At 68.1% G+C, this 49,455-nt stretch carries 47 protein-coding genes, 1 tRNA gene and 1 pseudogene; 27 read left to right on the forward strand and 22 right to left on the reverse strand.

Features of this window, described 5'->3' with window-relative positions:
- Positions 1-34 precede the first annotated feature (34 nt).
- Positions 35-937: a cysteine synthase CysM gene (gene cysM, locus AC3WQR_RS22310; protein ID WP_492743750.1), complete on the reverse strand. Its 903-nt coding sequence runs from the start codon at positions 935-937 to the stop codon at positions 35-37.
- A gap of 41 nt (positions 938-978) precedes the next feature.
- Between cysM and AC3WQR_RS22315 the strand changes: the two genes are divergently transcribed.
- Positions 979-1,063, forward strand: a tRNA-Leu gene (locus tag AC3WQR_RS22315).
- Positions 1,064-1,167: 104 nt separating this feature from the next.
- Here AC3WQR_RS22315 and AC3WQR_RS22320 read toward each other — a convergent pair.
- From AC3WQR_RS22320 to AC3WQR_RS22330, 3 genes are all read right to left on the reverse strand, one after another.
- On the reverse strand, positions 1,168-1,617 hold the full coding sequence (locus tag AC3WQR_RS22320) for a hypothetical protein (RefSeq protein WP_492743753.1): 450 nt from the start codon (positions 1,615-1,617) through the stop codon (positions 1,168-1,170).
- A gap of 85 nt (positions 1,618-1,702) precedes the next feature.
- Entirely contained in the window at positions 1,703-2,125 is a 423-nt protein-coding gene (locus AC3WQR_RS22325) for a RidA family protein (protein ID WP_492743756.1), read from the reverse strand.
- Between the two features lie 13 nt (positions 2,126-2,138).
- Positions 2,139-3,074, reverse strand: coding sequence for an SDR family oxidoreductase (locus AC3WQR_RS22330; RefSeq protein WP_492743758.1), 936 nt, complete (start codon positions 3,072-3,074; stop codon positions 2,139-2,141).
- A 74-nt stretch (positions 3,075-3,148) separates the two neighbouring features.
- Between AC3WQR_RS22330 and AC3WQR_RS22335 the strand changes: the two genes are divergently transcribed.
- Both AC3WQR_RS22335 and AC3WQR_RS22340 read left to right on the forward strand, forming a co-directional pair.
- On the forward strand, positions 3,149-4,213 hold the full coding sequence (locus tag AC3WQR_RS22335; RefSeq protein WP_095746545.1) for a CDP-6-deoxy-delta-3,4-glucoseen reductase: 1,065 nt from the start codon (positions 3,149-3,151) through the stop codon (positions 4,211-4,213).
- A gap of 35 nt (positions 4,214-4,248) precedes the next feature.
- Entirely contained in the window at positions 4,249-5,226 is a 978-nt protein-coding gene (locus AC3WQR_RS22340; RefSeq protein WP_492743760.1) for a Bug family tripartite tricarboxylate transporter substrate binding protein, read from the forward strand.
- Here the strand turns inward: AC3WQR_RS22340 and AC3WQR_RS22345 are convergent.
- A complete protein-coding gene (locus AC3WQR_RS22345; protein ID WP_492681726.1) occupies positions 5,198-5,974 on the reverse strand; it encodes a Crp/Fnr family transcriptional regulator in 777 nt (258 codons plus the stop codon). The two genes, AC3WQR_RS22340 and AC3WQR_RS22345, sit on opposite strands and share 29 nt — an antisense overlap.
- 155 nt (positions 5,975-6,129) lie before the next feature.
- On the opposite strand from AC3WQR_RS22345, the gene AC3WQR_RS22350 reads away from it, so the two are divergent.
- Both AC3WQR_RS22350 and AC3WQR_RS22355 read left to right on the forward strand, forming a co-directional pair.
- Positions 6,130-8,325 carry a xanthine dehydrogenase family protein molybdopterin-binding subunit gene (locus tag AC3WQR_RS22350; RefSeq protein ID WP_492743762.1) on the forward strand — a complete coding sequence of 732 codons (2,196 nt, stop codon included), beginning with the start codon at positions 6,130-6,132 and terminating at the stop codon, positions 8,323-8,325.
- Between the two features lie 11 nt (positions 8,326-8,336).
- Positions 8,337-8,795: a (2Fe-2S)-binding protein gene (locus AC3WQR_RS22355; protein WP_056572291.1), complete on the forward strand. Its 459-nt coding sequence runs from the start codon at positions 8,337-8,339 to the stop codon at positions 8,793-8,795.
- A gap of 64 nt (positions 8,796-8,859) precedes the next feature.
- Here the strand turns inward: AC3WQR_RS22355 and AC3WQR_RS22360 are convergent, their stop codons facing one another.
- From AC3WQR_RS22360 to AC3WQR_RS22395, 8 genes are all read right to left on the reverse strand, one after another.
- Positions 8,860-9,633 (reverse strand): ABC transporter ATP-binding protein, encoded by a 774-nt coding sequence (locus AC3WQR_RS22360; RefSeq protein WP_172438340.1) that lies wholly within the window; start codon positions 9,631-9,633, stop codon positions 8,860-8,862.
- A 1-nt stretch (position 9,634) separates the two neighbouring features.
- Entirely contained in the window at positions 9,635-10,408 is a 774-nt protein-coding gene (locus AC3WQR_RS22365) for an ABC transporter ATP-binding protein (RefSeq protein WP_056572293.1), read from the reverse strand.
- A 17-nt stretch (positions 10,409-10,425) separates the two neighbouring features.
- Positions 10,426-11,634, reverse strand: coding sequence for a branched-chain amino acid ABC transporter permease (locus AC3WQR_RS22370; RefSeq protein WP_062481017.1), 1,209 nt, complete (start codon positions 11,632-11,634; stop codon positions 10,426-10,428).
- Positions 11,635-11,647: 13 nt separating this feature from the next.
- Positions 11,648-12,577 (reverse strand): branched-chain amino acid ABC transporter permease, encoded by a 930-nt coding sequence (locus AC3WQR_RS22375; protein ID WP_062481019.1) that lies wholly within the window; start codon positions 12,575-12,577, stop codon positions 11,648-11,650.
- Positions 12,578-12,805: 228 nt separating this feature from the next.
- Complete coding sequence (locus AC3WQR_RS22380) at positions 12,806-14,098, reverse strand: replication-associated recombination protein A (protein ID WP_139703237.1); 1,293 nt, start codon at positions 14,096-14,098, stop codon at positions 12,806-12,808.
- Positions 14,099-14,124: 26 nt separating this feature from the next.
- Positions 14,125-14,766, reverse strand: coding sequence for an outer membrane lipoprotein periplasmic chaperone LolA (lolA, locus tag AC3WQR_RS22385; protein ID WP_492743764.1), 642 nt, complete (start codon positions 14,764-14,766; stop codon positions 14,125-14,127).
- 171 nt (positions 14,767-14,937) lie between these two features.
- Positions 14,938-17,388, reverse strand: a complete 2,451-nt coding sequence (locus tag AC3WQR_RS22390; RefSeq protein WP_159275542.1) for a DNA translocase FtsK — start codon at positions 17,386-17,388, stop codon at positions 14,938-14,940.
- Positions 17,389-17,483: 95 nt separating this feature from the next.
- The gene (locus tag AC3WQR_RS22395) at positions 17,484-18,158 is read right to left on the reverse strand and encodes a Crp/Fnr family transcriptional regulator (protein WP_062481025.1); all 675 of its coding nucleotides are present in this window, start codon (positions 18,156-18,158) and stop codon (positions 17,484-17,486) included.
- 180 nt (positions 18,159-18,338) lie between these two features.
- Here AC3WQR_RS22395 and trxB point away from each other — a divergent pair, with 180 nt between their 5' ends.
- The 3 genes from trxB to rpmG all read left to right on the forward strand — a co-directional run bounded on the left by trxB (position 18,339) and on the right by rpmG (position 19,956).
- Positions 18,339-19,289 (forward strand): thioredoxin-disulfide reductase, encoded by a 951-nt coding sequence (gene trxB / locus AC3WQR_RS22400; protein WP_062481027.1) that lies wholly within the window; start codon positions 18,339-18,341, stop codon positions 19,287-19,289.
- A gap of 248 nt (positions 19,290-19,537) precedes the next feature.
- The gene (gene rpmB, locus AC3WQR_RS22405; RefSeq protein WP_007830293.1) at positions 19,538-19,771 is read left to right on the forward strand and encodes a 50S ribosomal protein L28; all 234 of its coding nucleotides are present in this window, start codon (positions 19,538-19,540) and stop codon (positions 19,769-19,771) included.
- An 11-nt stretch (positions 19,772-19,782) separates the two neighbouring features.
- Entirely contained in the window at positions 19,783-19,956 is a 174-nt protein-coding gene (gene rpmG / locus AC3WQR_RS22410) for a 50S ribosomal protein L33 (RefSeq protein WP_007830291.1), read from the forward strand.
- A 165-nt stretch (positions 19,957-20,121) separates the two neighbouring features.
- Here rpmG and AC3WQR_RS22415 read toward each other — a convergent pair whose 3' ends face one another.
- The 3 genes from AC3WQR_RS22415 to AC3WQR_RS22425 form a co-directional block, all read right to left on the reverse strand.
- Positions 20,122-21,336: a DesA family fatty acid desaturase gene (locus tag AC3WQR_RS22415; RefSeq protein WP_070062144.1), complete on the reverse strand. Its 1,215-nt coding sequence runs from the start codon at positions 21,334-21,336 to the stop codon at positions 20,122-20,124.
- A gap of 132 nt (positions 21,337-21,468) precedes the next feature.
- On the reverse strand, positions 21,469-22,740 hold the full coding sequence (locus AC3WQR_RS22420) for an RsmB/NOP family class I SAM-dependent RNA methyltransferase (protein ID WP_492743767.1): 1,272 nt from the start codon (positions 22,738-22,740) through the stop codon (positions 21,469-21,471).
- 43 nt (positions 22,741-22,783) lie between these two features.
- Complete coding sequence (locus tag AC3WQR_RS22425) at positions 22,784-24,637, reverse strand: M48 family metallopeptidase (protein ID WP_307587055.1); 1,854 nt, start codon at positions 24,635-24,637, stop codon at positions 22,784-22,786.
- 54 nt (positions 24,638-24,691) lie between these two features.
- Between AC3WQR_RS22425 and AC3WQR_RS22430 the strand changes: the two genes are divergently transcribed.
- Positions 24,692-24,940: a DUF1653 domain-containing protein gene (locus AC3WQR_RS22430; protein WP_062483076.1), complete on the forward strand. Its 249-nt coding sequence runs from the start codon at positions 24,692-24,694 to the stop codon at positions 24,938-24,940.
- Here the strand turns inward: AC3WQR_RS22430 and AC3WQR_RS22435 are convergent.
- Complete coding sequence (locus AC3WQR_RS22435) at positions 24,928-25,236, reverse strand: I78 family peptidase inhibitor (protein WP_223301392.1); 309 nt, start codon at positions 25,234-25,236, stop codon at positions 24,928-24,930. The genes AC3WQR_RS22430 and AC3WQR_RS22435 overlap by 13 nt on opposite strands.
- Positions 25,237-25,295: 59 nt before the next feature.
- On the reverse strand, positions 25,296-25,892 hold the full coding sequence (purN, locus tag AC3WQR_RS22440) for a phosphoribosylglycinamide formyltransferase (RefSeq protein ID WP_492743770.1): 597 nt from the start codon (positions 25,890-25,892) through the stop codon (positions 25,296-25,298).
- 173 nt (positions 25,893-26,065) lie between these two features.
- Between purN and AC3WQR_RS22445 the strand changes: the two genes are divergently transcribed.
- From AC3WQR_RS22445 to AC3WQR_RS22460, 4 genes are all read left to right on the forward strand, one after another.
- Positions 26,066-27,247 (forward strand): acyl-CoA dehydrogenase family protein, encoded by a 1,182-nt coding sequence (locus tag AC3WQR_RS22445; protein WP_062482930.1) that lies wholly within the window; start codon positions 26,066-26,068, stop codon positions 27,245-27,247.
- 12 nt (positions 27,248-27,259) lie between these two features.
- Entirely contained in the window at positions 27,260-28,375 is a 1,116-nt protein-coding gene (locus AC3WQR_RS22450) for an acyl-CoA dehydrogenase family protein (RefSeq protein ID WP_095746552.1), read from the forward strand.
- A 96-nt stretch (positions 28,376-28,471) separates the two neighbouring features.
- Positions 28,472-29,830: an alpha/beta fold hydrolase gene (locus AC3WQR_RS22455; RefSeq protein WP_307587060.1), complete on the forward strand. Its 1,359-nt coding sequence runs from the start codon at positions 28,472-28,474 to the stop codon at positions 29,828-29,830.
- 6 nt (positions 29,831-29,836) lie between these two features.
- Entirely contained in the window at positions 29,837-30,622 is a 786-nt protein-coding gene (locus tag AC3WQR_RS22460) for an enoyl-CoA hydratase (RefSeq protein WP_492743772.1), read from the forward strand.
- Between the two features lie 46 nt (positions 30,623-30,668).
- Here AC3WQR_RS22460 and AC3WQR_RS22465 read toward each other — a convergent pair whose 3' ends face one another.
- Positions 30,669-31,229, reverse strand: coding sequence for an HNH endonuclease (locus AC3WQR_RS22465; protein WP_062480919.1), 561 nt, complete (start codon positions 31,227-31,229; stop codon positions 30,669-30,671).
- A gap of 165 nt (positions 31,230-31,394) precedes the next feature.
- On the opposite strand from AC3WQR_RS22465, the gene AC3WQR_RS22470 reads away from it, so the two are divergent.
- From AC3WQR_RS22470 to AC3WQR_RS22530, 13 genes are all read left to right on the forward strand, one after another.
- Positions 31,395-32,432 (forward strand): bifunctional riboflavin kinase/FAD synthetase, encoded by a 1,038-nt coding sequence (locus AC3WQR_RS22470; protein WP_492743774.1) that lies wholly within the window; start codon positions 31,395-31,397, stop codon positions 32,430-32,432.
- A 125-nt stretch (positions 32,433-32,557) separates the two neighbouring features.
- Positions 32,558-35,407, forward strand: a complete 2,850-nt coding sequence (gene ileS / locus AC3WQR_RS22475; protein ID WP_492743776.1) for an isoleucine--tRNA ligase — start codon at positions 32,558-32,560, stop codon at positions 35,405-35,407.
- The gene (gene lspA, locus AC3WQR_RS22480) at positions 35,407-35,922 is read left to right on the forward strand and encodes a signal peptidase II (protein ID WP_062480914.1); all 516 of its coding nucleotides are present in this window, start codon (positions 35,407-35,409) and stop codon (positions 35,920-35,922) included. Before ileS ends, lspA begins: the two co-directional genes overlap by 1 nt.
- Positions 35,923-36,085: 163 nt before the next feature.
- A complete protein-coding gene (locus AC3WQR_RS22485) occupies positions 36,086-37,105 on the forward strand; it encodes a LacI family DNA-binding transcriptional regulator (protein WP_492743778.1) in 1,020 nt (339 codons plus the stop codon).
- 28 nt (positions 37,106-37,133) lie between these two features.
- Positions 37,134-38,147 (forward strand): ABC transporter substrate-binding protein, encoded by a 1,014-nt coding sequence (locus AC3WQR_RS22490; protein WP_062480910.1) that lies wholly within the window; start codon positions 37,134-37,136, stop codon positions 38,145-38,147.
- Positions 38,148-38,163: 16 nt separating this feature from the next.
- Positions 38,164-38,994, forward strand: coding sequence for an ABC transporter permease (locus AC3WQR_RS22495; RefSeq protein WP_159275532.1), 831 nt, complete (start codon positions 38,164-38,166; stop codon positions 38,992-38,994).
- Positions 38,994-39,794 carry an ABC transporter permease gene (locus AC3WQR_RS22500; RefSeq protein WP_062480906.1) on the forward strand — a complete coding sequence of 267 codons (801 nt, stop codon included), beginning with the start codon at positions 38,994-38,996 and terminating at the stop codon, positions 39,792-39,794. Before AC3WQR_RS22495 ends, AC3WQR_RS22500 begins: the two co-directional genes overlap by 1 nt.
- Complete coding sequence (locus tag AC3WQR_RS22505) at positions 39,784-40,857, forward strand: ABC transporter ATP-binding protein (protein WP_139703304.1); 1,074 nt, start codon at positions 39,784-39,786, stop codon at positions 40,855-40,857. Before AC3WQR_RS22500 ends, AC3WQR_RS22505 begins: the two co-directional genes overlap by 11 nt.
- A complete protein-coding gene (locus AC3WQR_RS22510) occupies positions 40,854-41,714 on the forward strand; it encodes a phosphodiesterase (protein WP_492743780.1) in 861 nt (286 codons plus the stop codon). The genes AC3WQR_RS22505 and AC3WQR_RS22510 overlap by 4 nt, the downstream gene beginning before the upstream one ends.
- A 73-nt stretch (positions 41,715-41,787) precedes the next feature.
- A complete protein-coding gene (locus tag AC3WQR_RS22515) occupies positions 41,788-43,449 on the forward strand; it encodes a Na/Pi cotransporter family protein (protein WP_062480901.1) in 1,662 nt (553 codons plus the stop codon).
- Positions 43,450-43,798: 349 nt separating this feature from the next.
- Entirely contained in the window at positions 43,799-44,455 is a 657-nt protein-coding gene (locus tag AC3WQR_RS22520) for a nuclease-related domain-containing protein (RefSeq protein ID WP_492743782.1), read from the forward strand.
- A 75-nt stretch (positions 44,456-44,530) separates the two neighbouring features.
- On the forward strand, positions 44,531-46,936 hold the full coding sequence (bamA, locus tag AC3WQR_RS22525; protein ID WP_492743784.1) for an outer membrane protein assembly factor BamA: 2,406 nt from the start codon (positions 44,531-44,533) through the stop codon (positions 46,934-46,936).
- 17 nt (positions 46,937-46,953) lie between these two features.
- Positions 46,954-47,637, forward strand: coding sequence for a response regulator (locus AC3WQR_RS22530; protein ID WP_492681760.1), 684 nt, complete (start codon positions 46,954-46,956; stop codon positions 47,635-47,637).
- Here AC3WQR_RS22530 and AC3WQR_RS22535 read toward each other — a convergent pair.
- The 3 genes from AC3WQR_RS22535 to AC3WQR_RS22545 are packed head-to-tail and all read right to left on the reverse strand — an operon-like array spanning position 47,612 to position 48,959.
- Entirely contained in the window at positions 47,612-47,887 is a 276-nt protein-coding gene (locus AC3WQR_RS22535; RefSeq protein WP_492743786.1) for a hypothetical protein, read from the reverse strand. The two genes, AC3WQR_RS22530 and AC3WQR_RS22535, sit on opposite strands and share 26 nt — an antisense overlap.
- A 12-nt stretch (positions 47,888-47,899) precedes the next feature.
- Positions 47,900-48,700: a dioxygenase family protein gene (locus AC3WQR_RS22540; RefSeq protein ID WP_492743788.1), complete on the reverse strand. Its 801-nt coding sequence runs from the start codon at positions 48,698-48,700 to the stop codon at positions 47,900-47,902.
- A complete protein-coding gene (locus AC3WQR_RS22545) occupies positions 48,690-48,959 on the reverse strand; it encodes a hypothetical protein (RefSeq protein ID WP_492743790.1) in 270 nt (89 codons plus the stop codon). The genes AC3WQR_RS22540 and AC3WQR_RS22545 overlap by 11 nt, the downstream gene beginning before the upstream one ends.
- A gap of 157 nt (positions 48,960-49,116) precedes the next feature.
- Here AC3WQR_RS22545 and AC3WQR_RS22550 point away from each other — a divergent pair.
- Positions 49,117-49,455, forward strand: a pseudogene (locus tag AC3WQR_RS22550) (ATP-binding protein); the annotation flags it as partial.

A 49,455-nucleotide genomic window follows, 5' to 3' on the forward strand; every position in this document is an offset into this window, starting at 1 on the left:
GCCCCCGGGGGGGCCCCGCCGCAGTGTGAAGGGATCAGGCGGGGAAAACCCCCGTCGACAGGTAGCGGTCGCCGCGGTCGCAGACCACGAACACGATGGTGGCGTTCTCGACCGTCTTCGACACCTCGATGGCCGCCCACAGCGCGCCGGCCGCCGAGATGCCGCCGAAGATGCCTTCTTCGCGCGCGAGGCGCCGGCACATCTCCTCGGCGTCGTCCTGGCTCACGCTGATTTCTTCGTCGACGCGGCTCGGATCGTAGATCTTGGGCAGGTACTCGACCGGCCACTTGCGGATGCCGGGAATGCGCGAGCCTTCGGCCGGCTGCGCACCGACGATGCGCACCGCCGGGTTCTTTTCCTTCAGGTAGCGCGAGACGCCGGTGATGGTGCCCGTGGTGCCCATGGCGCTCACGAAATGGGTGATCTTGCCCTGCGTGTCGGTCCAGATCTCGGGGCCGGTGGTCTCGTAGTGGATGCGCGGGTTGTCGGGGTTGGCGAACTGGTCGAGCACGCGACCCTTGCCCTGGGCGACCATCTGCTCGGCCAGGTCGCGCGCGTATTCCATGCCGCCGCTCTTGGGCGTGAGCACCAGCTCGGCGCCGAAGGCCTTCATGGTCTGGGCGCGTTCCACCGAGAGGTCCTCCGGCATGATCAGCACCATGCGGTAGCCCTTGATGGCCGCGGCCATCGCCAGCGCGATGCCGGTGTTGCCCGAGGTGGCCTCGATCAGCGTGTCGCCTGGCTTGATTTCACCGCGCTCCTCGGCCCGCTTGATCATCGACAGCGCCGGCCGGTCCTTGACCGAACCCGCCGGGTTGTTGCCTTCGAGCTTGCCCAGGATCACGTTGCCGCGCTTGGCGTTTTCCGCGGCGTGGATGCGTTGCAGGGCAACCAAGGGGGTCTTGCCGATGGCGTCTTCGATCGTCGGATAATTCATGCCAGCCACTGTGCCATAATTTTGGGCTTCCTTCCGGATGTGCCCGGGTGGTGAAATTGGTAGACGCAGGGGACTCAAAATCCCCCACCGAAAGGTGTGCCGGTTCGATTCCGGCCCCGGGCACCACGAGACGACACCGTCTCACCCCCACATCAAGAAACCCGCTCGCTTCCCTGGCGCAGCGGGTTTTTCTTTGCCTCGGGGCCTTTCGGGCCGGGCAGCGCCCCGCCCTAGCCAAGCACGTCGGCGAGCTTCACCTGCAGCGACAAGGCGGCCTGGTGCAGCAGCTCGAACTCGTCGTCCGGCAGCGGCACGGCCGTGAAGTTGAAGTGGCACAAGGTGCCGGCGACCGCGCCCGAGGGGTTCAACAGCGGAACGCCGTGGTAGCTGATGGTGTAGTCCCGCCCGGGATGCGTGGCAAAGCGCTCGTCCACGCTCGAGTCGTCGGTGCGGAACCACCCGTCGCGCAGGACAAAGGGACAGATGCTCGCCTCGAAGGGCACGACGGCGATGTTCTCGGGGATCAGCTCGCTTTGCTTGTCGTACAGGTAGAGGCTCGTGACCAGGTCGGAGCGGATCTTGTAGATCCCGGTGTACCGATGCGGCACGCGCGCGTTCAGGTAGGCGAGGACAGCCTGTGCGCCTTGATCGGCAAGCAACGCTTCAATCGTTTGGGGCATTCGTTTCGTCCGCTTCGCTTCGATCGGTTCGATCTGGAGCCTGTCCTGCCATGGTACGCCCGGCCCCTGGGCATCCGCTTCGGTGTCAGCCCGCTTGCGCGGTCTTCAACGCCGCCACCGCGCGAATCTCCACCCGCAGCGCCGGCCGCGCCAGGGCCGCCACGCCGAGGATGGTCCATGCCGGGAAATCCTCGGTGATGTAGTGGTCCTTCACTTCGCGAAAGCCCGCCAGCTCGTGCTCGACGTCGACGTGGTAGCTCACGATCTCCACCAGGTCGGCGAAGCCGAGCCCCGCGCTCTCGAGCACCACGCCCAGCCGCCGGAAAGCCCAGTCGGCCTGTTCCGCGGCGCTCTCGGGCACGCTGCCGTCGGCACGCAGGCCGACCTGCCCCGCCACGAACAGCAGGCCGCCGGCCTTGACGCCGGGCGCGTACTTGAAGGTGTCGAAGACAGCGGTGGAGCCGAAGGTCGGATGGCCGTCGGGGATGCGAACGCTCTGTTTGCTCACGGGTTGCGTCCTTTCAGGCTTCTGTGGGCTGCAGGCCGGTGTGCACCGTCGGATGCGCGAGCCGCACGCGCAGCTCGCGCTTGAGCCGCGTGTTGTCGAGCCGGCGCGATTCGCCCATGAAGCTCAGCAGTTGCAGCGGCAGCTGGCGCTCGGCCTCGCCGCGCGCCACACGCGGCGGGCGGGGCATGCCGTAGAGGTCGGCGGCCAGGTCGAAGTAGTCGCCCATGCGCAGCTCGGTGTCGTCCGACGCGTGCACCACGCGCTGGGGCTTGCCGCGGAACAGCGCCGCCACGCAGGCGCGCGCGAGGTCGTCGGCGTGGATGTGGCTGGTGTAGACGTCGTCCTCGCGCCGCAGCACGGGCGTGCCGCGCTCCAGGCGGCCGCGCGGGGTGCCGTTCTCGCGGTCGGGCGCATAGATGCCCGGGATGCGCAGGATGCTGGTGCGCACGCCGGTGCTGCGGCCGAACCAGCGCACGGCGCGCTCGGCATCGACGCGCCGGTGGGAGCGCGGGGTGTCGGGGCGCACGCCACGCGTTTCGCTCACGCGCGCGCCGCCGCAGTCGCCGTACACGCCGCTGGTGGAGCCGTAGACCAGCGCCGAGGGCAGCGAGCGCAGCCGCAGCGCCTGCGCCAGCGACACGGTGCGCTGGTCGCGCCACCAGGCCGCGCCGCCTTCGCGCGCGGGCGGCGCCAGATGCACCACGCGGGTGGCGATGCCCGCCAGGCGGCGCAGGGTGGCGCGGTCGTCCAGGTTGCCCACCAGCGGCCGGATGCCGGCCGCGCGCAGCGCCGCGACGCGGTCGGCCGAGGACGTGAGGGCCACCAGCTGCATGCGCCCGCGCAGGTTGCGCGCCACGCGCTGGCCGACGTCGCCGCAGCCGACGATCAGCAAGCGCTCGCGCCGGAACCGGGCCGGCAGTGCGCCGGAGGGACTATTGATTGAAGGCAAAATCCGGGTTTCCTGTCTCAATTCAGTTGTCCCGGCCGCACGCAGCCGGGAAAGTTCACCCCCGAAGAATACCGATGACTGCTACAGCGCCGCACGAAGCGGGCTTTTCCATCACCGTCGAGCCCAGCGGGCGCCACTTCGTGGTCCAGGGCGACGAAACCATCCTCGCGGCAGGCATCCGCCAGGGCATCGGCCTCCCCTACGGTTGCAAGGACGGCGCCTGCGGTTCCTGCAAGTGCAAGAAGCTGTCAGGCGAGGTCACGCTCGGCCCGCACCAGAGCAAGGCGCTGAGCGCCGAGGAGCAGCTGGCCGGCTACGTGCTGACCTGCTGCGCCCACCCGACGAGCGACGTGGTGCTCGAGTCGCGCCAGGTCACCGAGGCCGGCGCGCTGCCGATTCGCAAGATGCCGGTGCGCGTGATGGCGCTCACGCGCCAGTCGCACGACGTGATGATGCTGCGCCTGCAGCTGCCGGCCGGCGAGCCGCTGCAGTTCTATGCGGGCCAGTACGTCGAATTCATCCTGCGCGACGGCGCGCGCCGCAGCTACTCGATGGCCAACGCGCCGCACACGGTGGCCGTGCCGGGCACGGGCCTGGAGCTGCACCTGCGGCACCTGCCGGGCGGCAAGTTCACCGACCATGTCTTCGGCGCGATGAAGGAAAAAGAGATCCTGCGCATCGAAGGCCCGTTCGGGAGCTTCTTCCTGCGCGAGGACTCCGACAAGCCGATGATCCTGCTGGCCTCGGGCACGGGCTTCGCACCCATCAAGGCGCTGCTGGAGCACATGCAGTTCAAGGGCATCGACCGCCCCACCGCGCTCTACTGGGGCGGGCGCCGCCCCGAAGACCTGTACATGGACGCCTGGCTGCGCGAGCAGCTGGCCGCGATGCCGAACCTGCGCTACGTGCCCGTGGTGTCGAACGCCACGCCCGAAGACAACTGGACCGGCCGCACGGGCTTCGTCCACCAGGCGGTACTGGAAGACTTCACCGACCTGTCGGGCCACCAGGTGTATGCCTGCGGCGCGCCGATCGTGGTCGACTCGGCCAAGCGCGACTACGTGGCATTGGCCGGCCTGCCCGAAGAAGAATTCTTCGCCGACGCCTTCACCACCGAAGCCGACAAAGCCCTGCCCTGAGCCTTCGCGCTCCCCTTCCCTTTCCGTAGAACAACATGAAGACGAGACACTTCCTCCTGACCCTGATCGCCGGCGCTGCCGTGCTCACCGCCGGCCACGCCGCAGCCCAGCAACACCGACCGATCCGCCTCGTCGTGCCCTACGCGGCCGGCGGCCCGATCGACAACACGGCGCGCATCCTGGCCGAGCAGGTGAAGGACACGCTGGGCGGCCCGGTCATCATCGACAACAAGCCCGGCGCGGGCGGCAACATCGGCGCCGACTTCGTCGCCAAGGCGCCGGCGGACGGCCTCACGATCGGCATCGCGGCCACGGCCACGAACGCGGTGAACCCGTGGCTGTACAGCAAGATGCCGTTCAACGCCGCGACCGACTTCGCGCCGATCACGCAGATGGTGCGCGTGCCCAACGTGCTGGTGATGAACGCCGAGACGGCCAACCGCCTGAACATCCGCACGCTGGCCGACCTGATCCGCTACGCCAAGGCCAACCCGGCCAAGCTCAACTACGCCAGCGGCGGCAACGGCAGCGCCGGCCACCTGGCGGGCGAGCTGTTCAAGAAGGAAGCGGGCATCTTCGCGGTGCACATTCCGTACAACGGCGGCAACCCGGCGCAGCTGGCGCTGCTGTCGGGGCAGGTCGACTTCAACTTCGACAACCTCGCCACGGCCGCGCCGAACATCCGCTCGGGCAAGCTGAAGGCGATCGCGGTCACGACGCTCAAGCGCAGCAGCGCCCTGCCCGACGTGCCGCCCGTGGCCGACACACTCAAGGGTTTCTCGATCGACACGTGGTGGGGCCTGGTCGCGCCGGCCGGCACGCCGCCCGAGGTGGTCGCGAAGCTGAATCAGGCCTTCGTCGCCGCGCTGAACGCGCCGGAAACGAAGACCCGTTTCGCCTCGATGCTGGCCGAGCCGGTCGGCAACTCGTCCGAGCAGTTCGGCAGCTTCATGAAGAGCGAACTGGCCAAGTACGAGAAGGTGGTCAAGGCCACCGGGGCGAAGGTGGACTGACGAGGTCGTCCAGGGGCGCTGCGGCCTGCGTGTCGGTGGCGGCAGCCACGGCCGCCGCCGCTTCGGCCGCCCCGCTCTGGTAGGTGCGCAGGCCCGCGAGGTCGAGCACTTCCACACCCCCGTGTTCGATGCGCAACAGGCCGTCGCGCTGCAGCGCATGCAGCGCGCGGTTGGCACGCTGGCGCGACACCGCCGACAAGAGGCCGATCTCGTCCTGGCTCAGCCGCACGAAGCGGGTGGCGCGCGGATAGAGGATGGGGTCGAACAGGCTGGCCAGGCAGCGCGCCACGCGCGCGTCGGGGCCGAGCAGGCGATCGAATTCCATGAGGCCGATGAACAGGCTCAGTCGCGCATTGATGTGTAACAACAGAAACCGATTGAAGTCGATGCTGGTGGACATCAGCCGCTCGAAACTCTGTCGCGGCACGCAGGCCACGCGCGTGGGCCGCAGCGCCACGCCGTCGTAGCGCCAGCATCCGGGGGTGAGCAGCGAGCCTTCGCCGCCCCAGCCGCCGGCGGTCACGCCGGTGAAGGTGGACACGCGCCCGTCGGGCAGCGACACCGACATCTTCATGAGCCCGTCGATCACGCCGATCCAGTGATCGGCCGGCTCGCCGCGCCGCACGACGAAGCCGCCGGCCGGCACCACGCGCTCGTGCGACTCCTGGACGACGCGGTCGAGTTCGTCGTCCGTGAGCGCGCGCGCCCACAGGCTCTCGCGAAGCATGTTCTCCAACGCGTTCGACATCGCGCCTCCTGCTGTCGTCCCTCGTGACATCGCATCGGCCGATCCGTCGCAGGCGCCGGTCGGCGGGGTCCGTAAGAAATGTCGTTGCAACGACATCTTCGGCGCGGCGATGGTGCCACAGTCATCCGCGTTCGCCAAACAACAAGGAGACAACGATGAAGCGTTCGAACAAGGACCCGCGTCCCGCGCGCGGGCCGGACGACGGGGATGCGCACGGCCTGCGCCGACGCGACGTGCTCGGCTACGCCACGGCCATGCCGCTGGCATCGGCGGCGGCCGGCATCGCGGGGCTCGGCGCCCTCACGGCGCCCGCCTCCGCGGTGGCCGCGCTGCTGCCCATGACCCCACCCGACACCACCGACCTGATCGACATCGGTGACGCGGTCACGCTGACCTCGCTGCCGACCATGCCGCTGGTGAAGGTGACAAACACCAGCGACGGCCGCGTGCGCCTGGCGCTGCCGCGCCTCGAAGTGGGCCAGGGCATCGCCACGGCCAGCGCGATGATGCTGGCCGACAAGCTGCGCCTGCCGCTGAGCGCCATCGAAGTCACCTCGGCCGACGCGAGCCCCGAGCTGATCTGGAACCAGCTCACGGGCGGCTCGTCGAGCGTGCGCTCGATGCATGCCGGCATGCCGATGCTGGGCGGCCTCGGCGGCCTGCTCTCAGGCTCGACGCCTTCGGTGGTCGGCCAGCGCGTGACGCGGCTCGACGCGCTGGACATCGTCACCGGCCGCAAGAAGTTCACGCTCGACCAGGCGGTGCCCAATGCCAAGCCGACGATGGTGCGGCGCCCGCCGACCATCAACGGCAAGTTCGTCGGCATCAACAACCTGAACACGGTGATGGGCATGCCGGGCGTGATCGGCGTGGTGCCGATCCCCGCCACCAACGGCATCACGCCGACGCCGCCGGGCGTGGCAGTGATGGCCGAGACCTTCGGCCAGGCCTGGGCCGCGGTGAACGCGCTCGACGTGACCTGGGCCGCCGGCCCGCTCGACGGCGAGTCGAACGCCACCATCATGCGCAAGCTGAAGTCGTCGCTGCTGCCCTTTGCGCTGCCGCCGCTGGGTGCGCTGACGGTCGAGGCCGAGTTCGAGTTCGCGCCGGCCGCGCACTGCCCGATGGAAGTCGAATGCGCGATTGCCGACGTGCGAGCGGATCGCGCCGAGATCTGGGCCGGGCTGCAGAGCCCCATCGTCACCCAGCAGGCGGTGGCCGCCGAGCTGGGCCTGCCGCTGAACAAGGTCGTCGTGCATGCGGTGCCCTCGGGCGGCTCCTTCGGGCGGCGCCTGTTCTGGGACCCGGTGCTGCAGGCGATCCAGGTGTCGAAGGCGCTGGGACGCCCCTGCCGCCTGATGTACCACCGCACCGACGACATGCGCCACACGCGCATCCGCCCGCCGATCTACCAGAAGGCGCGCGCCACGATGCTGCTGGGCCAGGTGATCGCCTTCGAGCAGCGCATCGCCAGCGTGCGCCTGGACACGCGCCACGGCTTCGGCAACATGCTCGAGGCCGCCGCCATCGCGCTGCCCAACGCCTTCCCGCAGACGGTGGGCAACTTCGCGATCGAGCAGGTGATGTTCAAGACCATGGTGACCTCGCCGTACAACTTCGGCGTCACGACCAAGCTGCTGACGCCCGTGCCGATGGACATGAACACCTGCTCCTACCGCTCGGTGCACATCCAGCCCGCGCGGCTGGTGGAAGAGATCCTGGTCGACGAGATGGCCCGCGCCGCGCGCAAGGACCCGGTCGCCTTCCGGCTCGAGTACCTGCGCCTGCCGCGCGCCCGCGCGGTGCTCAAGGCCGTGGCGGAGGCCGCGCAATGGGGCAAGGCGATGCCGGCGGGCTTTGCGCAGGGCGTGGGCGTGCACCAGGAGTCGAAGTCGTTCACGGCCTGCATCGTCGAGATCGACGCGCGCGTGCCGGCGCAGGCCCGCGTGGTGCGCGCCACCATCGCCATCGATGTCGGCACGCCGATCAACCCCTCGGGCATCGAGGCGCAGCTGCAGGGCGGCCTGTGCGAATCGATCGCGCTGGTGCTGTCGGCGGGGCTGCACATCCAGAACGGCCTGCCGCTGGAAGGCAGCTACTCGCAGTACCACTTCTCGCGCATGAAGCACTACCCGAAGGACGTGAAGATCATCATCCTGCCGGCCAATGGCGAGGCCATCGGCGGCCTGGGCGAGGTCGGCCTGTCGGCGAGCTCGGGCGCGATCGCCAACGCCTATGGGCGCGCCACCGGCATCAAGCCGCGCAGCTTCCCGCTGAACTTCCCGGTCGACTTCACGCCGATCCCGCCGGGCAAGCTGCCCACGCCCGTCAACGTTCCGATCCCCGCCTGAGGAGACCCGCCATGCCTGTGCAATCTTTCAAGGTGAACGGCCAGAACGTCGACGTCGAGGCGCCCGACGACCTGGCGCTGCTGTGGGTGCTGCGTGACAAGCTCGGCATCACCGGCCCGAAGTACGGCTGCGGCATCAACGTGTGCAAGGCCTGCACCTGCCACGTCGACGGCAAGGCCGTGACGACCTGCTCGGTGCGCGTGTCCGACGTGCGCGGGCGCCAGGTGACGACCATCGAGGGCCTGGCCAACGGCAACACGCTGCACCCGGTGCAGCAGGCCTGGATGAACCTGGACGTGCCGCAGTGCGGCTTCTGCCAGCCGGGCCAGATCATGGCCGCGGTCGACCTGCTGCGCCGCACACGCACCCCGACGGACGCCGACATCGACGCCATCGAGAACGTGTGCCGCTGCGGCACCTACGGGCGCATCCGCGAGGCGATCAAGGCCGCCGCCGCGATGATGGGATAGGGATAGACGGAAAAACGGCCAGCCACCGCGCTCTGCGGTGCTGGCCGTTTGGCGCTGGCGGCGCTTACTCGCCGAGGTAGGCGGCGCGCACGCGCGGGTCGCGCAGCAGTTCCTTGGCGTCGCCGTTCATCGTGATGAGGCCCGACTCCATGACGTAGCCGCGGTCGGCCAGCTGCAGCGCGCGGTTGGCGTTCTGCTCAACCAGCAGGATCGTGACGCCTTGCGACGCCACGGTCTGCACCACCTCGAAGATCTTGTCGCACATGATCGGCGACAGGCCCATGGTGGGTTCGTCGAGCAGCAGCACCTTCGGACGCGCCATGAGCGCACGGCCCATGGCCAGCATCTGCTGTTCGCCGCCCGACATCGTGCCGGCCAGTTGGTCCTTGCGCTCGCGCAGGCGCGGGAAGGTCACGAACACGCGCTCCATGTCGCTGGCGATCTCGGCCTTGTCGTTGCGGATGTAGGCGCCGATCTGCAGGTTCTCGGTGATCGTCATGCGCGTGAACACGCCGCGGCCCTCGGGCACCATCACGAGGCCCTCGCCCACCAGGTCCCAGGCGCCACGGCCCTTGATGCTGCGGCCCAGGAACTCGATGTCGCCCGCGCCGGCCGGCAGCGTGCCGGTGATGGCCTTCATGGTGGTGGTCTTGCCAGCGCCATTGGAGCCGATGAGCGAGACCAGCTCGCCCTCGAACACGTCGAAGTCCACGCCCTTCACGGCCTGGATGCCGCCGTAGCCCACCTTCAGGCCACGGACCTTGAGCAGGTTCTTGCCTGCGGCCTTGGCGGCGGCCGGTGCCGTCGCGGTTGCCATCGTTGCTTCTGCGGTGCTCATCTCAGTGTCCTCCGGTGCCGAGGTAGGCCTCGATCACCTTTTCGTTCTTCTGTACCTCGACCGGGTTGCCCTCGGCAATCTGCTTGCCGTAGTCGAGCACGGTGACGCGGTCGCACAGGCCCATGATGAGCTTGACGTCGTGTTCGATGATCAGGATCGTGCGGTTGTCCTTGCGGATGCGGTCGATGAGCTCGCGCAGCAGGACCTTCTCGGTCGAGTTCATGCCGGCGGCCGGTTCGTCCAGCGCGATGAGCTGGGGGTCGGTGGCCAGTGCGCGGGCGATCTCGAGGCGGCGCTGGTCGCCGTAGCTCAGCGTGCGCGCCTTGTAGTCGGCGAACTTGCCGATGCCCACGTAGTCGAGCAGTTCCTGCGCGCGCTTGGCGATGGCCGCTTCTTCGGCCTTGAAGCCCTTGGTGCGCAGCATGGCGCCGAACACGCCGGAATGCGTGCGGATGTGGCGCCCGACCATCACGTTCTCCAGCGCCGTCATTTCGGCGAAGAGGCGGATGTTCTGGAAGGTGCGCGCAATGCCGGCCTTGGCCACTTCGTGCACAGCCGTCGGCTGGTAGGGCTTGCCGGCCAGCTCGAAGGTGCCGCTGTCGGGCGTGTACAGCCCGGTGATCACGTTGAAGAAGGTCGTCTTGCCGGCGCCGTTCGGCCCGATCAGGCCGTAGACCTGGCCGCGCTTGATGGTGATGCCCACGTCCGAGAGGGCCTGCAGTCCGCCGAAGCGCTTGGAGATGCCGCGAACGTCGAGGATGGTGTCTGTCGTCATGTCTGTGTGTCCTTGGCTCACGGATTGATGGACATGGGACGCGATGCCGCACCCGGCACTTCGTCAGCGGGGCTGTCGATGCCCGGTGCATGCGTCTGCAGCGTTCCGGGCGCCACGGCCGCATGGGTCGGGTCGACGGGCGCGCCGTTCTTCTTCGTCAGCGTCTTGCCGTGTTCCGGCGAGGGCCACAGGCCGCGCGGGCGCATCAGCATGATGACGATCATGGCCAGCGCGATGAACAGCTGGCGCAGGATGGACGCGTCGAGGCGCCCGTCGGTCATCGCCTGCAGCGGGCCGGCCACGTAGCGCAGCACTTCGGGCAGCGCGGCCAGCAGCACGGCGCCCAGGATGACGCCAGGCAGGTGCCCAAGGCCGCCCAGCACGACCATGGCGACGATCATCACCGACTCCATCAGGCTGAAGGACTCGGGCGACACGAAGCCCTGGAAGGCCGCGAACATCGCGCCCGACACGCCGCCGAAGCTGGCGCCCATGCCGAAGGCCAGCAGCTTCATGTTGCGGGTGTTGATGCCCATCGCCTTGGCAGCGATTTCGTCTTCGCGGATGGCCATCCAGGCGCGGCCGATGCGCGAGATCTGCAGGCGGTGCGAAATGATGATCGTGGCCACCACCAGCGCCAGGAACAGGTAGTAGTACAGCGTGACCGAGGAGATCGTGAAGCCGTCGAACTTCCACGCCTTGCCCAGGTCGAGACCCCAGAACTTGATGGAGTCGATCGCCGTGATGCCCTTCGGCCCGTTGGTGATGTTGATCGGCTGGTCGAGGTTGTTCAGGAACACCCGGATGATTTCACCGAAGCCGAGCGTGACGATCGCGAGGTAGTCGCCGCGCAACTTCAGCGTGGGCGCCCCCAGCATCGCGCCGAGCACCCCGGCCACCACCAGCGCGAGCGGAACCACGATCAAGAGCGAGGTGTGCAGCCCGTTCGGGAACATCGCCTTGAACCACGGAAAGGTGTCCGAGAGGTGCGACGAGCCCATCAGCGCGTAGAGGTACGCGCCGACCGCAAAGAAGGCCACGTAGCCCAGGTCGAGCAGGCCGGCGTAGCCGACCACGATGTTCAGGCCGAGCGCGAGCATCACGTAGAGCAATGCGATGTCGGCGATGCGCACCCAGGCGTTGCCCTGGGTCTGCAACAGGATGGGCAGCGCCAGCACGGCGACCACGCCGAGGATGTAGAGCGCGAGGTTCTTGCTGTTCTTCATGGTGTGCTGCTCCTCAGGCCCGGTCCGCCACGCGCTCGCCGAGCAGACCCGAAGGCCGCAGCGTGAGCATCACGATCAGCACGATGAAAGCGAAGATGTCGCTGTAGTTGCTGCCCAGCACGCCACCCGTGAGGGTGCCGATGTAGCCGGAGCCGATGGCCTCGATGAGGCCGAGCAGGATGCCGCCGACCACTGCGCCGGCCAGGTTGCCGATGCCGCCGAACACGGCCGCGGTGAAGGCCTTGAGGCCGGGCAGGAAGCCCATCGCGTGTTGCGCGATGCCGTAGTTGGATGCGTACATCACGCCGGCGATGGCCGCGAGCACGGCGCCGATGATGAAGGTGGCCGAGATGACCATGTCGGGCCGGATGCCCATGAGCGCCGCGACGCGTGGGTTCTCGGCGGTGGCGCGCATCGCGCGGCCGAGCTTGGTGTAGTTGACCAGCCACATCAGGATCACGAGCGAGAACGCCGTGACGCTGAGGATCATGACCTGCGTCGGCGAGATCACGGCGCCGCCCACGTGGATGGGGTCGGTCGGCAGCAGGTTGGGATACGCCTTGTTGGTCGGCTTCCAGATGATCATGGCCAGCGTCTGCAGCAGGATCGACACGCCGATGGCGGTGATGAGCGGTGCGAGCTTGGGGCTGTTGCGCAGCGGCCGGTAGGCCACTTTCTCGATCACGAAGTTGAGGCTTGCCGCGACGACGCAGGCAATGATCAGCGCAACGAAGAGGATCAGCCAGCCCGGTGTGTTGGGCATTCCGTCCTTCATTAGCCCGATGATGGTCCAGCTTGTGAGCGCCCCCACCATCAGCACTTCACCGTGCGCAAAATTGATCAGATTGATGATGCCGTACACCATGGTGTAGCCCAAGGCTATCAAGGCATACATGCTGCCGAGAACCAGACCGTTGATGATCTGCTGCAGCAATATTTCCATAACGCGATTCCCTATGTGTTGCACCTTGCGGGTGCCATTCACCTACCGAGGCACCGGTTTGGCGCCACTGGCTTGACAAGCAAAAAACCAGCCAACATGTGTCGCCGGCAGATTTGGTGGGCGGGATTGTAGACACGCCCCGGCGCTGTTTTGGGGCGGGATGACCGGGGTTTACCCGCTCACTTCATGCTGTATGCGCGTGAAGTCATGCAGATGCGCAAACCTGTATCAGCGATCTGAATTTGTGTTGAGGCGACGCAGTTCGCGCAGCTTTTCCGCGATGCGGATTTCGAGTCCACGCTCGACCGGTTCGTAGAACACCTGGCCTTCCAGGCCCTCGGGCAGGTAGCGCTCGCCGGCGGCGAAACCGCCCTCTTCGTCGTGCGCGTAGCGGTACCCCTTGCCGTAGTCGAGCTCCTTCATGAGCTTGGTCGGCGCATTGCGCAGGTGCATCGGGACCGGGCGCGTGCTGTCTTTCTTCACCAATGCGCGCACCGCGTTGTAGGCCTTGTAGACCGCGTTCGACTTGGGCGCGATGGCCAGGTAGACCACGCATTCCGCCAGCGCCAGCTCGCCTTCGGGGGTACCCAGGCGCTCATAGACCTCGGCCGCATCGAGCGCCAGGCGCAGCGCGCGCGGGTCGGCCAGGCCGATGTCTTCGCTGGCCATGCGCACGAGGCGGCGCGCCATGTAGCGCGGGTCGGCGCCGCCGTCGAGCATGCGCACGAACCAGTAGAGTGCGGCGTCGGGGTCGCTGCCGCGCACCGATTTGTGCAGCGCGCTGATGGTGTCGTAGAACTGCTCGCCGCCCTTGTCGTAGCGGCGCATGCGCTCGCCGAGCACGCGCAGCAGCCACTCGTCGGTGATGTTCGTGAGCTTCTCGGCGCCGGCTGCAACCGCCAGCGTCTCGAGCGTGTTGAGCAGGCGACGTGCGTCGCCGTCCGCGTAGGCGACCAGGCGGTCGATGGCCGCCTCGTCGATGGCCGGAACCGCCTGGATCGCCTGCGCCTTGGCGACGATCTGCTTCAGGTCGCCTTCGTTGAGCGACTGCAGCACGTAGACCGCCGCCCGCGACAGCAAGGCCGAATTGACTTCGAACGACGGGTTCTCGGTGGTCGCGCCGATGAAGGTGAACAGGCCCGACTCGACATGCGGCAGGAACGCGTCCTGCTGGCTCTTGTTGAAGCGGTGCACCTCGTCGACGAAGACGATGGTGCGCTGCTGCGTGAGCCCGTCGCGCGCAGCCGTGGCCTGCTCGACCGCCTCGCGGATGTCCTTCACGCCGCCCAGCACCGCGCTGATGCTCAGGAACTGCGCGTCGAAGGCGTCGGCCATGAGCCGCGCGATGGTCGTCTTGCCGGTGCCCGGCGGGCCCCAGAGGATGCAGGAATGCGGCTGGCCCGACTCGAAGGCGATGCGCAGCGACATGCCCGGACCGAGCAGGTGCTGCTGGCCGATCACTTCGCCGAGCGTCTTGGGACGCAGGCGCTCGGCGAGGGGCTGGTGGGTGCGCGGGGCCAAACCGGGGACTGTCCTGCTGTGGGTGATTACTGCTTGAGCACGTCGGCACCCGCGGGCGCCTTGAAGTCGAAGGTGCTGGCGGGCAGCGTCGGATTCACCTCGACCTTGCTGAACTTGAGCACCGAGCGCTGGCCGAAGCTGTCCAGGATCTCGAGGGCCGCGAGCGCGTCACCCTGGAAGCCGACCATCACACTCTGCAGTTGGCCGTCCTTGTTCTTCGGCGTGGCCTTGACCCACTGCAGGCCGTCGCGCTCGGGCGCGGCCTCCAGCGCGAAATCGGCCTGCAGGGCGCGCAGGTCGGCGGCGGAAGCAATCAGCGCGGCGGGCGTCGAACCCAGCGCCTGCGCCTGGGTGCGCTGCGTGACCTGGTTCAGGTCGGCGTCGTAGAGCCACAGCGTCTTGCCGTCGGCCACGATGCTCTGGGCGAAGGGCTTGCGATAGTCGAACTTGAATTTGCCGGGGCGATGGAATTCGAAGGTGCCGGTCGACGTCTTCGCGCGGCCCGGCTGGCCCTCGCGCGGCGGGGCCGTCACGGTCTGGGTGAACTCGGCACGGCCGGACTTGACCGTCTTCACGAAGGCTTCGAGGCTTTCGAGCCCGTCGGCCCAGGCACTGCCGGCCACCGTGCAGATCAGGCCGGCCAACAGCCAGAGGCGGGTTTTCTTCATGGGAGGTTCCTCGGAAAAACGTTGCTGCGATGCCCATCGACACTACCCGCCGCAGATGCCGGCATCTGTAGGCTTTGATGAAGATTTGAAGCGGTACCGGTGCGCGTTTGCAAATTGCCTCTCAGCACGTAACCGGCCCTGCAGTGGTGGTGACGGTGGCGCGCTGGCGGCTCACTCCGCCTGGCGCGCGGGCACGAGGATCTCGCGCTGGCCGCTGCCGCTCATGGCGCTCACGAGGCCGGCCTTTTCCATGTCCTCGACCAGGCGCGCGGCGCGGTTGTAGCCGATCTTCAGGTGGCGCTGCACCAGCGAGATGCTGGCCTTGCGGTTCTTGAGCACGACCTCGACCGCCTGGTCGTACATCGGGTCCTTTTCGCCGTCGCCGCCGCCGAGCAGGTCGCCGTCACCGTCGCCATCGACCGTGCCGCCTTCGAGCACGCCCTCGATGTAGTCGGGCTCGCCCTGGCTCTTGAGGTAGGCCACCACGCGATGCACTTCCTCGTCGCTCACGAAGGCACCGTGCACGCGGATCGGCAGGCCCGTGCCGCTGGCCATGTAGAGCATGTCGCCCATGCCCAGCAGCGCCTCGGCGCCCATCTGGTCGAGGATGGTGCGGCTGTCGATCTTGGAGCCCACCGAGAACGCGATGCGCGTGGGGATGTTGGCCTTGATGAGGCCGGTGATCACGTCGACGCTGGGCCGCTGCGTGGCCAGGATCAGGTGGATGCCGGCGGCGCGGGCCTTTTGCGCAAGGCGGGCAATCAACTCTTCGATCTTCTTGCCGACCACCATCATCAGGTCGGCCAGCTCGTCGATGATGACCACGATGTGCGGCTCGCGCTTGAGCGGTTCCGGATCGTCCGGCGTGAGGCTGAAGGGGTTGTAGATGAACTCCTCGCGCGCCTTGGCTTCGTCGATCTTGGTGTTGTAGCCGGCCAGGTTGCGCACGCCGAGCTTGCTCATGAGCTTGTAGCGGCGCTCCATCTCAGCCACGCACCAGTTCAGGCCGTGCGCCGCCTGGCGCATGTCGGTGACCACGGGCGCCAGCAGGTGCGGGATGCCTTCGTAGACCGACATTTCGAGCATCTTCGGGTCGATCATGAGCAGGCGGACGTCGCGTGCCTCGGCCTTGTAGAGCAGCGAAAGAATCATCGCGTTGATACCCACCGACTTGCCCGAACCGGTGGTACCGGCCACCAGCACGTGCGGCATCTTCGCGAGGTCGGCCACCACGGGGTTGCCGATGATGTCCTTGCCCAGGCCCATCGTGAGCATCGACTTGCCCTCGTTGTAGACCTGCGAGCCCAGGATTTCGCTGAGCTTGATCGACTGGCGCTTGGCGTTCGGCAGTTCGAGCGCCATGTAGTTTTTGCCGGGGATCGTTTCGACCACGCGGATCGACACCAGCGAGAGCGAACGCGCCAGGTCCTTGGCCAGGCCCAGGATCTGCGAGCCCTTGACACCGGTGGCGGGCTCGATCTCGTAGCGCGTGATGACGGGGCCCGGCGAAGCGAGCACCACGCGCACCTCGACACCGAAGTCCTTGAGCTTCTTCTCGATCATGCGCGAGGTCATCTCGAGCGTGTCGGAGGACACCGTTTCCTGGCGCACCAGCGCGGCGTCGAGCAGGTCGACCTGCGGCAGCTTGCTGTCGGGCAGTTCCTTGAAGAGCGGCTTCTGGCGCTCCTTGACGACGCGGTCGCTGCGGGGGACCTCGGTCATCGCGGGTTCGATCTGCACCGGCGGCGATGCAGGTCGGCGCTTGGGCGCGACTTCTTCCTCTTCGTCGTCGAAGCTCGGCTCGAGAGGGCCGGCGTCGCCGAACGAGGCCTCCTTGCTGGGGCGCATTTTCTTGGCGCGCGGCGCGGGCGCCAGTTCTTCCTCGTCGCCGGCGCGTTCGCGCGCGGCCTGCTTGCCCATGGCGATGTCGGCCGCCATTTCGCGCTTTTCACGGCGCGACTCGAACAACGAATAAGCCCGCGCGCCGATGCGCTCGGCGATCAGGCTCCAGGAGAAACGGAACACCAGCGCCGAGCCGATCACGCCGCCAGCGATGGCGACCAGCGCCGAGCCCGTGAAGCCCAGCCAGCGCACGCTCGCCGGCCCCACGAGGTAGCCCAGGGCGCCACCGCCCGAACCCGGCAGGTGCGATTCGAGCCGGTACAGGCGCGACCATTCGAGCACCGCGCTCGCGCACAGCAGCAGGACGAGGCCGAACCAGAAAGCGAGGCGGCTACGGTTGAAGCGACCGCGCGGGGGCTGTTCGACCGCTGGTGTGGGTTCGCCGCCGCGCAGCCAGCCGGCCAGCGACGAGAGCCACGCGCGCAGGCCCGCCGCAAGACACCACCAGACGGAATAGCCGGCAAGGAAGTAGCTACCATCGGCCAGCCAGGCGCCGATGCGGCCGCCCCAGTTCTTGATCTCACCGCCCGTGCCCGAGGTCGACCAGGCGGCATCGGACGGGGTGAAGCTCAGCATCGCCAGCAGCCAGAACAGAAGGGCTGCGAACCCGGCGATCAAGGTGATTTCGTGGGCGAAGCGCAGGGCGCGCAGGCGCACGGGTTGCCCTTCGGCAGCGGAAGAAGAGGAGGACGATTGAAGCGTATGGAGCGAATAGGTCATGAAAAGCACGGCGCCCGGCCCGAAAAAACGCAGGCCGGCCGCCCCGAACACTACAACAAAAGGCCGTGGACGCCGAAAGCGCCCGGCCTATGGGCTCAGGTCAGCGTCAGGAGCCGGTCCTTGATGATCACCGAGCCGTCTTCCTGGGACTGGACGAAACCGCGCTCTTCCAGGTCCTTCATGACGCGGCTCACCATTTCGCGCGACGCGCCGACCATCTTGGCCAGGTCCTGGCGGGAGATCTTGTCGCGGACCTTGAGGTTGCCCATGCCGTCCTGGCTGGCGAACTCGAGCAGTGCGCGGGCGACGCGGCCGTACACGTCCATCAGCGCCAGCGACTCGATCTTGCGGTCGGCGTGGCGCAGGCGCTGCACCAGGCCGCGCATGATGTTGTAGGCCATCGAGGAGTTCTCGGGCAGGCAGCGCGCGAAGGCGTCGCGGCCCAGCATGAGCACGTCGCACTGGATTTCGGTGCGCACGGTGGCCGAGTGCGGCTCGTCGTCGATCAGGCTCATCTCGCCGAGGTAGTCGCCGGGATGCAGCGTGGCCAGGATCACCTCGCGGCCACGGCTGTCGGCGCTCGTGACGCGGGCGCGGCCGGTCAGGATGATGTACAGCGCATCGGATTTCTTGCCCTGCTCCACGACGACCTCGGCGCGTTTGAAGCGCTTCTTGATGATCGCATCCGCAATGCTTGCGGACTGCGAGGCCGTCAACGACGCGAACAATGGAACGCGCCGAAGCAATTCAAGGTTGGACAGCATCGACATTAATCAATCCCTGAAACAGCGCGCGATGTGATCCTGATGCTGAGCCCATGGATTACTACAATCGCGCGCATTGAAAACACCGTGCACCCGGTGTTGAACCGGGCGGTGATACTCCCCACGTATCGCTACCACCCTGAAAATGTACACGCTGCCGCAGCGTCCATCCTAGGTTTTCTACTCATGTCCGCACCCCAACACGCCAAGGTTCTCATTCTGGGCTCCGGCCCGGCCGGCTACACCGCCGCCGTCTACGCCGCACGCGCCAACCTCCAGCCTTTGCTCATCACGGGCATCGCGCAAGGCGGTCAACTCATGACCACGACCGAGGTCGACAACTGGCCGGCCGACGTGCACGGCGTGCAAGGCCCGGAGCTGATGCAGCGCTTTCTCGAGCACGCCGAACGCTTCAAGACGCAGATCGTGTTCGACCACATCAACAAGGTCGACCTGAGCAAGCGCCCGTTCACGCTCACGGGCGACAGCGGCACCTACACCTGCGACTCGCTGATCATCGCCACGGGCGCCTCGGCCAAGTACCTGGGCCTGGATTCCGAAGAGAAGTTCATGGGCCGCGGCGTCTCCGCCTGCGCGACCTGCGACGGCTTCTTCTACCGTGAGCAAGAGGTCTGCGTGATCGGCGGCGGCAACACGGCCGTCGAGGAAGCGCTGTACCTCTCCAACATTGCAAACAAAGTCACACTCGTGCATCGCCGCGACAAGTTCCGCGCCGAGCCGATCCTGATCGACAAGGTCATGGAAAAGGTGGCCGAAGGCAAGATCGTGCTGAAGCTGCACAACCAGCTCGACGAGGTGCTCGGTGACGGCACGGGCGTGACGGGCATCCGCATCAAGAATACGCAGACCGGCGCGACCGAAGAGATCACGCTCAAGGGCTGCTTCATCGCGATCGGCCACCACCCGAACACCGACATCTTCCAGGGCCAACTGGAAATGAAGGACAACTACATCCTGACCCGCTCGGGCCTGAAGGGCTTCGCGACGATGACCAGCGTGCCCGGCGTGTTCGCGGCCGGCGACGTGCAGGACAACATCTACCGCCAGGCCATCACCAGCGCCGGTACGGGCTGCATGGCCGCCCTGGACGCGCAGCGCTTCCTCGAAGAGCACTGAGGCCTATCCCCACGGGCACCGGCCACCCTGCGCGGCCGGATTTCCCGTATCTGCGACGGCCCCCGGCCTCGCTGAGCCCGAAAGGGCTATAATCCGAGGCTTTGCCGAAACAGGGCCTACCTCCCACCGGGAGTCGGGTTGCGGCAAATCCGGGGTACCGCCACCCGTTTCTGGCGAGGTCAAGCTGTAAAACACCCTGCAATCGCCCTGATTGCGCCGGTGCCAGCTGTTCAAGAAAGAGTGTCCACATGGCACGCGTATGCGACGTAACGGGCAAAGGCCCGATGGTCGGAAACAACGTTTCCCACGCCAACAACAAAACCAAGCGCCGGTTCCTGCCGAACCTGCAATACCGCCGTTTCTGGGTCGAGACCGAAAACCGTTGGGTTCGCCTGCGCGTTTCGAGCGCTGCACTGCGCCTGATCGACAAGAACGGTATCGATGCCGTGCTCGCAGACCTGCGTGCCCGCGGCCAAGCTTAAGGAGCTGAATCATGGCAACGAGCAAAGGCGGACGCGAAAAGATCAAGCTGGAATCCACCGCGGGTACCGGCCACTTCTACACGACGAGCAAGAACAAGAAGACGATGCCTGAAAAGATGTCGATCATGAAGTTCGACCCCAAGGCGCGCAAGCACGTCGAATACAAGGAAATCAAGCTGAAGTAATTCAGCCTGTTCTCCCCCAAAAAACCCGCTGCTCACCCAGCGGGTTTTTTATTGCCTGTCGTTTTTGTGAAAGCAGAAAAAGGCAGGCACAAAAAAGCCGACCCGCAGGTCGGCTTCTTCACTGAGCGAGGGCAACAGCGCGGGAGGCGCCGGCCCTTTGCCTCGTCAGGCGCGCGCAGCGCGCAGGCGGGTCGAGAACTCGCGCAGGCCGGCAATGCCGCTGGCTTCCGCACGGTGGCACCAGGCCGCCAGATCGGCCGCCAGTTGCTCGCGCGATTGCGAGGTGTTCAGCCAGAGCTGGCGCAGCTCTTCGCGCATCGTGACCATCTTGTCGAGCACCGGGTGCGCAGCACGGGCCTGCACCAGATGGGTGCGCGCCGAGGCGGGCACCTTGTCGTCGTCGCGATGCAGCCAGCGCTTGGCCGCCTTGAGCACCGACAGGTCGGCGCCCTTGGCCTTCAGCACGTCGATTTCTTCGCTGGTCGCGCGGCGCATTTCGCGGGCGTAGCCGGCCATCACTTCGTAGCGGTTGGCAATGACGGCCTCGAGCGTCTTCTCGTTGGCCACGGGCTGGATGTCGCCCATCTGCATCTTCGGCGGCACCTTCTTGACCTTGGCCCAGCCGAGCTTCTGGAACACCTGGATGTAGACCCAGCCGATGTCGAACTCGTACTTCTTGACCGAGAACTTGGCCGAGGTCGGGTAGGTGTGGTGGTTGTTGTGCAGCTCTTCGCCACCGATGATCAGGCCCCAGGGCATGATGTTGCGGCTGGCGTCGGACGCCTCGAAGTTGCGGTAGCCCCAGTAGTGGCCGATGCCGTTGATGATGCCGGCGGCGGTGATCGGGATCCAGAGCATCTGGACCGCCCACACGGTCAGGCCGAGCGCGCCGAACAGCGCGAGGTTGATCACCAGCATCAGGCCCACGCCTTGCCAGCTGTAGCGCGTGTACAGGTTGCGCTCGATCCAGTCATCGGGCGTGCCGTGACCGTAGCGCTCCATCGTTTCCTTGTTCTTCGATTCCTTGCGGTACAGCTCGGCGCCGCGCCAGAAGACTTCGTCGATGCCCTTGACCTGCGGGCTGTGCGGGTCGTCGGCGGTTTCGCACTTCGCGTGGTGCTTGCGGTGGATGGCGACCCATTCCTTCGTCACCATGCCGGTGCCGAGCCAGAGCCAGAAACGGAAGAAGTGCGAGGGGATCGGACCGAGGTCCATCGCCTTGTGCGTCTGCGTGCGGTGCAGAAAGATCGTGACCGCTGCGATGGTGATGTGCGTGGTGACGAGCGTGTACAGCACGACCTGCCACCAGGCAATGTCCCACAGGCCGTGTCCGAGCCATTGGATGACCGCGTTCAGAACGGCGGAGTCAGGAAGCATCATTGAGTCAGGTACTCCATGGCCACACGAAGGTGCAGCCTTCAGGTAACCCGCGATTTTAGGATGTCAGGGCCAAAACGAGGCCTTTTGTCCTTCTGTCACACCGCAGATTTACCCTAGTTTGGAGCCCCGCGCCTATTTCCGGTTCCACACGGCGGCAAAAAAGCCGTCGGTGGCGTGGCGATGCGGCCACAGCCGCAGGTAGCGCCGGCCGTCTTCCCCACCCGCGCAGAGGGTCTCGGCGCCCTTCACCTTGAGCGCCTGGAGCAATTCCGCGGCATCCATGGGCACGAAATCGGGGTTCGCGGCGGCAAACGCCTCGGCGATGGCCTCGTTTTCCTCCGGCAGCACGCTGCAGGTGGCGTACACCAGCCGGCCACCCGACTTCACGAGCCGGGCCGCGCTTTGCAGGATGGCGGTCTGCTTGGCCGTCAGTTCGGCCACCGACTTGGCCGATTGCCGCCATTTGAGGTCGGGGTTGCGGCGCAGCGTGCCGAGCCCCGAACAGGGCGCGTCGACCAGCACGCGGTCGATCTTGCCGGCCAGGCGCTTGATCCGGTCGTCACGCTCATGGGCGATCGCGGCCGGGTGTACGTTCGAGAGCTTGCTGCGCGCCAGCCGCGGCTTGAGCGCGTCCAGGCGGTGGGCCGAGGTGTCGAAGGCGTAGAGCCGACCGGTGTTGCGCATCGTTGCGCCGATGGCCAGGGTCTTGCCGCCCGCGCCGGCGCAGAAATCGACCACCATCTCGCCGCGCTTGGCATCCAGCAGCAGCGCCAGCAGCTGGGAGCCCTCGTCCTGCACCTCGATGGCGCCGCGCACGAACGCGTCGAGCTTGGTCAGCGCGGGCTTGCCGTCGATGCGCAAACCCCAGGGCGAGAACGGAGTCACTACCGATTTGATAGCAGCCTTCGCAAGCTCCGCCTTCACTTCCGCCCGCTTGTCGGTGAATGCATTGACGCGCAGGTCGAGCGGCGCCGGCTGCTGCAGGCTCTCGACCATCGGCCAGAAGCCGTCGCCCAGCTGTGCCTTGAGCGGCGCGACCAGCCATTCGGGCAGGTTGTGGCGATGGCGTTCGAGCAGGTCGTCCGGCTTGACGGCGTCGCAGTTGTCGAGCCAGCGCTTCTCGGTGTCGTTGAGCGCGCTCTTCAGGAAGTCGCGCGGGCCGTGAAAGCCCAGGATCGCCATGCGACGCTCCTTCGAACCGCTGCCCGAGGGCGACAGGTGATCGAACAGCAGCTTCTTACGAAGCACGGTGTAAACGGTTTCGGCGAGCGTCGCGCGCTCGCGCGGGCCGAACTCGCGGTGGTCGCGGAAAAAGCGCGAAACGACCTGATCGGCCGGGTGATCGAATTTCAGGACCAGACCGACCAGATCGGCGGTGGCCTCCAACAGGGCTTTGGGATGCATAGCCCCGATTGTCTCAGCCGGCCGGCCTCGCGGCCGAAACGCCTCAGACGCCGCGCACCCAGACGGTCCCGAAGGCCTGCCGCTCGATGTCTTCCAGCGTGGGCGAGTGCCCCGCCCAGAGCACCAGCGCCGCCCCCGGCAAGGTCAGGGTCTGCTCGAGTTCGCGGCACAGGTGCCAGCGGTCCTCGTCGTCGAGCCCCGGCACCTCGACGAACACGATGTACGCCCGCCGCCAGGCGAACTCGCGCAGGTTCTTGCGCACCACCCACAGCCGCGACACGGGCAGGCAGCGTGCGATGTCGGCACGCAGCTCGCCCAGCTCGTGGTCGTTCAGGTCGTGGCGCGAAATCTGGCTGAAGAACGGCGTGTCGGTGATCTCTTCCCAGGCGCGCGCCTCGGCCTCCTCCGCCTCCTTGAGCCGCGCGCGCCACAGCTTGAGCCCCTGCTCGTCGTGCGGCCCGGCTTCGGGATCTTCGAGCGAGGCGACGGCGTTCTTGGCCGCCCACCATCGGCTGGCCACGCCCGACTGGTGCAGCCGTTCGAGCACCGCCAGGCGCTCGGCGCGCTCGCGCACGGGCAGCATCTGGGCCAGCCCGCGCAGGGCGCCCGGATGGTCCGGCGCGATCCGCAGTGCGCTTTCGTAGCGCGCGCGCACCGGCGCCGCCGGGTCGAGCCGACGCTCGGCGTCGGCCCACTCGACCATCTCGTCGGGCGTGTTGCGCTCGCCGCGGGCCGCCAGCACCGCGATGCGCTCGCGGATGCGCGAGCGGTGCGCGTGGTGCTGCTTCCAGTCGGCGGCGTGGGCGCGGCGCCAGGCGTTGTCGAAATGAGAGATCCACTTGTGCTTGTCGGCCAGCATGTCGAGCGCGGGCCGCTGCGACCAGGCCGGCAGCGCCGCCTTCTGGTTCAGCGCTTCCAGCCGGTCGCGCAGCACCGGATGGGTGTCGTCCAGGTCGCTGACGCGCCGCATCGCCTCGCGCAGCGCCTGGCGCGCGAACTCCTCGCTCGGCGGCGTGCGGGCGCGCTGCCGCAGGGCGGCGAACGGGCCGGGCGGCAGCGGCTCGCGCTCGGCGCGCGCCCAATGCCAGGGCCAGAACTCGCTGGCGTACCAGTTGCCCTTGATGGCCACTTCGGTGAGCGCAGCCGCGGCCACCGCGGTGCCGAGCAGCCGGCCCGAGATGCGGTCGGCCTCGTACTCGTCCTGGCGGGCCAGCGCGAAAGTCTTGGCGGCAAAACGCGGAAAGTACCAGCGGAAGAAGGCCTGCGACACCAGCGCCATCACGCCCTCGTCGCGCTGCAGGCTGGCATCGAGCCGCAGCCACGACAGCCGCGTGCGGTAGATCCAGGCGCTCAGGCGGCCGTGGTTGCCGCGCAGGTGGCCGTATTCGTGGGCCAGCACCGACAGCAGGCGCTGCCGGTCCAGCATCATCAGCAGCGGAAGGCCGATGCTCAGCGAGTTGAGCGCGCCGCCGAACAGGCCGAAGCGCGGCACCTGGCTGATGCTGGCGTTGAAGTTGTCGTCCAGGTAGACGCGGTGCACCGGCGGACCCTTGATGCGCTCGCGGATGCGGTCCAGCGCCTCGAACAACCCAGGCGCGTCGGCGCGTGTGAGCGGCTCGCCGTCGGGCTCGTCGAAGTGCACCCAGAGCGCACGCAGGGTCGCCCAGAACAGGCCCAGCGCGAACACGAGCAGCCAGCCGCGGGTGAAGTTGAAACGCCCGTCGGCCACCGAGACGACCACCCAGGCCACAATGCCCACCGCCAGCCCCAGGCAGGCCAGCACCCAGAGGTAGCCGAGCGCGGCGAACGCCGCGACGCCACGCCGGTAGCGCGCGCTATCGTCCGCACTCGCGTGCTCGCTCAGGCGAACCAGGTGAACAAAATCCGCACGGTCCATCCGACTCCCGTCAAAGACTCATCCGACAGTTGTTACCGAAGAAAGAAGCCCCCGTTGAACGACGAAGACCTCCCTCCCCTGATCGAAACGCCCCCTGGCCGCTACCGCCACTACAAGGGCGGTGAATACGACGTGATCGGCACCGTCCGCCACAGCGAGACGCTGGAACCGATGACGCTGTACCGCGCCCTCTACGGTGCCCGCGGCCTGTGGGTCCGGCCCGCCGCGATGTTCGAGGAAACCATCGAGATCGACGGCCGCCCGCAGCGCCGCTTCACCCCGATCGACGCTCAGCCGCAGTGAACGTCCTTGACGCGGCCACGCGCGTCGACGCTGATGTTGAGCCGTCCGGGGTTGAGTTCCATCGTGACCGCCTGGTTGGGCTTGAGCACCCGCGCCGTGCCGGCGCCGGCGCGCGCACGTGCCGCGGCTTCGAGCTGAGGCGTCACCTGCTGGCCCACGGCAAAGCGGGCGCCCTCGGCGTTGCACTGGAAGACGGGCTCGGCCGGCGCGGCGGGCGCAGGCGCAGCGGCGCCCGGTGCGGGCGCGGGGGCCGGCGCGGCGCAGGCGGCCAGCAGGGCCGCGGTGGCCAACGTCAACAGTAGCGATTGGGTTTTCAAAGTTCTGTGCTCCCGAAAACCCAGCAATATAAACAACTTTAAGCTTTGTGACTCAATGTATCCAAAAGCCATCCAGCGATGGCGCGCGGGTACAGCAGGTGCTCCTGGGACAGCACCCGGGCGGCCAGCGTGGCGGCCGTGTCGTCCGGCAGCACCGGCACCACGGCCTGCGCCAGGATCGGCCCGTGGTCGAGCTCGGCCGTGACCTGGTGCACCGTCACCCCCGCCACCTTGCAGCCCGCCTCGATCGCACGCTGGTGCGTGTGCAGCCCCGGAAAGGCCGGCAGCAGCGAGGGGTGGATGTTCACCAGCCGCCCCGCGTAGCGGGCCACGAAACCGGGCGTCAGGATGCGCATGAAGCCCGCCAGCACCACCAGCGCCGGCGCGTGGGCGTCGACCGCGTCGGCCAGCGCCGCGTCGAAGGCCTCGCGGCTGTCGAAGGCCTGGTGCGGCACCACGGCGGTCGCGATGCCGTGCGACGCGGCCAGCGCCAGCCCGCCGGCCTCCGCCTTGTTGCTGATGACGGCGGCGATGCGCGCGCCGAAGCGCTCGGCCCAGCGGTCGCGCTCGGCGGCGCGCACGATGGCCGCCATGTTCGAGCCGCCGCCGGAGATCAGGATCACGATGTTCTTCATGGGAGGCCGGGATTATCCGTGCCCCGCCAACACCCCGATCAGCCTCCCGTCGACCCGCACGCTGGCGTGCTTGTCGCGACGCGGACACCGGATCGCAGCACGACCGTGCTAAAACTCGCAGTTCCGGAGACACCCCGCGTCTGCGGTGGACCGATCAACACAGCGAGGCACGCATGGATTTGAGCTTCACACCCGAAGAACAGAAGTTCCGCGAAGAAGTTCGCGCATGGGTCAAGGACAACCTCCCCCAGGAGATTTCGCACAAGGTGCACAACGCGCTCGAACTGACGCGCGACGATCTGCAAGGCTGGGCCAAGATCCTCGGCAAGAAGGGCTGGCTGGGCTACGGCTGGCCCAAGGAATTCGGCGGCCCCGGCTGGACCGCCGTGCAGCGCCACCTGTTCGAGGAAGAAACCGCCCTGGCCGGCGCGCCGCGCATCATCCCGTTCGGCCCCGTCATGGTGGCCCCGGTGATCATGGCCTTCGGCAACGCCGAGCAGCAAAAGCGCTTCCTGCCCGGCATCGCCAGCGGCGAAGTCTGGTGGAGCCAGGGCTACAGCGAACCCGGCTCGGGTTCCGACCTGGCCTCAGTCAAGACCAAGGCCGAGCGCAAGGGCGACAAGTACATCGTCAACGGCCAGAAGACCTGGACCACGCTCGGCCAGCACGGCGACTGGATGTTCAACCTCGTGCGCACCAGCAACGAGGGCAAGCCCCAGACCGGCATCAGCTTCCTGCTGCTGGACATGAAGTCGCCCGGCGTCACCGTGCGCCCGATCAAGCTGATCGACGGCGGCGTCGAGGTGAACGAGGTGTTCTTCGACAACGTCGAAGTGCCCGCCGAGAACCTGATCGGCGAAGAGAACAAGGGCTGGACCTACGCCAAGCACCTGCTCTCGCACGAGCGCACCAACATCGCCGACGTGAACCGTGCCAAGCGCGAACTCGAGCGCCTCAAGCGCATCGCCAAGAGCGAAGGCGTGTACGACGACCTGCGCTTCCGCGACGAGATCGCCAAGCTCGAAGTCGACATCGTCGCCCTCGAGATGATGGTGCTGCGCGTGCTCTCCGCCGCCACCTCGGGCAAGAACTCGCTGGACGTGGCCGGCCTGCTCAAGATCCGCGGCAGCGAGATCCAGCAGCGCTACGCCGAGCTGATGATGCTGGCCGGCGGCCCCTACTCGCTGCCACTGATCCGCGAAGCCATGGAAGCCGGCTGGCAGGGCAACTTCCCCGGCGGCAACCCGGCGCTGGCACCGCTGGCATCGACCTTCTTCAACATGCGCAAGACCACGATCTACGGCGGCTCGAACGAAGTCCAGCGCAACATCGTGGCGCAAACCGTCCTGGGCTGAGGAGACACCAACATGGATTTCAATTTTTCGGAAGACCAGGACCAGCTGCGCGACGCCGTTCGCAAGTGGGTCGACAAGGGCTATGACTTCGAGCGCCGCCGCGGCATCGAGGCCAAGGGCGGCTTCTCGCGCGAAGCCTGGGACGAACTGGCCGAGCTCGGCCTGGGCGGCCTGTACATCAGCGAAGACGACGGCGGCCTGGGCATGGGCCCGGTGGCCGGCATGGTCGTGATGGAAGAGCTGGGCCGCGGCATCGTGCTGGAGCCCTTCGCGCAGACGCTGATCGCCGGCGCCGTGCTCGGCGGCTACGCCGACGCGGCCACCAAGGAAAACTGGCTGCCGCGCATCGCCGGCGGCCAGGCCCTCGTGGTGCTGGCCTACCAGGAGCGCAAGGCACGCTACCGCCTCGACGTGTGCGAGGCCACGGCCACCAAGTCGGGCAACGGCTACTCGCTGACCGGCGCCAAGAGCGTGGTGCCCGTGGGCGACGAGGCTGATGCTTTCATCGTGCCCGCCAAGGTCGACGGCAAGATCGCCCTCTTCCTGGTCGAGCGCAGCGCCAGCGGCGTCGAAGCCCGCGGCTACGGCACACAGGACGGCGGCCGCGCGGCCGAAGTCGTGTTCGACAAGGCCGACGCCACGCTGGTCACGGCCGATGGCCTGGCCGCGCTCGAATACGCGGTCGATGTCGGCATTGCCGCCACCTGCGCCGAAGCGGTCGGCGTGCTCGACAAGACGCTCGACGTCACCATCGACTACATGAACCAGCGCAAGCAGTTCGGCGTGGTCATCTCCAGCTTCCAGGCGCTGCGCCACCGCGTCGCCGACATGAAGATGCAACTGGAACTGGCACGCTCGATGAGCTACTACGCGACGCTCAAGCTCAACGCCCCGGCCGACGAGCGCCGCCAGGCGCTGGCCCGCGCCAAGTACCAGCTGGGCACGTCGATGCGCTACGTGGCCGCGAACTCGGTCCAGCTGCACGGCGGCATCGGCGTGACCGACGAGTACATCGGCAGCCACTACTTCCGCAAGCTCACGCAGCTCGAGCTCACCTTCGGCGACACCCTGCACCACCTGGGTGAGGTCTCTGCCCGCATGCAGGACACGGCCGGCGTCTTCGCCTGACGGCTGTTTGTCGATAGCATCCAACGCCCGCCCGCCTTGCGCCGGCGGGCGTTTTCACTTGCGGGGCCCCAGCCCCCTGCCAGGAGAGAGACAGACATGCCTTCCCGCCGCACCCTGCTTGCCTTGGCCCTTGCCGGAAGCACCGCCGTCACCTTGCTGACCGGCTGCGCCACTTCCGCGCCCTCTTCCACCGAACGCCCGCCCATCGTCTTCATGCACGGCAACGGCGACTCGGCCGCGCTGTGGCAGACCACGATCTGGCGCTTCGAATCGAACGGCTGGCCGCGCGAGCGGCTCTTCGCCGTCGACCAGCCGAATCCCCTGGCCCGCGACGACGACGCCGTGGCCCAGCCGGGGCGCAGCTCCACCACCGAGTCGGCCGCGTTCCTGCGCGCCGAGGTCGAGAAGGTGCTGAAGGCCACGGGCGCGCCCAAGGTGGTGCTCATCGGCAATTCGCGCGGCGGCAACACCATCCGCAACTACGTGCAGAACGGCGGCGGCGCGGCCGTGGTGAGCCACGTGGTGCTGGGCGGCAACCCGGCGCACGGCATCTGGAAGGTGAAGGGCCTGCGCGAGAACAACGAGTTCTCGGGGCTCTCGGCCTTCATGCAGCAGCTCAATGCGCCCAAGGGACCGAACGGCGACGAGGTCACGCCCGGCGTGCAGTGGCTCACGCTGCGCTCGGACACCAACGACAAGTACGCCCAGCCCGACGGCCTGTGGATCGGCGCGCCGGGCCAGCCGACGAACATCGGCTTCGACGGGCCGGCGCTCAAGGGCGCCACCAACCTCGTGCTGCCGCGCGTGGACCACCGCGAGACCTCGTTCTCGCCCGCTGCCTTCGCAGCGACCTGGCGCTTCCTGACCGGCCAGGCGCCGGCCAGCACGGCGGTGGCGCCGGAATCGAAGGTCGTGCTCGACGGCCGCGCGACCGGCGCGGACAACCTGGCACTGGCCGGCGCGCGCGTCACGGTCTTTGCGGTCGACCCGGCCTCGGGCGCGCGGCGCGGCGAGGCGGCGCACCAGCAGACGGTCGGCGCCGACGGTCGCTGGGGCCCGTTCAGCGCGCAGCCCACCGCGCGCTACGAGTTCGTGCTCGACGTGCCCGGCCAGGGCACCACGCACATCTACCGCAGCCCGTTCGTGCGCAGCAGCGGCGTCGTCAACCTGCGGACCGAGCGCCTGGCACCGGCCGAGAGCGGCGCGGGTGCGGTGGTCGTCTTCACGCGCCCGCGCGGCTACTTCGATGCGCAGCGCGACACGATGAACTTCGACGGCCAGAGCCCGCCGCCCGGCGTACCGGCCCAGGGCGCGGGGCAGTCGAGCTCGCGGCTGCGCATCGCGGCCGGTGCGCCGCAGCGCACGGTCAGCGCCGAGTTCAACGGCGAGCGCCTCACCGGCCAGAGCTGGCCTGCCGCGCAAGGGCACACGACGGTGCTCGAGCTGACGTACTGAACGGCCATGAACGACACGGCCCCCTTCGTCCTGACGGCGCGCGACGCGCGCGGCGTGGTCACGCTCACGCTGAACCGCCCCACCGCCTTCAACGCGTTGTCCGAAGGCATGCTCGGCGCGCTCGAGCAGGCGCTCGGTTCCATCGCCGCCGATGACACGGTGCGCGCCGTCGTCATCGCCGCGGCGGGCAAGGCCTTCTGCGCGGGCCACGACCTGAAGGAGATGCGCGCCGACCCTTCGCTCGGCTACTACCAGCAGCTGTTCGACCGGTGCGGCGCGATGATGCTGTCGATCCAGCGGCTGCCCGTGCCGGTGATCGCGCGCGTGCACGGCATCGCGACCGCGGCGGGCTGCCAGTTGGTGGCGGTCTGCGACCTCGCGGTGGCTGCCAGCGACGCGCGCTTTGCCGTCAGCGGCGTCAACGTGGGCCTCTTCTGCGCCACGCCCGGCGTCACGCTCTCGCGCAACCTGGGGCGCAAGGAAGCCTTCGAGATGCTGGTGACGGGCGAATTCATCAGCGCCGAAGAAGCGCGCGAAAAAGGCCTGGTCAACCGGGTCGCACCACCCGAAGCGCTCGACGCCGCGGTCGCGGCGCTGGTGGCCAGCATCGTCGCCAAGCCCCGCACGGCGCTCGCGCTGGGCAAGGCGCTGTTCTATCGCCAGCTCGAGACCGGCATCGAGGCCGCGCTGGCCGACGCCAGCCGGACCATGGCCTGCAACATGATGGACGAGAGCGCGCTGGAAGGCGTGCAGGCCTTCATCGAGAAGCGGCCACCGGCCTGGAAGGGCTGAAATGACAAAGGAGGCCGAGGCCTCCTTTTTTCTTGCGCGTCGGGTGTCAGATGTCGTGCAACCGGGACGACTGCGGCAGGTGCGCCATCAGGAACTCCATCTGGTCGGCCAGGATGCGGCGGTTGCGCAGGATGAAGTCTTCCCACAGGCTCGGCACGTAGGGCGCGTACAGCAGCGGCATGTTCGCCTGCTCGGGCGTGCGGCTGCTCTTGCGATGGTTGCAGGGCTTGCAGGCCGTGACCACGTTCATCCACGTGTCGATGCCGCGCTGCGCGAACGGAATGATGTGCTCGCGCGTGAGTTCGTCTTCGTGGAAATGGCCGCCGCAGTAGGCGCAGATGTTGCGGTCGCGCGAGAACAGCTTGCTGTTGGTCAGGCCCGGGCGCTGCGCGAAGGGATTGATGCGCGGCACGCCCTTGGTGCCGATGATGCTGTTGATCGCGATCTGCGACTGCTCGCCCGTGATCGCGTTGTGGCCGCCACGGAACACGGCCACCTGCGCGCCCACTTCCCAACGGACTTCGTCCGCTGCGTAGTGGATCACCGCCTGTTCCAGCGATATCCATGACTGGGGCAGCCCTTGGGCCGACAGCTTCAAGACCTTCACACACGCCTCCTCGAAACGAGAAAAACACGCAGAGACCAGAGACTCGGAATGCGTTGGCGACTCACGCCAACCCACCCACTGCGTCACAATATACCGGCTTTGTGACAAATCGGCCTGATTTGCCCATACGACGGGCATCAGGCGCTATCAAAAAGATACTCTCCCATGCAGGTTTTCCGCGGCTTCCGACACCCGGGCGTAGCTCCGGCCTGCGCCCTCACGATCGGCAATTTCGACGGCGTCCACCGCGGCCACCAGGCCATGCTGGCGCTGTTGCAGACCGAGGCCCGCCATCGCGGGCTGCCCAGCTGCGTGCTGACCTTCGAGCCGCACCCGCGCGACTACTTCGCCGCCGTCACCAAGAAACCCGACCTGGCGCCGGCCCGCATCGGCACGCTGCGCGACAAGCTGACCGAGCTGGCGGCCTGCGGCGTCGACCAGACCATCGTGCTGCCCTTCGACGGCCGGCTGGCGTCCCAGTCGCCCGAGGCCTTCATCCAGAACGTGCTGATCGACGGCCTGGGCGCGCGCTACGTGCTGGTGGGCGACGACTTCCGCTTCGGCGCCAAACGCGCCGGCGACTACGCCATGCTCGATGCGGCCGGCGAAACCCACGGTTTCGACGTCGCGCGCATGAACAGCTACGAGGTGCACGGCCTGCGCGTGTCCAGCTCGGCCGTGCGCGAGGCGCTGGCCGAAGGCCGCATGGCCGACGCCCACACGCTGCTGGGCCGTCCGTACACCATCTCGGGCCACGTGGTCCACGGCCGCAAGCTGGGCCGGGCGCTGGGCGCGTCGTCGCCAGGCAAGGACGACGGTTTTCGCACCCTCAACCTACGCTTCAAGCACTGGAAACCGGCCGCCAGCGGCATCTTCGCGGTGCTGGTGCACGGCCTGGCCGAGCAGCCGCTGCCGGGTGTCGCGAACCTCGGCGTGCGGCCCTCGCTGGACGCCAACGACGTCAACGCGGGGCGCGTGCTGCTGGAGACGCATTGCCTGGAGTGGCCCTCGCATCTGGGGGCCGAAGGGGCCTACGGTAAAATCGTGCGCGTGGAACTCCTGCACAAACTGCACGACGAATTGCGCTACACCAGCCTCGAAGCCCTCACTGCGGGCATCGCGAAGGATGGCCGCGACGCACGCGCGTTCTTCGCATCGACCCACGCCGAGACCCACCGCCAGACCACGCGCGACCGAATTTAGCCCTGCACGCCCCGTGCTGCCGCCCTTCGACAAGCTCAGGGCGAACGGCTATATCTTCCGCACCGACCGCTCAATGCAGTTCGGGCTGAGCCTGTCGAAGCCCCTCTGTTTCGCCGCACCCCAACATGTCTGACGCTGCTTCCCCCAAAGATTACCGTTCCACGCTGAACCTGCCCGACACCCCCTTCCCGATGCGCGGCGACCTGCCCAAGCGCGAGCCGGGCTGGGTCAAGGAATGGAACGACGAAGGCCGCTACCACCGCCTGCGCGACGCCCGCCACGGCGCGCCCAAGTTCATCCTGCACGACGGCCCGCCTTACGCCAACGGCCAGATCCACATGGGTCACGCGGTGAACAAGATCCTGAAGGACATGATCACCAAGGCGCGCCAGCTCGAAGGCTTCGACGCGCTGTACGTGCCCGGCTGGGACTGCCACGGCCTGCCGATCGAGAACGCCATCGAAAAGCAGTTCGGCCGCAACCTGAGCCGCGACGAGATGCAGGCCAAGAGCCGCGCCTACGCCACGGAGCAGATCGCCCAGCAGATGGTCGACTTCCAGCGCCTGGGCGTGCTGGGCGAATGGGACCACCCCTACAAGACGATGGACTTCGCCAATGAAGCCGGCGAGCTGCGCGCGTTCAAGCGCGTGATCGAGCGCGGCTTCGTGTACCGGGGCCTCAAGCCCGTGTACTGGTGCTTCGACTGCGGCTCGTCGCTCGCCGAATTCGAGATCGAGTACGCCGACAAGAAGAGCCAGACCATCGACGTGGCCTTCAAGGCGCACGAGCGCGAGAAGGTGCTCAAGGCCTTCGGCACCGACCACACGATCCTGGGCGACATCTTCGCGGTGATCTGGACCACCACCGCGTGGACGATCCCCGCCAACCAGGCGATCAACCTCAACCCCGAGCTCGAGTACTCGCTGGTCGACACCGAGCGCGGCCTCCTGATCCTGGCCAACTCGCTGGTCGAGATGTGCATGACGCGCTACGCGCTCGACGGCAAGGTGCTGGCCACGGTCAAGGGCGAGGCGCTCGGCGGGCTCGAGTTCGAGCACCCGCTGTACGACGTGGATGCGGGCTACCGGCGCCTGTCGCCCATCTACCTGGCCGACTACGCCACCGCCACCGACGGCACCGGCCTCGTGCACTCCTCGCCTGCCTACGGCGTGGACGACTTCAACTCCTGCATCGCCCACGGCGTGGCGTACGACGACATCCTGAACCCGGTGCAGGGCAACGGCAGCTACGCGCCCGACTTCCCGCTGTTCGGCGGCCAGAACATCTGGAAGGCCGTGCCGGTCATCATCGCCGCGCTGCGCGACGCCAACCGCCTGCTGACCACCGAGACCATCACCCACAGCTACCCGCACTGCTGGCGCCACAAGACGCCGGTGATCTACCGCGCGGCGGCCCAGTGGTTCGTGCGCATGGACGAGGGCGAAGGCGTGTTCACGAAGGACAAGGCGCCCAAGACGCTGCGCCAGACCGCGCTCGACGCCATCGAGCAGACCAGCTTCTACCCCGAGAACGGCAAGGCCCGCCTGCACGACATGATCGCCGGCCGGCCCGACTGGTGCATCAGCCGCCAGCGCAGCTGGGGCGTGCCGATCCCCTTCTTCCTGCACAAGGATTCGGGCGAGCTGCACCCGCGCACCATGGAAATCCTCGACCAGGCCGCCGACATCGTCGAGAAGGGCGGCATCGAGGCCTGGAGCCGCGTCACGGTCGAAGACATCCTGGGCGCCGAAGACGCACCGAGCTACACCAAGAGCACCGACATCCTCGAGGTGTGGTTCGACTCGGGCTCGACCTTCTCGCACGTGCTGCGCGGCACGCACCCCAACGTGCACCACGAGACCGGCCCCGAAGCCGACCTGTACCTCGAAGGCCATGACCAGCACCGCGGGTGGTTCCACTCGTCGCTGCTGATCGCCTGCATGCTGGAAGACCGCGCACCGTACAAGGGCCTGCTCACGCACGGCTTCACGGTGGATGCCAAGGGCATCAAGATGAGCAAGTCGCTCAAGAACGGCATCGACCCGCAGGAAATCAGCAACAAGCTGGGCTCGGAAATCATCCGCCTGTGGGTGGCCGCGAGCGACTACTCGGGCGACATCGCGGGCGACGACAAGATCCTCGCGCGCGTCGTCGATGCCTACCGCCGCATCCGCAACACGCTGCGCTTCCTGCTCGCGAACACCAGCGATTTCGACATCGCGAAAGACGCGGTGCCGCTCGACCAGCTGTTCGAGATCGACCGCTACGCGATGTCGCGCGCGGCGCAGTTCCAGGCCGAGATCCTCGCGCACTACCAGGTGTACGAGTTCCATCCGGTGGTGGCCAAGCTGCAGATCTACTGCTCGGAAGACCTGGGCGGCTTCTACCTCGACATCCTGAAGGACCGCCTCTACACGACGGCCCCGGGCTCGCTCGCGCGCCGCAGCGCGCAAACGGCCCTGTGGCACATCTCGCAAGCCATGCTGCGCTGGATGGCGCCCTTCCTGAGCTTCACGGCCGAAGAGGCCTGGAAGATCGTGGGCACCGGCAAGGCCGGCGAGTCGATCTTCACGCAGACCTACAGCCAGTTCGCCGCACCCGACGAGGCGCTGCTCGCCAAGTGGAGCCGCATCCGCGAGATCCGCGACGGCGTCAACAAGGACATCGAGGCGGTGCGCGCCGAAGGCAAGGTCGGCTCGTCGCTGCAGGCCAACCTGCAGCTGAACGCACCGGCCGACGACCTCGCGCTGCTGGGCTCGCTGGGCGAGGACCTGAAGTTCGTGTTCATCGCCTCGGCCGTGGCGCTGGCGGCGGGCGACAGCCTGTCGACCGTGGTCACGCCCAGCACCGCGCAGAAATGCGAACGCTGCTGGCACTACCGCGAGGACGTGGGCCACGACCCGGCGCACCCGACCATCTGCGGCCGCTGCACGAGCAACCTGTTCGGCGCGGGCGAATCGCGCAGCGTGGCCTGATGGCGACCGCACGTTCCGCCTCCTCGGCCTCGCGTTCGCGCGGCGCCAGCATCTGGCCGTGGCTCGGGCTGGCGACGATCATCGTGATCATCGACCAGTTCACCAAGACGCTGATCCTGGGCTACTACAAGCTCGGCGACGCGACCTACGTGACGAGCTTCTTCAACGTCGTGCGCGCGCACAACACGGGCGCCGCCTTCTCGTTCCTGGCCGACCACTCGGGCTGGCAGCGCTGGTTCTTCACGGCGATCGGCGTGGCGGCGGCGATCTTCATCGTCTGGATGCTGCGCTCGCACGCGGGCCAGAAGCTCTTCTCGTTCGCGATGGCCTGCATTCTGGGCGGCGCCATCGGCAACGTGGTCGACCGCATGATGCACGGCTACGTCGTCGACTTCCTGAGCTTCCACTGGGGCAACTGGTACTTCCCGGCGTTCAACGCGGCAGACAGCGCCATCACGCTCGGGGCGATCTGCCTGATCGTCGACGAGATCCGGCGGGTGCGCCGGGGCAAGTAAGCCAGTTCTCGACCAAAGGGGCCCACGGGCCCCTTTTTCTTTGGGCCGCACGCTGCACCAGCGGCCCCGGGGTTCTCCCCACTTCCCTGTCCTGTCATCGCGAAGTCATACTGCGCCGGTCCAATGTAATCGATTACATGAACCCCACCACGGACCCCGCACGATGAGCATCCAAGCAGTAGCCGCCCAGGCCGGTGTCTCCGTGGCCACGGTCTCGCGCGCCTTCAATTTCCCCGACAAGGTGACGCCGGCCACGCGCGAACTGGTCGAGCGCGTGGCGCGCGAGCTCAACTACCTGCCCAACGCCAGCGCCCGCACCCTGCGCACCCAGCGCAGCCGCACCCTCGGCGTGGTGCTGCCCACGCTGCTGAACCCGACCTTTGCCGAATGCCTGCAGGGCATCGCGCGCGCGGCCGTGGCGGGCGGCTACGCGATCCTGCCGGTCACCACGGGCTACCGGCTCGACGAGGAAGAGCGTGCCGTCCAGCTGCTGCTGGCGGGCAACGTCGACGGGCTGATCCTCGTGGTGTCGAACCCGTCCACCTCGGCCGCGCTGCAGCGCCTGCAGGCCGCCAGCGTGCCCTACGTGCTGGCCTACAACCGGCACGCCGACCATCCCTGCGTGTCGGTCGACAGCGAAGGCGCGGTGGCCGACGCGGTCACGCGGCTCGTGCTGCTGGGCCACCGGCGCATCGCGATGGTCAGCGGCACGCTGGCCGCGTCGGACCGCGCGCAGCAGCGCTACCGCGGCTACCAGCGCGGCATGGCCGAGGCCGGCCTTGCAGCGCTGCCGCTGATCGAAGTGCCCTTCGTCGAGACCGCCGTCGATGCGCTGTGCGCCGAGCTGCGCCCGCGCAACCGCCCCACGGCGCTGATGTGCTCGAACGACCTGCTCGCCATCCGCAGCATCCGCGCCGCGCACCTGAGCGGCCTGGCGGTGCCCGACGACCTCAGCGTGGTCGGCTTCGACGGCATCGCGCTCGGCGAAGACCTCACGCCCGCGCTCACCACCATCGCGCAGCCCAACAGCGACATCGGCCGTCACAGCGTCGAGCTGCTGGCACAGGCGATCGCCGGTGGCCGCGCGCTGCAGGCCGACGCGAGCCTGCTGCTGCCCCATGCCTTCCGAGACGGCGAGTCGTGCGCGAATGCGCGCGAAGACAACGACGCCGCACTGTCCTGACCTCACCACCCCTCCCAGGAGTTCTTCCATGTCCCTTCGCTTTCACCGCCTCGCCCGCCTCGGCGTGCTGGCCGCCGCCCTCGTCGCCGCCGGCGGCGCCATGGCCCAGACCGCCATCTGCTACAACTGCCCGACCGAATGGGCCGACTGGGGCACCCAGCTCAAGGCCATCAAGGCCAAGACCGGCATCACCGTGCCGGCCGACAACAAGAACTCGGGCCAGTCGCTCGCGCAGCTGGTCGCCGAAAAGGCAAGCCCCGTGGCCGACGTCACCTACCTCGGCGTGACCTTCGCGGTGCAGGCCGCGAAAGACGGCGTGGTCGAGCCCTACAAGCCGGCCGCCTGGAAAGACATCCCCGACGGCCTGAAGGACCCGGCCGGCAACTGGTTCACCATCCACTCGGGCACGCTCGGCTTCATGGTCAACGTCGACGCGCTCAAGGGCAAGCCGGTGCCCAAGTCGTGGGCCGACCTGCTCAAGCCCGAATACAAGGGCCTCATCGGCTACCTCGACCCCGCCTCGGCCTTCGTGGGCTACGTGGGCGCCGTGGCCGTCAACCAGGCGCGCGGCGGCACGCTCGACAACTTCAAGCCGGCCATCGACTACTTCAAGGCGCTGCAGAAGAACGAGCCCATCGTGCCCAAGCAGACCTCGTACGCGCGCGTGCTGTCGGGCGAGATCGCGATCCTGCTCGACTACGACTTCAACGCCTACCGCGCCAAGTACAAGGACAAGGCCAACGTCGCCTTCGTCATCCCGAGCGAAGGCACGCTGGCCGTGCCCTACGTGATGAGCCTGGTCGCCAAGGCGCCGCATGCAGCCGATGCGAAGAAGGTGCTCGACTTCACGCTCTCCGACGAAGGCCAGGCGATCTGGGCCAAGGCCTACCTGCGCCCGGTGCGCGCGAGCGCCATGCCCAAGGAGATCGAGGCGCAGTTCCTGCCCGCGAGCGACTACGCGCGTGCCAAGACCGTCGACTACGCCCGCATGGCCGACGCGCAGCGTGGCTTCTCCGACCAGTACCTGAAGGAAGTGCGCTGACCCGGCGCCGCGCGCGATGACACGCACCACCTCCTCCAACGCCTGGAACCCGCGCTGGCGATTGCTGGCCTGCGTCGCGCCGGCGGCCGTCTTCTTCGCGGCCTTCTGGCTGCTGCCGGTGGTGCGCCTGCTCGCGCTGCCGGCCGACAAGGGCGCCGCCACCTACTTCGCGGTGCTGACCGATGCGCGCTACCTGCACAGCATGGCCAACACCGTCGCGCTGTCGGTGGCGGTGACGCTGGCCACGCTGGTGCTGGGCGCGGCGGTGGGCATCTACCTCGCGCGCCATGCCTTCCCGGGCAAGCGCATGCTGCTGTCGCTGCTCACGCTGCCGCTGTCGTTCCCTGGCGTGATCATCGGCTTCTTCGTGATCCTGCTCGGCGGGCGCCAGGGCGTGGTGGCCGACCTGAGCGACGCGCTGGTCGGCGAGCGCATCACCTTCGCCTACGGCCTGCTCGGCCTCTTCCTGGCGTACCTGTATTTCTCGCTGCCGCGCGCCATCGCCACCTACGCCGCGGCGGCCGAGTCGATGAACACACAGCTCGAAGAGGCGGCGCGTTCGCTCGGCGCCTCGAAGCTGCGCGTGGCGCGCGACGTGTGGATGCCCGAGCTCGCGCCCACCACGCTGGCCTGCGGCGCCATTTTGTTCGCCACCTCGATGGGCGCCTTCGGCACGGCCTTCACGCTGGCCAGCAAGTTCGAGGTGATCCCCATCACCATCTACAACGAGTTCACCAACTACGCCAACTTCGCGCTCGCCGCGTCGCTGTCGATCTCGCTGGGTGTCGTGACCTGGCTGGTGCTCTTCGTGGCGCGCCGCTTCGGCGCCAACCCGGTCGCCCGATGATGAAGACCCCTTCGCAACCCCGCGCCCCTTTCCTGCTCGCCATCACGGTGATCGTGAGCCTCTTCATGATCGCGCCGATGCTGCTGTCGGTGATGGCCGGCCTCGTCAACAACTACAGCGCGGGCCTCAAGAGCGGCCTCACGCTGCGCTGGCTCGGCGAGGTGTGGGAGAACTACGGCGGCACCGTCGGCTGGTCGCTCGCGCTGGCCGTGGCCTGCGTCGTGTGCACCGTGCTGATCGGCGTGCCCTGCGCCTACACGCTGGCGCGCAGCCGCTCGCGTGCGGCGCGCATCTTCGAAGAGCTGCTGACCCTGCCGGTCGCAGTGCCGGGCCTGGCGACGGCGCTCGCGCTCATCCTCGCCTACGGCCAGCTCACGGCCTTCCGCCAGAGCTTCGCCTTCATCCTCGTGGGCCACATCGTCTTCACGCTGCCCTTCATGGTGCGCACCGTGAGCTCGGCCTTCCAGCGCGACGATTTGCTCGCGCTCGAAGAGGCCGCGCGCTCGCTGGGCGCGAACTTCCGCCAGCGCTTCATGGGCATCCTCGTGCCTGCGGTGTTCCCGGCCATCGTGGCCGGCAGCCTGATGGTGTTCACGCTGTCGGTGGGCGAATTCAACCTCACCTGGATGCTGCACACGCCGCTCACGCGCACGCTGCCCGTGGGCCTGGCCGACAGCTACGCCTCGATGCGCATCGAGATCGGATCGGCCTACACGCTGGTCTTTTTCGCCGTCATTCTTCCGGTGCTGTGGGGCCTGCAGTACCTTGCCAACCTGATGCAGAAACGCCATGGAACTTGAACGCATCCCCGTCGACATCTCGAACTGCGCGAAGACGTACGCCGACGGCACGCGCGGCCTGCAGCCCACCAACCTCAAGGTGGAAGCTGGCGAAGTGCTCGCGCTGCTCGGCCCCTCGGGCTGCGGCAAGACCACGCTGCTGCGCCTCATCGCCGGGCTCGAGGCGCCCGACGACGGCAGCCGCATCGTCTTCGGCGACCAGGACGTCACGCAGCGCCCGGTCGAGCACCGCGGCGTGGGCATGGTGTTCCAGAGCTACGCCCTCTTTCCGCAGATGACGGTGGCGGCCAACATCGGCTACGGCCTGCGCATCCGCGGCGTGTCGCCCGAGGAAGAGAAACGCGCCGTGGGCGAACTGGTCGACCTGGTGCGCCTGGGCGGCCTGGAGAACAAGCGCCCCGCCGAACTCTCGGGCGGCCAGCGCCAGCGCGTGGCCCTGGCGCGCGCCGTGGCCGTGCGCCCGCGCGTGCTGCTGCTCGACGAGCCGCTGGCCGCGCTCGACGCCAAGCTCAAGGAATCGCTGCGCGACGAACTGGCCGAGCTGCTGCGCCGCCTGCACATCACGGCCATCCACGTCACGCACGACCAGCAGGAGGCGCTGGCCATCGCCGACCGGCTCGCGGTGATGCGCGCCGGGCGCATCGTGCAGGTCGGGCGCGGCGAAGACCTGTACCGCGCGCCCGCGCACCCCTTCGTGGCCGAGTTCCTGGGCCGGGTCAACCGGCTGGAGCGCGCGCCCGACGCCATCGCTCAGGGCGTTGTCCGACTCGGAGGGTCGTCGCTGCCCTGCCCCGCGCCCTGGCAGCAGCATGCGACGCTGCTGGTGCGGCCCGAAGACATCGAGGTCGGCGCGCCCCCGCCCGGCGAGGCGCCCGGCTGGGGCCGCGCCACGGTCGAACGCCGCACCTTCCTCGGCGACCGCGTGCAGCTGCACCTGCGCCTGCAGGACCAGCCCGTGCTGGTGGCCGACGTGGGGCGCGACAACCCCTTCGGACCGGGCGACGCGGTGGGCCTGCGCATCCCGGCCGACCGCCTGATGACCTCGCAGGAAACCCGCGCATGACCACGACGACGAACACCCCCAACACCTTCCTGGTCCAGCTGACTGACCTGCACATCCGCGAGCCCGGCCGGCTGGCCTACGGCCGCATCGACACGGCGCCGTACCTCGCACGCGCCGTGCAGTCGGTGCTCGCGCTGCGCCAGCCGCCCGACGCGGTGGTGATCACCGGCGACCTGACCGATTTCGGCCGCGCCGCCGAGTACGACCACCTGGCCGCCCTGCTCGCGCCGCTGACGATGCCCGTCTACCTGCTGCCCGGCAACCACGACGACCGCGACCAGCTGCGCCGCAGCTTCCCGGGCCACGCCTACCTGGGCACGGGCGCCGACACGCACGGCTTCGTGCAGTACTCGGTGCGCGTGGGCGACCTGCGGCTGCTCACGCTCGACACCTGTGTGCCCGGCGCCAGCCACGGCACGCTGTGCGAGCGGCGCCTGGCCTGGCTCGAAGCCCAGCTCGACGCCTGCCGCCACGAGCCCGTGGTGGTCGCCATGCACCACCCGCCCTTCGAGACGCTGATCGGCCACATGGACGAAATCGGCCTGCTCGAGGGCGCCGACGCGCTCGAAGCCCTGCTGCGCCGCTACACGAACGTCGAGCGCGTGATCTGCGGCCACCTGCACCGCGCCATCGACGTGCGCTTCGGCGGCACCATCGCCTCGACCTCGCCGGCGCAGGCGCACCAGGTCTGCCTCGACCTGGCGCCCGACGCCGCCTCGGCCTGGACGCTGGAGCCGCCCGCCTTCCGCGTGCACGCCTGGTCCGCGGCCGGGCGCCGGCTCGTCACCCACCTGGCGGCCTCCGGCAGCTTCGAAGGGCCTTATCCTTTCCACGACAACGGAGCCCTGATCGACTGAAGCGTCTACTTGTGGAAAATGGGGCTGAAACGAATCAAAACGAAAACAAGAGAAAGGTCAGACCCCGCCCTCCATGAAGCACCTTCTGAATCTGCTTGCGGCCGTCGCCCTGCTGGTGTGGGGCACGCACCTCGTGCGCACCGGCGTGCTGCGCGTCTTCGGCGCCAACCTGCGCAAGATCCTTGTGCAGAGCATGCGCAACCGCTTCACGGCCGCGCTCTCGGGCATCGGCGTCACAGCGCTCGTGCAGTCGAGCACGGCCACCTCGCTCATGACCTCCTCGTTCGTGGGGCAGGGCCTGGTCACGCTGCCGGCGGCGCTGGCGGTGATGCGGGGCGCCGACGTGGGCACGGCGCTGATCTCGGTGCTGTTCTCGGCCGACCTCTCTTGGCTCTCGCCGATGTTCATCTTCGTGGGGGTGGTGCTGTTCATCACGCGCTCGGCCACCGTGGCCGGCCGCGTAGGGCGGGTGCTGATCGGGCTGGGGCTGATGCTGCTGGCGCTGCAGTTGGTGGTGGCGGCCACCGAGCCGCTGTTCTCTTCGCCGGCCGTGCGGGCGCTGCTGGCGTCCATCACCAGCGATGTGCTGCTGGAGATCACGCTCGGCGCCGCACTCGCCATCGTGGCCTATTCGAGCCTGGCGGTGGTGCTGCTGGTGGCGGCCATGGCGAGCTCGAACGTGGTGCCGCTCGACGTCGCGCTGGGCCTGGTGCTCGGCGCCAACCTGGGCAGCGGTCTGCTGGCGGTGCTGACCACGGCGCGCTCAGCCGTGTCGGTGCGGCAGGTGACGGTGGGCAACCTGCTGTTCAAGGCGCTGGGCGTGGCGCTGGTCACGCCGTTCGTGGGGCTGTGGGTGCGCTACGTGCAGCCCCAGCTGCCGAACCAGACGCACGGCGTGGTGCTGTTCCACCTGGCGTTCAACATCGTGATCAGCGTCGGCTTCATCGGCCTCACGCAGTGGGTCGCCAAGCTGGTGACGCGCATGCTGCCCGTGCCACCGCAGCCGGTGGGCACGAGCCGGCCGCATCACCTCGACCCTTCGGCGCTGTCGACGCCTTCGCTGGCCATTTCGAACGCGGCGCGCGAGGCGCTGCACCAGGCGGACATCGTGGAGACGATGCTCATCGGCACGCTCGATGTGATCCGCAACAACGACCTGCGGCTGGCGCAGGAGCTGCGGCAACTCGATGACACGGTGGACGAGCTGTACTCGGCGATCAAGTACTACATGACGCGCATCTCGCGCGAGGCGCTGGGCGAGGAGGAAAGCCGGCGGTGGACGGACATCATCAGCTTCACGATCAACATGGAGCAGATCGGGGACATCATCGAGCGGGTGATCATCGATATCGAGGACAAGAAGATCAAGCCGCAGCGCAACTTTTCGGAAGCGGGGATGGCGGAGATCGTCGAGCTGCACCAGCGGCTGGTCGCCAACCTGCGGTTGAGCATGAGCGTGTTCCTGAACGGCAATGTTCGTGACGCGCAGAAGCTGCTTGAAGAAAAGGCGCGGTTCCGCGATCTGGAGCGGGCCTACGCCACTACCCATCTGGATCGGTTGTCGGATCGGACTACTTTGAGCATCGAGACGAGTTCTCTGCACATTGACTTGATCAGCGATTTGAAGCGGATCAATTCGCACATCTGTTCGATTGCTTATCCGATTCTTGAATCGGCTGGGGCGTTGGCGCCTAGCCGGCTGCGGGAGTCTCGGTTGGGGAAGATTGAGGGTTAGTCGTTTGGGGGGCTGAGGCCGGGTCTCGCCCCGGCGGGCGACTCACTTTCTTTTGCTTCGCCAAAAGAAAGTAAGCAAAGAAAAGGCGACCCTGCTGTCTGCGTCCCTCCGCTTCGCTGCGGGCAACCTGCGGTGCTCACGTTTCGCGGGGTCTCGCCCAAACTCGCTTCGCTCAAACAAGGGCGAGCCCTGATCCGCGAAACGCTGCGCTCCTCGGCGCATACAGAAGGGCTTTGGATACCGGGCGGGCCATCGCTTCGCTCGGCCTGTGAAGGCAGACGGGCTCTGCCTCGTTTACCAGAAGTCTCCTAAAAGGCCGGTAATGCTCGGGGCTCCGAAGGAGTTCGACATGACCATTGTTCTGCCGCAAAGCGCGGTCGCCGCGTCGCTCGGGGTGCAGCAACTTGCCACCGCGTTCAGTCCGGCGTTTTCGCATCTGCGCATTCTTCGCAACCTCATCATCCCGATGCCTTCCGGTTGCGTGGTGCCCACGGCGCGCATCGATGCGGTGATCGTGTGCGAGACGGGTGTCTACCTGTTCGAGATCAAGGCCTGGCGCAACGCGTTCGTCTATCGCAAGAAATCCGACGAGGCGCCGCCGCGCTGGTTTCTGCGGCTGCAGGGCTGCACGCGGGCGCGTGAGGTGAAAGACCCGGCCTGGCAGGGCGGGCGCAAGACGACGCAGTTGCGCAGCCTGCTGCCGGACGACCTGCGGCTGCAGTACTTCGTGCTGCTGCCGTGCGAAGGCGTGGAGCTGGAGGGCGTGATGCCTGCCGCCGTGATCACGCAGCAGGACCTGCCGTACATCGCGCGCCTGGTGCGCAACAACGGGCGCACGGCGCGCACGTACCCGCTGCTGGACGCGCAGGCGGTCGATCGCACGGTGCAGCGGCTGCTGGAGATCCAGGGCGACCTGTCGCTGGAAACGCATGCGCAGAACTGCCGCGAACGCATTGAACGGCCTGCGGTGGCGTGGCCGGCGGTGAACGCGATGGGGTTGCAGTAACGACTGCTCACCAACCGCCCCTGCGTGCGGGAGGGCGTCCCACATTCCTCCGACATTGGTGAAGACCATGCGGTGATGATGATTTCTCCCAAGTCCCTCGCGGCCCTTGCCGCGCTGTGCCTCGCGATGGCAGCCTGCCCGGCACAGGCCGCCGACCCGTTCACCGTGCAGGACATCCGCCTCGAAGGCCTGCAGCGCGTCGAAGCGGGCACGGTGTTCGCGACCCTCGGCCTGAAGGCCGGCGATACCTACAGCGACGACCGCGGCAGCGCGGCCATTCGCGCGCTGTTCGACCTCGGGCTGTTCAAGGACGTGCGCATCGACGTGAACGGCCATGTGCTCGTGGTCATCGTCGAAGAGCGCCCCACCGTCGCCGAGGTCGACTTCGCGGGCACCAAGGAGTTCGACAAGGCGGCGCTGCAGAAGGCGCTGCGCGACATCGGGCTGGCCGAAGGCCGGCCCTTCGACAAGGCGCTGGCCGACCGTGCCGAGCAGGAGCTCAAGCGCCAGTACATCGGCCGCAGCCTCTACAACGCGCAGGTGGTCACCACGGTCACGCCGCTGGAGCGCAACCGCGTCAACCTGACGTTCAGCGTGACCGAGGGCGAGCCGGCGCACATCACGCGGGTGCGCGTGGTGGGCCAGCAGGCTTTCGATGAACGCACGCTGCTCGACCTGTTCGACCAGGACAGCGGCGGCTGGCTGGCCTGGTACACGAAGTCGAACCAGTACGCGCGCGCCAAGTTCGACGCCGACCTGGAAACGCTGCGCGCGTTCTATCTGACGCGCGGGTACCTCGAGTTCCGCATCGAGTCGACGCAGGTCGCGATCTCGCCCGACCGGCAGACACTCGAACTCACCGTCAACATCAGCGAGGGCGAGAAGTTCGCGGTGGCCGGCGTGAAGCTGGCGGGCAACTACCTGGGGCGCGAGGACGAGTTCAAGTCGCTCGTCACCGTGCGCCCCGGCGCGCCCTACAACGGCGAGGACGTGGCGGCCACCACCAAGGCCTTCGCCGACCACTTCGGCACCTTCGGCTACGCCTTCGCGCGCGTGAGGGCCGAGCCCGAGATCGACCGCGCCCGGCGCCGCGTCGTGATGGTGCTGAACGCCGAGCCCGGGCGGCGCGCCTATGTGCGGCGGCTGAACATCGGCGGCAATGCGCGCACGCGCGACGAGGTGATCCGGCGCGAGTTCCGCCAGTACGAAGGCGCCTGGTACGACGGCACGAAGATCAGGCTCTCGCGCGACCGCGTCGACCGCCTGGGCTTCTTCACCGAGGTGAATGTCGAGACCGCCGAAGTGCCGGGCAGCAACGACCAGGTCGACCTGAACGTCACCGTGGCCGAGAAGCCCACGGGCTCGCTGCAACTCGGCGCGGGCTACTCGTCGACCGACAAGATTTCTCTGAGCTTCGGCATCACGCAGGAGAACGTGTTCGGCTCGGGAAACTACCTGGGGCTGCAGGTCAACACCAGCTCGTACAACCGCTCGGTGTCGCTCACGGCCACCGACCCGTACTTCACGAAGGACGGCATCTCGCGCACCTTCAACCTGTTCCACACCACCACGCGGCCCTACTACGAGGCCGACGGCAACTACAAGCTGGCGAGCGACGGCGGCTCGGTGCGCTTCGGGCTGCCGGTGAACGAGCTGGACACGGTGTACCTCGGCATCGGCGTGGAGCGCTACTCGTTCACGCCGGGCACCAACGGCTCGTACACGCTGGTCAACGGCTCGTATGTCTACACGGCCACGCCGCAGGCCTACCTCGACTACTTCCAGTGCACCGGCACCGCGCCGAGCGTGGTGTGCGCGGGCAGGAACGTGGTGGGCATCCCGGCCACCGTGGGCTGGTCGCGCGACGACCGCGACAGTGCGCTGGTGCCCACGCGCGGGCGCCTGCAAAGCGCCAACCTCGAGCTGGGCGTGGGCAGCGAACTGCGCTACCTGAAGACCAACTACCAGTACCAGCAGTACGTGCCGCTGTCCAAGCAGTACACGCTGGCCTTCAACGGCCAGCTCGGCTATGCGAAGGCGCTGGGCGGCAGCAGCTTCCCGATCTTCAAGAACTTCTACGCGGGCGGGCTGGGCTCGATCCGCGGCTTCGAGCAGAACTCGCTGGGCCCGACCGACGCGGTCACCGGCGGCTCGCTGGGCGGCACGCGCAAGGCGATCTTCAACATGGAGCTGACCACGCCCTTCCCTGGCGCGGGCAACGACAAGTCGCTGCGCCTGTACACCTTCTTCGACGCGGGCAATGTGTTCGCCGAACGCACAGCGAGCATGACCGACGCGCAGTGGAAGGCGCAGAACCGCCTGCGCGCCTCAGCCGGCCTGGGCATCAGCTGGATCTCACCGCTGGGCCCGCTGCGCCTGGCGTATGCGGTGCCGATCGTCTACCAGAAGGAAGACACGGCCAACGGCATCGCGGCCGACCGCACGCAGCGCTTCCAGTTCCAGATCGGCACGTCCTTCTGAACCGGCCCGCACGCGCCATGAGCCGCATCCTGCTGGTGGAAGACGGACGCGACATTGCGTCGCTGCTGCTGGGCCCGCTGCAACGCGCGGGCCACGAGGTGGAGCAGTTGGGCGACGGCGCCGCCGCGCTCGACCGCATCCTGCACGCGCCGCCGGCGCTCACGCTGCTCGACGTGGTGCTGCCGCGCATCGACGGGCTGCAGGTGATCGCGCAGGTGCGCGCGCGCAGCGACCACCCGATCATCGTGCTGACGGCGCGCGCGCACGAGGCCGACCGGCTGCGCGGCTTCGACCTGGGCGCCGACGACTATGTCTGCAAGCCCTTCTCGCCGCGTGAGGTGGTGGCGCGCGTGCACACGGTGCTGCGCCGGCGTGCGCCGCCCGACCTGAGCGTGGGCATGGCCTCGCCGGCCGTGGCCTTCGACAGCGCGATGGGCCATGCATGGCTGGAGGGCCGGGCCCTGGCGCTCACGCGCCGTGAGCTGCTGTTGCTGCGTGCGCTGTCGCGCGAACCGGGCCGGGTGTTCACGCGCGCCAGGCTGCTCGAAGCGGCCTTCCCCGAGGCGCTCGACGTGAACGAGCGCGCGGTCGACGGGCACATCAAGAACCTGCGGCGCAAGCTCGCGGCCGTGTCGCCCTCGCACGGCTGGATCCGTTCGGTCTACGGCGTGGGGTTCAGCTTCGCGCAGCGGCCGGGCTGAGGGCGGGCCCGGCCTTGCATGCGCCGTGGCCGCGCGGCCCGCGGCCTTCGCTGGCCCTTTGCATGATCGGCGCCAGCGTCGACAGGCTGGCGTGGCGCACGGCCACCTGCCGCGCCTCCGCGCAGGCGCCGCGTGCCGCGACGCCGATGCCCAGCGCCAGGCTGCACAAGGCCAGGCCGCCCGCGCAGGCGTGGGCCAGCGCGCGCGGCGTGACCCGCCCATCGGCGGGCGCAACGAACGGGATCGGCATGCGCAACACCGCTCAGCCTTCCGTGCGCGGCGGCACCAGCGCGCGGATGCGGGCAAGGCCCCCGGGCGTGCGCGGCCGCATCGGCCGCACGCCGCCCGCCGGCATGGGGCCGCTGCCGGGCGGCGGCGGGCGTTCGGTCAGCGGGCGTGCGGCGGGGTCGACCACCAGCGTGAGCAGCGCGACATAGCGCCGGCCTTCCTCGCGCACCGCGCCCAGCACCGTGTCGCCGGCCCGCAGCGCGATGCCGTCGGCGCTGTTGAGCGTGTCGCGCAGCCGCGCGCGCTGGTAGCTGGAGACCTGCGTGTAGAGGAACTCGCTGAGCGCATCGGGCAGGAAGAACTGCGTCGTGAGCACGGCGCGCTCGCGGTGGTGCACCTTGACGTGGATGTGGGTGGTGCGCCCCGCGTACCAGCCCGGGTAGAGCGTGGCGAACACGGCCTGGCCGTCGCGGTCGGTGCGCTGGCTGCCGCGCAGGAAAGCCTGGCCCTCGAAGCCGCGCGTGCGGTCGTCGCCCTGCCCGCCGAAGCCGGAGTAGTTGCCCTGCGCGTCGCAGTGCCACAGGTCGGTGCGCAGGCCGCGCAGCGGCCGACCGGCGGCATCGAGCACGCGCAGGCGCACATCGAGCGGCACGCCCTCGCGGCCGTCGGTCAGATCGGTGCGGAAATTCGCGAGGTCCAGGTAGTACGGGCCCTCGGTGGTCTGGGCGGTCAGCGGGAGCTTCTGCGGTGTGGCAGCCGCTGGTGCTGACGCTGCCAGACCCGCCGCGCCGATCGCGGCCAGCAGGCCCCGGCGCCCGATCGCTTCACCGGCCATGGGCAGCCTCCTTTCCGGCAGGCGCTCGCACGCCCGAAGCCCGGGCCTCGGCCCAGAGCACGAGCAGCGTCCACGCATGCGCGACGACCCAGAACAACGCGGCCAGCAGGAACAGCAGCAGGTCGGTGTCGGCGTCGCCCGGGGGCGTGGACGGCGGCGCGGCGTGCCCCGGCGAGGCCCAGGCGAGCGCGGCGACGGCCAGTGCGCGGAAGGCGAAAGTGGGAGGGGCGCGGTGCGTGTCCGGTGTCATGGCGGGCATCGTGCGATCCGAATCGGGAGAAATGTGGGAGAGGCACGGAAGGACGCGTCTCCCAGATTCCTCCCCAATCGGGCGCCATGATCGGCGGCTTGCCCATGCCATCCCCGCCCCCGAAACGCATGCCGCAGAATGCGCCCATGCCCCCGCCGCCGAGCCCATGCCGCGCCTGACCCTCTCCCGCAAGATCTTCCTGGCCCTGGCCGCCCTGCTGATCGTGCTGCTGCTGAGCTTCGTGGGCTTCTCGATCGTCGCGCTGCAGCGGGGCCTGGGCGCCTACGTGGCCGAAATCGAGATCCGCCGCATGGACTGGCTCTCGCAGCTGCTGCTGAAGCACTACACCGCCAACGGCGACTGGAAGAAACTGCGCGACAACGACGACGCCTGGCACCGCCTGCAGCTGGGCCAGTCGGCGATGGTGATCGACGGCGCCGCCACGCCCGACGACCGACGGCTGCCGCCCTGGTACGAGCGCCGTGCGCCCGGCACACCGGGAGAC

The sequence above is a fragment of the Variovorax sp. FW305-3-2-15-B-LB1 genome (assembly GCF_058787635.1).

Coding starts and splice junctions, on each gene's coding strand:
- cysM (WP_492743750.1), bottom strand. CDS start 937: ATGAATTATCCGACGATCGAAGACGCCATCGGCAAGACCCCCTTGGTT.
- AC3WQR_RS22320 (WP_492743753.1), bottom strand. CDS start 1,617: ATGCCCCAAACGATTGAAGCGTTGCTTGCCGATCAAGGCGCACAGGCT.
- AC3WQR_RS22335 (WP_095746545.1), top strand. CDS start 3,149: ATGACTGCTACAGCGCCGCACGAAGCGGGCTTTTCCATCACCGTCGAG.
- AC3WQR_RS22340 (WP_492743760.1), top strand. CDS start 4,249: ATGAAGACGAGACACTTCCTCCTGACCCTGATCGCCGGCGCTGCCGTG.
- AC3WQR_RS22345 (WP_492681726.1), bottom strand. CDS start 5,974: ATGTCGAACGCGTTGGAGAACATGCTTCGCGAGAGCCTGTGGGCGCGC.
- AC3WQR_RS22350 (WP_492743762.1), top strand. CDS start 6,130: ATGAAGCGTTCGAACAAGGACCCGCGTCCCGCGCGCGGGCCGGACGAC.
- AC3WQR_RS22355 (WP_056572291.1), top strand. CDS start 8,337: ATGCCTGTGCAATCTTTCAAGGTGAACGGCCAGAACGTCGACGTCGAG.
- AC3WQR_RS22360 (WP_172438340.1), bottom strand. CDS start 9,633: ATGAGCACCGCAGAAGCAACGATGGCAACCGCGACGGCACCGGCCGCC.
- AC3WQR_RS22365 (WP_056572293.1), bottom strand. CDS start 10,408: ATGACGACAGACACCATCCTCGACGTTCGCGGCATCTCCAAGCGCTTC.
- AC3WQR_RS22370 (WP_062481017.1), bottom strand. CDS start 11,634: ATGAAGAACAGCAAGAACCTCGCGCTCTACATCCTCGGCGTGGTCGCC.
- AC3WQR_RS22375 (WP_062481019.1), bottom strand. CDS start 12,577: ATGGAAATATTGCTGCAGCAGATCATCAACGGTCTGGTTCTCGGCAGC.
- lolA (WP_492743764.1), bottom strand. CDS start 14,766: ATGAAGAAAACCCGCCTCTGGCTGTTGGCCGGCCTGATCTGCACGGTG.
- AC3WQR_RS22390 (WP_159275542.1), bottom strand. CDS start 17,388: ATGACCTATTCGCTCCATACGCTTCAATCGTCCTCCTCTTCTTCCGCT.
- AC3WQR_RS22395 (WP_062481025.1), bottom strand. CDS start 18,158: ATGTCGATGCTGTCCAACCTTGAATTGCTTCGGCGCGTTCCATTGTTC.
- trxB (WP_062481027.1), top strand. CDS start 18,339: ATGTCCGCACCCCAACACGCCAAGGTTCTCATTCTGGGCTCCGGCCCG.
- rpmB (WP_007830293.1), top strand. CDS start 19,538: ATGGCACGCGTATGCGACGTAACGGGCAAAGGCCCGATGGTCGGAAAC.
- rpmG (WP_007830291.1), top strand. CDS start 19,783: ATGGCAACGAGCAAAGGCGGACGCGAAAAGATCAAGCTGGAATCCACC.
- AC3WQR_RS22415 (WP_070062144.1), bottom strand. CDS start 21,336: ATGATGCTTCCTGACTCCGCCGTTCTGAACGCGGTCATCCAATGGCTC.
- AC3WQR_RS22420 (WP_492743767.1), bottom strand. CDS start 22,740: ATGCATCCCAAAGCCCTGTTGGAGGCCACCGCCGATCTGGTCGGTCTG.
- AC3WQR_RS22425 (WP_307587055.1), bottom strand. CDS start 24,637: ATGGACCGTGCGGATTTTGTTCACCTGGTTCGCCTGAGCGAGCACGCG.
- purN (WP_492743770.1), bottom strand. CDS start 25,892: ATGAAGAACATCGTGATCCTGATCTCCGGCGGCGGCTCGAACATGGCG.
- AC3WQR_RS22445 (WP_062482930.1), top strand. CDS start 26,066: ATGGATTTGAGCTTCACACCCGAAGAACAGAAGTTCCGCGAAGAAGTT.
- AC3WQR_RS22450 (WP_095746552.1), top strand. CDS start 27,260: ATGGATTTCAATTTTTCGGAAGACCAGGACCAGCTGCGCGACGCCGTT.
- AC3WQR_RS22455 (WP_307587060.1), top strand. CDS start 28,472: ATGCCTTCCCGCCGCACCCTGCTTGCCTTGGCCCTTGCCGGAAGCACC.
- AC3WQR_RS22460 (WP_492743772.1), top strand. CDS start 29,837: ATGAACGACACGGCCCCCTTCGTCCTGACGGCGCGCGACGCGCGCGGC.
- AC3WQR_RS22470 (WP_492743774.1), top strand. CDS start 31,395: ATGCAGGTTTTCCGCGGCTTCCGACACCCGGGCGTAGCTCCGGCCTGC.
- ileS (WP_492743776.1), top strand. CDS start 32,558: ATGTCTGACGCTGCTTCCCCCAAAGATTACCGTTCCACGCTGAACCTG.
- lspA (WP_062480914.1), top strand. CDS start 35,407: ATGGCGACCGCACGTTCCGCCTCCTCGGCCTCGCGTTCGCGCGGCGCC.
- AC3WQR_RS22485 (WP_492743778.1), top strand. CDS start 36,086: ATGAGCATCCAAGCAGTAGCCGCCCAGGCCGGTGTCTCCGTGGCCACG.
- AC3WQR_RS22490 (WP_062480910.1), top strand. CDS start 37,134: ATGTCCCTTCGCTTTCACCGCCTCGCCCGCCTCGGCGTGCTGGCCGCC.
- AC3WQR_RS22495 (WP_159275532.1), top strand. CDS start 38,164: ATGACACGCACCACCTCCTCCAACGCCTGGAACCCGCGCTGGCGATTG.
- AC3WQR_RS22500 (WP_062480906.1), top strand. CDS start 38,994: ATGAAGACCCCTTCGCAACCCCGCGCCCCTTTCCTGCTCGCCATCACG.
- AC3WQR_RS22505 (WP_139703304.1), top strand. CDS start 39,784: ATGGAACTTGAACGCATCCCCGTCGACATCTCGAACTGCGCGAAGACG.
- AC3WQR_RS22510 (WP_492743780.1), top strand. CDS start 40,854: ATGACCACGACGACGAACACCCCCAACACCTTCCTGGTCCAGCTGACT.
- AC3WQR_RS22515 (WP_062480901.1), top strand. CDS start 41,788: ATGAAGCACCTTCTGAATCTGCTTGCGGCCGTCGCCCTGCTGGTGTGG.
- AC3WQR_RS22520 (WP_492743782.1), top strand. CDS start 43,799: ATGACCATTGTTCTGCCGCAAAGCGCGGTCGCCGCGTCGCTCGGGGTG.
- bamA (WP_492743784.1), top strand. CDS start 44,531: ATGATGATTTCTCCCAAGTCCCTCGCGGCCCTTGCCGCGCTGTGCCTC.
- AC3WQR_RS22530 (WP_492681760.1), top strand. CDS start 46,954: ATGAGCCGCATCCTGCTGGTGGAAGACGGACGCGACATTGCGTCGCTG.
- AC3WQR_RS22535 (WP_492743786.1), bottom strand. CDS start 47,887: ATGCCGATCCCGTTCGTTGCGCCCGCCGATGGGCGGGTCACGCCGCGC.
- AC3WQR_RS22540 (WP_492743788.1), bottom strand. CDS start 48,700: ATGGCCGGTGAAGCGATCGGGCGCCGGGGCCTGCTGGCCGCGATCGGC.
- AC3WQR_RS22545 (WP_492743790.1), bottom strand. CDS start 48,959: ATGCCCGCCATGACACCGGACACGCACCGCGCCCCTCCCACTTTCGCC.